This window comes from Mesorhizobium sp. WSM4817 (assembly GCF_055811135.1).
Genome location: NZ_JBVVQQ010000017.1, coordinates 112,711 through 155,625, shown reverse-complemented (window position 1 = coordinate 155,625; position 42,915 = coordinate 112,711). Strand labels below are relative to the sequence as shown.

The 42,915-nt window shown below is 62.9% G+C and carries 35 protein-coding genes and 1 pseudogene (1 of these 36 only partly in view); 13 read left to right on the top strand and 23 right to left on the bottom strand.

Translation table 11 applies throughout. From position 1 onward, the window contains the following. The 5 genes from AC0L2K_RS22630 to AC0L2K_RS22610 all read right to left on the bottom strand — a co-directional run. Positions 1-464 (bottom strand): NAD(P)/FAD-dependent oxidoreductase (locus AC0L2K_RS22630; RefSeq protein WP_473532363.1); only part of this gene is annotated, 464 nt, incomplete at its 3' end. Then, positions 461-1,642: a pyridoxal phosphate-dependent aminotransferase gene (locus tag AC0L2K_RS22625; protein ID WP_023798900.1), complete on the bottom strand. Its 1,182-nt coding sequence runs from the start codon at positions 1,640-1,642 to the stop codon at positions 461-463. The genes AC0L2K_RS22625 and AC0L2K_RS22630, both read right to left, overlap by 4 nt. Then, positions 1,642-2,541: a homocysteine S-methyltransferase family protein gene (locus AC0L2K_RS22620; RefSeq protein WP_473525058.1), complete on the bottom strand. Its 900-nt coding sequence runs from the start codon at positions 2,539-2,541 to the stop codon at positions 1,642-1,644. Before AC0L2K_RS22620 ends, AC0L2K_RS22625 begins: the two co-directional genes overlap by 1 nt. Further along, the gene (locus AC0L2K_RS22615; protein WP_128246498.1) at positions 2,538-4,991 is read right to left on the bottom strand and encodes a GcvT family protein; all 2,454 of its coding nucleotides are present in this window, start codon (positions 4,989-4,991) and stop codon (positions 2,538-2,540) included. Before AC0L2K_RS22615 ends, AC0L2K_RS22620 begins: the two co-directional genes overlap by 4 nt. Before the next feature lie 16 nt (positions 4,992-5,007). Next, on the bottom strand, positions 5,008-5,595 hold the full coding sequence (locus AC0L2K_RS22610; protein ID WP_473525057.1) for a helix-turn-helix domain-containing protein: 588 nt from the start codon (positions 5,593-5,595) through the stop codon (positions 5,008-5,010). A gap of 304 nt (positions 5,596-5,899) precedes the next feature. Between AC0L2K_RS22610 and AC0L2K_RS22605 the strand changes: the two genes are divergently transcribed. After that, positions 5,900-6,604 (top strand): nitroreductase, encoded by a 705-nt coding sequence (locus tag AC0L2K_RS22605; RefSeq protein ID WP_128166932.1) that lies wholly within the window; start codon positions 5,900-5,902, stop codon positions 6,602-6,604. A 37-nt stretch (positions 6,605-6,641) separates the two neighbouring features. Here the strand turns inward: AC0L2K_RS22605 and AC0L2K_RS22600 are convergent, their stop codons facing one another. The 4 genes from AC0L2K_RS22600 to AC0L2K_RS22585 form a co-directional block, all read right to left on the bottom strand. Beyond that, positions 6,642-7,229 carry a sarcosine oxidase subunit gamma gene (locus tag AC0L2K_RS22600; protein ID WP_128166930.1) on the bottom strand — a complete coding sequence of 196 codons (588 nt, stop codon included), beginning with the start codon at positions 7,227-7,229 and terminating at the stop codon, positions 6,642-6,644. Continuing rightward, complete coding sequence (locus AC0L2K_RS22595) at positions 7,222-10,245, bottom strand: sarcosine oxidase subunit alpha (RefSeq protein ID WP_473532362.1); 3,024 nt, start codon at positions 10,243-10,245, stop codon at positions 7,222-7,224. Before AC0L2K_RS22595 ends, AC0L2K_RS22600 begins: the two co-directional genes overlap by 8 nt. Next, positions 10,242-10,538: a sarcosine oxidase subunit delta gene (locus AC0L2K_RS22590; RefSeq protein WP_128166926.1), complete on the bottom strand. Its 297-nt coding sequence runs from the start codon at positions 10,536-10,538 to the stop codon at positions 10,242-10,244. The genes AC0L2K_RS22595 and AC0L2K_RS22590 overlap by 4 nt, the downstream gene beginning before the upstream one ends. 88 nt (positions 10,539-10,626) lie before the next feature. Next, on the bottom strand, positions 10,627-11,886 hold the full coding sequence (locus tag AC0L2K_RS22585; protein WP_128166924.1) for a sarcosine oxidase subunit beta: 1,260 nt from the start codon (positions 11,884-11,886) through the stop codon (positions 10,627-10,629). A 215-nt stretch (positions 11,887-12,101) separates the two neighbouring features. Here AC0L2K_RS22585 and AC0L2K_RS22580 point away from each other — a divergent pair, with 215 nt between their 5' ends. The 11 genes and pseudogenes from AC0L2K_RS22580 to AC0L2K_RS22530 all read left to right on the top strand — a co-directional run bounded on the left by AC0L2K_RS22580 (position 12,102) and on the right by AC0L2K_RS22530 (position 26,973). Further along, positions 12,102-14,591, top strand: a complete 2,490-nt coding sequence (locus tag AC0L2K_RS22580) for a mechanosensitive ion channel family protein (protein ID WP_128166922.1) — start codon at positions 12,102-12,104, stop codon at positions 14,589-14,591. A 184-nt stretch (positions 14,592-14,775) separates the two neighbouring features. Beyond that, positions 14,776-15,039 (top strand): hypothetical protein, encoded by a 264-nt coding sequence (locus AC0L2K_RS22575; protein WP_023798910.1) that lies wholly within the window; start codon positions 14,776-14,778, stop codon positions 15,037-15,039. A 261-nt stretch (positions 15,040-15,300) separates the two neighbouring features. Continuing rightward, a complete protein-coding gene (locus AC0L2K_RS22570) occupies positions 15,301-16,734 on the top strand; it encodes a UbiA family prenyltransferase (RefSeq protein WP_128166920.1) in 1,434 nt (477 codons plus the stop codon). Positions 16,735-16,736: 2 nt separating this feature from the next. Next, a complete protein-coding gene (locus AC0L2K_RS22565) occupies positions 16,737-18,089 on the top strand; it encodes an FAD-binding oxidoreductase (RefSeq protein ID WP_287230248.1) in 1,353 nt (450 codons plus the stop codon). A gap of 120 nt (positions 18,090-18,209) precedes the next feature. Then, entirely contained in the window at positions 18,210-18,656 is a 447-nt protein-coding gene (locus AC0L2K_RS22560) for an EamA family transporter (RefSeq protein ID WP_473532361.1), read from the top strand. Beyond that, on the top strand, positions 18,653-19,660 hold the full coding sequence (locus AC0L2K_RS22555; protein WP_128166914.1) for an NAD-dependent epimerase/dehydratase family protein: 1,008 nt from the start codon (positions 18,653-18,655) through the stop codon (positions 19,658-19,660). Before AC0L2K_RS22560 ends, AC0L2K_RS22555 begins: the two co-directional genes overlap by 4 nt. Before the next feature lie 23 nt (positions 19,661-19,683). Then, positions 19,684-21,156, top strand: a complete 1,473-nt coding sequence (locus tag AC0L2K_RS22550) for an aspartate aminotransferase family protein (protein WP_473532360.1) — start codon at positions 19,684-19,686, stop codon at positions 21,154-21,156. Positions 21,157-21,177: 21 nt separating this feature from the next. Then, complete coding sequence (locus AC0L2K_RS22545; protein WP_128166910.1) at positions 21,178-22,413, top strand: hypothetical protein; 1,236 nt, start codon at positions 21,178-21,180, stop codon at positions 22,411-22,413. Then, positions 22,410-23,167: pseudogene (locus AC0L2K_RS22540) on the top strand (FkbM family methyltransferase). The gene AC0L2K_RS22545 and the pseudogene AC0L2K_RS22540 overlap by 4 nt, the downstream one beginning before the upstream one ends. Before the next feature lie 156 nt (positions 23,168-23,323). Next, entirely contained in the window at positions 23,324-25,885 is a 2,562-nt protein-coding gene (locus tag AC0L2K_RS22535) for a GcvT family protein (protein WP_473532359.1), read from the top strand. A gap of 239 nt (positions 25,886-26,124) precedes the next feature. Further along, entirely contained in the window at positions 26,125-26,973 is an 849-nt protein-coding gene (locus AC0L2K_RS22530; RefSeq protein WP_473532358.1) for a DUF1194 domain-containing protein, read from the top strand. Positions 26,974-27,026: 53 nt separating this feature from the next. Here AC0L2K_RS22530 and AC0L2K_RS22525 read toward each other — a convergent pair whose 3' ends face one another. From AC0L2K_RS22525 to AC0L2K_RS22515, 3 genes are all read right to left on the bottom strand, one after another. After that, on the bottom strand, positions 27,027-27,965 hold the full coding sequence (locus tag AC0L2K_RS22525) for a GlxA family transcriptional regulator (protein ID WP_268931722.1): 939 nt from the start codon (positions 27,963-27,965) through the stop codon (positions 27,027-27,029). Between the two features lie 346 nt (positions 27,966-28,311). After that, a complete protein-coding gene (locus AC0L2K_RS22520; RefSeq protein WP_198032808.1) occupies positions 28,312-28,458 on the bottom strand; it encodes a hypothetical protein in 147 nt (48 codons plus the stop codon). Positions 28,459-28,782: 324 nt separating this feature from the next. Next, positions 28,783-28,971: a hypothetical protein gene (locus tag AC0L2K_RS22515; RefSeq protein WP_077383673.1), complete on the bottom strand. Its 189-nt coding sequence runs from the start codon at positions 28,969-28,971 to the stop codon at positions 28,783-28,785. 227 nt (positions 28,972-29,198) lie between these two features. Between AC0L2K_RS22515 and AC0L2K_RS22510 the strand changes: the two genes are divergently transcribed. Then, a complete protein-coding gene (locus tag AC0L2K_RS22510; protein WP_023798923.1) occupies positions 29,199-30,098 on the top strand; it encodes a LysR substrate-binding domain-containing protein in 900 nt (299 codons plus the stop codon). A gap of 1 nt (position 30,099) precedes the next feature. Here AC0L2K_RS22510 and AC0L2K_RS22505 read toward each other — a convergent pair whose 3' ends face one another. From AC0L2K_RS22505 to AC0L2K_RS22455, 11 genes are all read right to left on the bottom strand, one after another. Then, complete coding sequence (locus tag AC0L2K_RS22505; protein WP_473532357.1) at positions 30,100-31,083, bottom strand: alpha/beta hydrolase; 984 nt, start codon at positions 31,081-31,083, stop codon at positions 30,100-30,102. A gap of 248 nt (positions 31,084-31,331) precedes the next feature. Then, the gene (locus AC0L2K_RS22500) at positions 31,332-31,517 is read right to left on the bottom strand and encodes a hypothetical protein (protein ID WP_023798926.1); all 186 of its coding nucleotides are present in this window, start codon (positions 31,515-31,517) and stop codon (positions 31,332-31,334) included. A 189-nt stretch (positions 31,518-31,706) separates the two neighbouring features. After that, on the bottom strand, positions 31,707-33,836 hold the full coding sequence (locus AC0L2K_RS22495) for an ASKHA domain-containing protein (RefSeq protein ID WP_128246538.1): 2,130 nt from the start codon (positions 33,834-33,836) through the stop codon (positions 31,707-31,709). Further along, the gene (locus AC0L2K_RS22490; RefSeq protein WP_023798928.1) at positions 33,787-34,761 is read right to left on the bottom strand and encodes a methyltetrahydrofolate cobalamin methyltransferase; all 975 of its coding nucleotides are present in this window, start codon (positions 34,759-34,761) and stop codon (positions 33,787-33,789) included. Before AC0L2K_RS22490 ends, AC0L2K_RS22495 begins: the two co-directional genes overlap by 50 nt. Before the next feature lie 78 nt (positions 34,762-34,839). After that, positions 34,840-35,931 (bottom strand): methylenetetrahydrofolate reductase, encoded by a 1,092-nt coding sequence (locus tag AC0L2K_RS22485; RefSeq protein ID WP_027154501.1) that lies wholly within the window; start codon positions 35,929-35,931, stop codon positions 34,840-34,842. Next, positions 35,928-36,527: a methylenetetrahydrofolate reductase C-terminal domain-containing protein gene (locus tag AC0L2K_RS22480; protein WP_027154500.1), complete on the bottom strand. Its 600-nt coding sequence runs from the start codon at positions 36,525-36,527 to the stop codon at positions 35,928-35,930. The genes AC0L2K_RS22485 and AC0L2K_RS22480 overlap by 4 nt, the downstream gene beginning before the upstream one ends. Then, positions 36,520-36,822 carry a virulence factor gene (locus AC0L2K_RS22475; protein WP_128173850.1) on the bottom strand — a complete coding sequence of 101 codons (303 nt, stop codon included), beginning with the start codon at positions 36,820-36,822 and terminating at the stop codon, positions 36,520-36,522. The genes AC0L2K_RS22480 and AC0L2K_RS22475 overlap by 8 nt, the downstream gene beginning before the upstream one ends. Before the next feature lie 247 nt (positions 36,823-37,069). Beyond that, positions 37,070-37,981, bottom strand: coding sequence for a fatty acid desaturase (locus AC0L2K_RS22470; protein ID WP_473532368.1), 912 nt, complete (start codon positions 37,979-37,981; stop codon positions 37,070-37,072). Between the two features lie 438 nt (positions 37,982-38,419). Then, the gene (locus AC0L2K_RS22465; RefSeq protein WP_287058557.1) at positions 38,420-38,956 is read right to left on the bottom strand and encodes a nuclear transport factor 2 family protein; all 537 of its coding nucleotides are present in this window, start codon (positions 38,954-38,956) and stop codon (positions 38,420-38,422) included. A 50-nt stretch (positions 38,957-39,006) separates the two neighbouring features. Next, on the bottom strand, positions 39,007-42,414 hold the full coding sequence (locus tag AC0L2K_RS22460) for an AAA family ATPase (RefSeq protein WP_473532356.1): 3,408 nt from the start codon (positions 42,412-42,414) through the stop codon (positions 39,007-39,009). A 399-nt stretch (positions 42,415-42,813) separates the two neighbouring features. Beyond that, on the bottom strand, positions 42,814-42,915 hold the final stretch of the coding sequence (locus AC0L2K_RS22455) for a DUF4893 domain-containing protein (RefSeq protein WP_473532355.1). Its footprint extends 471 nt past the window's final position; only the last 102 of its 573 coding nucleotides appear in the window; its start codon lies beyond the right edge, outside the window; the stop codon is at positions 42,814-42,816.

The window sequence follows — 42,915 nt, the reverse complement described above, 5'->3', positions numbered from 1 at the left end:
ACCACATCGGAAACATTAAGATGCGGGTACATCTGCTTGACTTCGTTTGGCGAAATCTCGCGCACGTCGATATCGAACGCGCGGGCGAGCGACGCCTGCCTATAAATCTCGTGCTTGCGTTCTTCGGTCAGCGCCACGGTGATCGAACCGACCTGGCGCATGCCGGTGCCGACATCGGTCTCGGCCTCCAGCCTGACGTAGAGGTCGGCCGAATATTTCGCCAGCCGCGTCATGTTCTGCGAACCGCGCAACTGGCCGATCAGGCCGGCGGCGTGCCATGTCGTGCCCGATGTCAGCTGCTTGCGCTCGAGCAGCACGATGTCGGTCCAGCCGAGCTTGGCCAGATGATAGGCGACCGAGCAGCCGGAGACGCCGCCGCCGATGATGACGGCCCTCGCCTTGGGAGGAATGGTTTTGGGCGGATTGGTTTTGGCCAGAATGGTTTTCTGGGGCAGGGCGCTCATGCGGCCTCGCGGCGGTAGCTGGACGCGAAGCGGCGCAAGCGAAGGGTTGCTTCCAGAAGCACCGCCTCGGGCTGGCAGAGGCTGACGCGAATATGGCCGGCGGCGGCCTCGCCGAAGCTCGAGCCGGGCATGACGCCGACCTTTTCCTTGTCGAGCAGAGCCCAGGCGAATTTCTCGTCGTCCGGCTCGAGAGCCGAGATATCGAGCATGACATACATGCCGCCTTCGGAGCCGCGCACGGTGATGTTGTTCATGCCGCGCATGGCATCGAGGACGACGCTGCGCCGTGCGGCATAGCGTTCGGCGATCTCCTTGACGCCGTAGCCGTTTTCCAGCGCCTCGGCGCAAGCGAGGCTGATGAACGCCGGCAGGCCGTAGGTGGTCACCAGATTGAGGTTGGTCAGCAGCGAGATCATCTGTTCGGGCCCGCTCAGCCAGCCCATCCGCCAGCCGGTCATGCCGTGGCTCTTCGACATGGAATTGATGACCAGCGTGCGTTCCGCCATGCCTGGCAGTGAACGCGGCGAGACGTGCTCGCCGCCGCCCAGCGTCCAATAGACCTCGTCCGACAGCAGCCAGAGGTCATGCTCCCGGCAGATCTGCGCCAGCTCTTCCAGCCGCTGGCGCGAATAGACGGCACCCGTCGGGTTGTTCGGCGTGTTGATCAGGATGGCGCGGGTGTTCGGCCGAAGCCCTGCGCGAATGTCGGCGGCGCGCGGCTGGAAACCATCCTCGGCGGGTGTCTCGACCACGGTGAAATCGGCGCCCGCCGCACTGAAGGTGTTGGGGTAGGTCGCGTAATAGGGCGCCACCACAATGGCATGGTCGCCCTGGTCGAGAACGGCCTGCACCGCCGCGTAAAGTGCCGCCTGCCCGCCCGGTGTGGCGATGACCTGGTCGGGGTTGGTCGTAACGCCGGTGCAGGCGGTCGAGGCCGCCGCCATGGCCTGGCGCAGGCGCGGAATGCCGGCAAGCGGGGTATAGTGGTGATTGCTGGCGCGAACCGCGGTCACGCAGGCTTCGATCGTCTGCGTCGGCGTGTCGAAATCATGGTCGCCGACCGACAGCATGATGATGTCCTCGCCGGCCTGCTTGCGCGTCCAGGCGGCGAAATGGACCTCCCAGCCGTCCTTGCCGGAAGGCACGATGCCGGAAATGCGCGATGACGGTCTGGGCATTATGCTACTCCCGAAATTTCGTAGCCGGCCTGTTCGAGCCGGTCGCGCAGGGCCGCGATATGAGGCGGCCCGACTTCGCAGCAGCCGCCGACGATGTCGGCGCCGGCCTCGACCCAGCCGACCGCCTGGTCGGCATAGGCATCCGGATCGACGTCGTGGCGGGCGTGCAGCACTTCCACCGTTCCGCCATGCTTGAGCGCCTCGACCGAGGTGAAGCCGTTGGCATAGGCGCCAACCGGCCCGCCGAGAGCGATCAGTTCGGGCAGCGCTGCAGCAATGGCTTCGGGCCGGCAGCAATTGATCAGCCTGGCTGCGACCGGCAGGCCGTCGAGAGCTCTTGCTGCCGCCGCTATGGTTTCGCCGCTGCGCAGCCGCGGCGCGCCGTGATCGGCGAGCGTCCACGACACCCACACCGGCTTGCCGCTTTCCGACGCGGCGGTGACAGCCGCGCGCGCCTCCTCGGCCGACGCCATGGTCTCGCACAGGAACAGATCGACACCGTCGGCCTGCTCGGCAACGATGCGGCGGTAGATGTCGAGCGTATCCTCGAAGGATATCGTCAGGGCCGGTGCGTAGCTGCCGAACAGCGGCGACAGGCAGCCGGCGATTGCCGCGTCGCCGGCCTGGTCGCGCGCTTGCCTTGCCAGTTCTATGCCGCGCTGCTGCAGCGGCTTGAACAGCTCTTCCGCGCCCTCGCGCGCCAGCCGCTCGGGGGTTGCGGAATAGGTGTTGATGGTGATGACGCGGGCGCCGGCCCGAATGAACTCCGCATGCAGGTCGCGCACCAGGTCCGGTTCGTCGATCAGCACCCTGGCCGACCATAGCGGGGTGGGATCGGAGCTGCTGCGGCGGACCAGTTCCTGGCCCATGCCGCCGTCGGTGAGAATGACTGAATTCATGCGCGCAACCTCTCGTTGTTTGGATCCCACAGCGGTTCGTCCTTCTGCACGACCGCCTTGAAGCGCTCGCCGAAGATCTCGACCTCGACCGCAGTTCCCGGCTCAGTCAGGTCGGCGCGCAGTACGCCGAGCGCGATCGACTTGTCGATCCGATGACCCCAGCCGCCGGACGTCGTCTCGCCGACGATCCGGCCGTCATGCCACAGCGTCGACATGGTTGGCGCGTCGCAGCCGCCGGGGTTTTCGACGACCAGCGTGACAAAGCGCTTCTTCACGCCCTGCTGCTTCTCGTTTTGCAGCGCCGCCTTGCCACGGAAATCCGGCTTGTCCCATTTCACGAAACGCTCCAGCCCACCCTGCAGGATCGAATAGTCGGTCGACAGGTCGCCTTTCCAGGCGCGATAGGATTTTTCAAGCCGCAATGAATCCAGCGCGTACATGCCGAACGGCTTCAGCCCATGCTTCTGCCCTGCCGCCCAGACGGCGTCGAACACGGTGGCGGTGTCGTCGATCCTGGTGTGGATTTCCCAGCCGAGTTCGCCGGCGAAGGACACACGCAACAGCCTTGCCCAACGGCCGGCAATTGTCGTCTCCTGGTGGGTCAGCCAGGGCAGGGCAAGGTCGGCGGCGCAGACATCGGCGAGGATTTTTCGCGAATTGGGCCCGGCGAGGATCTGCGTGGCGTATTCCTCGGTCCGGTCGACCAGCCTGAACGAGGCGTCCTTCGGCATGCGCCATTTCAGCCATTCGAAATCGTGCCATTGCGCCACCGCGGCGGTGATCAGCGTCATCAAATTCTCGTCGTGGCGAACGGCAGACATTTCGGTGACGATGCGGCCCTTGTCGTCGGCAAAATAGACGAGGCCGATGCGGCCGGGTTTCGGCACCAGGCCGGTGATCTGTTGGCTCAACCAGTCGGCCGCGCCCGGACCGTCGAGATTGAAGCGGGAGAACCCGGGCAGGTCCAAAATGCCGGCGGCATCGCGCACGGCAAGGCATTCTTCGCGCACGCGATGCTGCCACGGCCCGTCGCGGCGGAAGGTCAGCGTCGCGGTTTCCGAGACGTCGTCGCCGGCCTGCGCGTACCAGGTGGCGCGCTCCCAGCCATTATAGGCGTCGAAGCAAGCGCCGAGCGCCTTGATGCGATCATGGATCGGCGACAGTTTGCGGTCGCGGCCTGCCGGCCAGGCATGGCGCGGGAACTGGATGGCGTATTCGTTGCCGTAGATTTCCATGCCCTTGGCGACGCAGTAATCCGGGGCCGAGGCAAAGCTGGTGAAGCGGCGCGGATCGCAGGACCACATGTCCCATTCGGTTTGGCCTTCAGTCACCCATTCGGCCAGCACCTTGCCGGCGCCGCCGCCCTGGGCGATGCCGAAGGTGAAGACGCAGGCCTCGAAGGCGTTCGGCACGCCGGGCATCGGGCCGATCAGCGGGTTGCCGTCCGGCGCGTAGGGGATAGGACCGTTGATGACCTTGGACAGGCCCGCGGTGCCGAGAATCGGCACCCGGGCGACGGCATCGGCCATATAGTCCTCGAGCCGGTCGAGATCGTCGGGGAACAGCTGGAACGAAAAATCGTCTGGCATCGGATCGTTGTGGCCGACCCAATGGGCACGGCAATTGCGCTCATAGGGGCCGAGATTCATGCCGTTCTTTTCCTGGCGCAGATAATAGGAGGTGTCGACGTCGCGCAGCAGCGGCAGTTTCTTGCCCTGCTCCTTCGACCACGCGGCCAGTTCGGGGATTTCCTCGAACAGGATATATTGATGGCTCATCACCATCATCGGCACGTCGCGGCCGAACATCCTGCCGACTTCGGCCGCACGGTAGCCGGCGGCGTTGACGACGATCTCGCAGCGGATCTCGCCCTGCGCGGTCTCGACCACCCACTCGTCCTTGTCGCGGCGCACGCCGGTGACCGGACAGAAGCGAATGATCTTCGCACCCAGGTCGCGGGCGCCCTTGGCCAGCGCCTGAGTCAGCTGCGCCGGGTCGATGTCGCCGTCGCTCGGATCGTAGAGCGCGCCCTTCAACTCATGCGTTTCGATGAACGGGTAGCGGCGCTTGATCTCGTCGAGCCCGACCACATCGATGTCCATGCCCTGGTAGCGGCCCATGCCCTTGGCGCGCTGGAACTCCTGCATGCGCTCCGCCGTATGGGCCAGCCTGAGCGAGCCGGTGACGTGGTAGTTCATGGGGTAGCCGACCGCGTCGGCCAGCCCGCGATAGAGCTCGGTCGAATAGCGCTGCATGTTCATCAGCGACCATGACGAGGAGAAGGTCGGCACGTTGCCGGCCGCATGCCAAGTCGAGCCGGAGGTGAGCTCGTTCTTTTCGAGGAGCACGCAGTCGGTCCAGCCCGCCTTGGCGAGATGGTAGAGCGCCGACGCGCCGACGACACCGCCTCCGATGATCACCACACGTGCCGTGGTCGGCAAACCGGCCATGTTCTTCTCCAAACCTTCAATAGACGGGCGGCGAAACCACCCAGATGACTACCGCTGGCTCCGCACCGGGATTGCGCCAGCGGAACGGCTTGCCGTCGAAGCGAAAGGAGTCGCCTTCGCCAAGCCGGTGCCAGACGCCTGATATCTCGATGTCGAAGCTGCCGGAAGCGACATATCCGGCTTCCTCCGTCGGCCGGCGGGCTTCGGTCTTCAGTTCAGCACCCGGCGCGAAGACCGAACGCAGCATCTCGAAGCTACCGCCGAGATCGGGCGAAAGAAGCTCCTCCACCAGTCCGGAATCGCTTGTGCCAAGCGTGCGGCGGCTGCCGGCGCGCACGACCACGCCGCGCTCGTTCTCGACGGGCACGTCGTGGCTGAAGAACAGGCTGACCGGCACGCCGAACAATTCCGCGAAGGCCCTGAGATCGCTAAGCGATGGTATCGACAGGCCGCGCTCGACCTGACTGACCCAGCCGACCGAGCGGCCGAGCTTCAGGCCGGTTTCGGCAAGCGTCAGCCCGCGCGCCCTGCGCAGCGCCCTGATATCGCCGGCCAGCAGCCGTTCGCGGCTTTCCTGCTCCGATCTGACGGCGGTTGAGGTCAAAGCTTTTTTCTCGGTAAAAATCTGTCTGGTGAAATTGGTGAAAAATTGAGGGCAAATTTCATCAGGGGTCAGGTTCGTGAAAAAATCAAGATAATTTTCATGAGGCCACAAGATTTGCTTGCGCCGTTTTGACGGTTCAGGCAAAGGCTTGGCCTCGAACGGCCAGTGAGGGCGTCCGGTCGAGGTTTGCGTTAGAGCGCCATGCGTCAAATTGGACCGCAATGGTGCTCTCTCATTTCTAGACGGCGCATGTATCCTTTCCGGAATCGATTCCGGTTTCCGTGGCACGCGCAAAGGGACGCCCATGCTGGAAAACAGGACTAAGATTACGGATGGCGCGGCGATCGTCGACGAGGCGATCACGTCGCGCCGTTCGGTGCGGGCGTTCCTGCCCGACATGGTCGACGACGAGACGATCCGCGCCATACTCGCCGTTGCCGCGCGTGCGCCTTCGGGCACCAACATGCAACCCTGGCGGGTCTACGTCACCAAGGGCGAGGTCAAGCAACGGATCAGCGACGCCATCCTCAACTCCGGCATCCGTGCCGAAAAGGCCGAGTGGGACGAGTATCGCTACTATCCCGACCAGTTCTTCGAGCCCTATCTGACCCGGCGGCGAGCCAACGGGTTCGGCCTCTACAGCGTGCTCGGCATCGGCCGGCGTGAGGTCGACAGGATGCGCGCGCAGCACGACCGCAACTTCGTCTTCTTCGACGCACCGGTCGGCATGATCTTCACCGTTGACCGGCGGCTGAACAAGGGCTCGTGGATCGATTACGGCATGTTCCTGCAGAACATCATGGTGGCGGCGCGGGGCAGGGGTCTGCACACCTGCCCGCAGGCGGCCTTTGCACCCTATCACAAGCAGATCAGGCCGGTGCTCAACATTCCCGACGCGGAGATCGTCGTCTGTGGCATGGCGCTTGGCCGTGAGGACACATCCAAGCCCGAAAACGCGTTCCGCACCGACCGCGCGCCGCTGGAAGAGTGGGTGACGTTCGCCAGTTGAGGTGACGCCAAGCGTGGTGACGACGCGCCGCGTCGGTCTACTGCACTTCGTAGCCGACTTCCTCGCTGGCGTGACAGAGCGCCTTCCAGAACGAGCGCGCAAACGAGCGGAACACATAGATGTCGAACTGGTCGGCGCCGGTGCGCTGGATTTGGGCGAAGACATCATGATGCATGGTCGAGCGGCCGGCACCGACCGGGAAGGCCGGCAGCGCGAAGTCGATGGCGAAGAACTTTGCCAGAACCCATTCGGCCTTCGGCCCGGCGATGCGGATCGCGGTGCGGCCGTGCGACAGGTCGGTCACCGTGCCGATATCAGGGGTGACGACATTGGCAAAGGCCGATGCCAGGCCCTCAGCTTCGTCGACCACGGTGAATTTTCCCGGTGCAAATCCGAACACCGACCTCACGCCGTCGGTACTGCCGGCGCCGGCGCCATCGGGCAGCGCAAGGTCGGTAACGGTGCGAATGCCTGCTATCAACTCTTTCTCCTGGCCCAGCCAGGCAGCGAGCTGCAGGATCGATCCCGGCCTGCTTTCGGAGAGGATGACCTCGATGCCGTGTTCGAAATCGCCATGCGAGCCGGTGCGCAGCTCCAGCTCAAGCGGGGATTGGCGCTCAACCATGCATGCGGCTCCCGTCCGGATCAAAGAAGTGGTTGGAGACGATCTCGACCGGGCCGAACCGGTTGCGCAGGGGATCGGAGATATGGGCGCGTGTGCCGCGCCGTGCCTTGCCGTCCTTGACCAAAGCGAGCGCGATGTACTTGCCGAGCGCCGGCGAATAACAGCAAGCGGTGATGTGGCCGATGGAATCGTGCGGATTGGCTTCGTCAAGCGCTTCGACGATGTGGGCGCCGCCGTTGAGCGGCTGGTTGTCCAGCGAGATCAGGCCGACGAGTTCCAGCCGGCCGGGCGCGATCAGGCCCTCGCGGTCCATCATCGCCGAGCCGATGAAGGGCTTCTTCCTGGACAGCATCCAGTCGAGATGCAGGTCTCGTGCGGTGGTGCGGCCGTCGATCTCGGCGCCGGTGACGTGGCCTTTCTCGATGCGCAACGTGCCAAGTGCCTCAAGCCCGTAAGTCACCAGTCCGAACGGCTTGCCGGCTTCGATCAAGGCTTCCCAGACATGGGTGCCGTAGCCGGCGCCGGAGTAGACTTCGAAGGCCATTTCGCCGGAGAAGGAAAGCCGGCAGATCATCACCGGCACGCCTGATATCTTGCCGCGCACGATGCCCATGAAAGGCAGGGTTGCGTTGTCGACGGCGGTGCCGGTGAGGCAAGCAGCAAGGATCTCTCTCGCCCTAGGCCCGCCGATCGCCGCACCCGCCCATTCGTCGGTCACCGAGGTGACATGGACCTTCAGCTCCGGCCAGATGACGTCGAGGAAATACTCCAGATGCTGCATCACCTTGCCGGCATTGGCGGTGGTGGTGGTCATCAGGAAGTCCAGTTCGCCGAGCCGCCACGTCGTGCCGTCGTCGAAGGCGAGGCCGTCCTCGCGCAGCATCAGCCCGTAGCGGGCCTTGCCGACGGCCAATGTCGAGAACATGTTGGTGTAAACCCGGTCGAGGAATTCCGCCGCGTCCGGGCCCTGCACGGCGATCTTGCCCAGCGTCGAGACATCGACGATGCCGGCGCTCTCCCGCGTCGCCCTGGCTTCGCGCACATAGGCCTGCTCGATTGTCTCGCCGGGATGGCCATAAATCATCGGGCGATACCAGAGGCCGGCTGAATACATGGTCGCGCCGTTGGCGACGTGCCAGTCATGCATCGGCGTCAGTCGTTCGGGCCTCAAGTCGCCGAAACGCTCCGCGGCCAGTGAGCCGATCGACACGGCCGAAAAAGGTGGGCGAAAGCGTGTCGTGCCGACTTCGGGAATCGGCTTGCCCAGCGCCTCGGCCATGATGGCGAGGCCGGGTATGTTGGAGCTCTTGCCCTGGTCGGTCGCCATGCCGAGCGTGGTGTAGCGCTTCAAATGCTCGACCGAGACAAAGCCTTCCCGATGCGCCAGCCGTACATCCTCCGCCGTCACGTCGTGCTGGAAATCGACGAAGCTTTTTCCATCGGCCCTGATCTCGAACACCGGGGCCGGGTCGGGACCGCCGGGTGCGGCTTCGACGACCGGCAGGACCGTTGGCGCACCTGTTCCACCTGCCGCCGAAAGCCCGGCGGCGCGGCCTTCGGCGATTGCCTCGGCGGTGGAAAAGCTGCCGGTGAAAGCGCCGGCGCCAATCCATTGCTGTGTTGGCCATCGCTGTGTTGGCCATTGCTGGGTTGGCTTCGGTGGCAGGAAGGCTTGTCTGGCGGCATTCCATTCCGCCCTGGCGCCGGCCTGGCTGGCCAGATGGATGGTCGGCGACCAGCCTCCCGATATCAGCAGGCAGTCGGCTTGAATGCTGCGCGCCTCGCCGGCAAGCGCGCCGTTGACCATGTCGAAGCCCTGCACCTTGACGCCGGACAGCGCCTTGCCGCCTTCGGTGGCGACCACGGCGTGACCGAAAAGGATCTTGGCTTCCGCTTCATCGGCGAGCTCGCGCATCTCGCTCGAAAGCTCCGGCCGCACGTCGACGATCGCGACAATCGCCGCGCCGGCCTTCTTCAGCGCCAGGGCGGAGCGATAGGCGCTGTCATTGTTGGTGAACAGTGCGATCCTGTTGCCCGCCAGCACGCCGTACTCGTTGGCGTAGCGCTCGGCGGCATGCGCCAGCATCACTCCCGGCCGATCGTTGCCCGGAAACACCAGCGGCCGCTCGAAGGAGCCGGTGGCCAGCACCACCGACTTGGCGCGAATGATCCAGTAGCGATGGCGTGGTTCGCCCTTGCCGGGTCTCTCCTTGTGGTCGGCAACCCGTTCAAGCGCGGCGAGCGTGTTGCCGTCGTAATAGCCCCAGACCGTGGTGCGTGGCAGCAGGCGGACATTGTCATAGCCTTCGAGCTGGCCGGCGGCTCGCGCTGCCCAGTCGGCCCCGGGCATCCCGTCGATCGTCTCGCCCGACCAGTTGGCCGAGCCGCCGAAATGCGGTTCGAGTTCGCTGAGGATGACACGCGCGCCCTGATCGGCGGCTGCCCTGGCGGCCATCAGTCCGGCCGGACCGGAACCGACCACCAGCACATCGCAGAAGGCGTTCATGCGCTCGTAACGCGCCGTGTCGGCAGCGGTCCCGGCGCGGCCGAGACCGGCGGCGCGGCGGATGAAATGCTCGCAGAACATCCAGAAACGCGTGCTCTTCAGCGGGCCGATCGCGGGGCCCATGAAGGTCTTGTAATAGAAGCCGGCGGACAGAAGCTTGCCGCCGAGCTGGTTGGCGGCGCTGACATCCCAGGCCAGCGATGGAAAGCGGTTCTGGCTGACGGCGGTCAGCCCATCATGGATCTCGACCATGGTCGCGGCGATGTTGGGCTCGCGAACCTCGCCCCGCAACACCGTCACCAGGGCGTTCGGTTCCTCGACGCCTGCCGTCAGCACCCCGCGAGGACGGTGATATTTGAACGAGCGTCCGAACAGGGTGACGCCATTGGCCAGCAGCGCTGAGGCAAGCGTGTCGCCGGCATGGCCGGTGTAAGGCGCGCCGTCGAAGGTGAACCGGATGGTTCGCAGCCGGTCGATCCGGCCACCGGCATCGGTGCGGCGCGGGCTCATGACTTGCCCTCCGCCTTGTGCCGGGCAGCCACTTTGTGGTCGCCGCGCGTGAACGCGACGCTGGAGATCTCGTGTGTCAGCGTGTTGCGCACGACCCTGAGATGGGCGCGGCAGCCGCCGGAATGCTGCCAGATCTCGTTGTGGTCACCCGCCGGGTTCAATCGGTCATAGACATAGGCGTTCCAGGCATCGAGGTCCTGCGAGGCAGGCTGAGGGCGCTCGCGGTTGCCGTCACCCTGATAGGTGAACTCGATGACGTCGCGCGGGCCGCAATAGGGGCAGGTAATCAGCATGCGATTGTATCTTCTCGTTTGACCATGATCTTGGCCGAAAACCGGTTTCCACTCTTTGTTACGCCGACCTGCGGTTCGGGATCATGGTCTAATGCAGCCGCGGCGTCGCGCCCTGGCCCTTGTCGTCGATCACCAGGCCGCGATGGAAGCGATCCAGCGTGAAGGGCGCGTTGATGTCGTGCGGTTCATCCTTGGCTATGGTCCACGCAAAGCACCAGCCGGAGGCCGGCGTCGCCTTGAAGCCGCCGTAGCACCAGCCGCAGTTGAGATACATGCCCGGCAGCGGGCCGGTGGTGATGATGGGAGAACCGTCCATCGACATGTCGCAGACGCCACCCCAGGAGCGCAGCATGCGAACCCGGGCGAGACCCGGAAACAGCGCCAGCATCTCGCTCATCACCTCATCGACAACAGGCAAACTGCCGCGCTGGGCGTAGCTGTTGTAGCCGTCGAGATCGCCGCCATAGACAAGGCCGCCCTTGTCCGACTGCGACATGTAGAAATGGCCCATGCCGAAAGTCAGGACTGTGTTGATGAACGGCTTCAGCGATTCCGTCACAAAAGCCTGCAGCACGTGGCTCTCGATCGGCATCGTATCGATGCCGGCGAGCCGCATGACTTGCCCGGTGCTGCCGGCCACCGCGACCGCCACCTTCCTGGCGCGGATATCTCCGCGCGACGTCGAGACGCCTGATATGCGGTCGCCGTCGCGCAGGAAGCCGGTGACCTCGCAATTCTCGATGATATCGACACCGCGGCGGTCGGCGCCGCGCGCATAGCCCCAGGCGACGGCATCGTGGCGGGCGGTGCCGGCGCGCCGCTGCATCAGGCCGCCGACGATTGGGAAGCGCGCCGTGGCGGAGACGTCCAGCGCCGGCACCAGGCGCGCGATCTCGGCCGTGGTCATCAGTTCGGCGTCGACGCCGAGATGGCGCATGGCGTTGCCCCGGCGGGCAAAATCGTCGAACTGGGCCGGCGTGTGCGCGAGGTTGAGGCAGCCGCGCTGCGAGAACATGACGTTGTAGTTGAGGTCGTGCGACAGGTTCTCCCACAGCTTCATCGAATGTTCGTAGAAGCGCGTGTTGGCAGGCAGCAGGTAGTTGGAGCGGACCGCTGTCGTGTTGCGGCCGACATTGCCGGAGCCGAGCCAGCGCTTTTCCAGCACTGCCACGTTGGTGATGCCGTGCTCCTTGGCGAGATAATAGGCGGTCGACAGGCCATGGCCGCCACCGCCGATGACGATCACGTCGTAGGACGCCTTCGGGTCCGGCTTGCGCCAGGCCGGTTTCCAGTCCTTGTTGCCGGTCAGCGCATTTTTGAGAAGCGAGAAGGCCGAATATTCCGCCATTCTTTTTGTTGTCCGTTCTGGCTTTTCGTCAGCCGTTTTGGGCGATGCGGCACATTATAGAGCAGGCCGCTGCCGCAAAGCCAATATTGCGCCATCGCTTTTCGACTGGCCGACTCCGAAGGGCGGCAGGGCGGGACGGCTTGCTCCCCGGTATCAGCGTCTTTATCAAGGGCGAGCTTTAGAACGCCTTACCGCCTGTGAGTCGCCAAACGATCATGCTTTTCCGACTGCTCCGCTTCGTTCTGGTCCTGGCGATCGTCGCCTCGGCGCCGCTGTCGCTTGATGCGGCGGCGCAGGGGCTTGAGCAGGCTGCCTCTGGAGTGGTCGCCGACCAGCAGAAAATCCTGCAGGACCTGACGACGAGGACCGACAATCTCGAAAAGAAAATCCAGGAGGACGGTGACGACGACGCCAGCCTTGTCGACATCCGCCTGCAGCTCGAGGAAATGTCGCGAGGTGCGCTGGACAGCGCGCTTGTCTTCCGCCCGCGCCTTTCGGAGATCAACGCAAGGCTCGATCAGCTCGCGGCGCCGCCGGCCGCGGGCCAGCCACCCGAACCCGACATCGTGACCAGCGAACGCCAGGCGCTGGCGTCCGAAAAGGCCGAGATCAATGCTGTCATCGCCGCGGCGCAAAACCTGTCGATCCGAATCAGCGGCCTCATCGCCAAGATCGCCAATATGCGCAGCGAGCTGTTTCGCAATCTGCTCACCAAGCGCTACGTGCTGTCCGACGCGTTGAGCCCTGAAGTCATTTCCGATGCCAATGGTGAATTTACCGGCTTCAACAAGGCAGTGTCGTCGTGGCTGGCCTTTGTCTTCAAGTTCAAGTTCCAGGCCGTGCTGGCCGCGACCTTGACGGCGCTTTCCCTGGCGGCGGTGCTTTTTGTCGGTGGGCGGCGTTTGTTCGGGCGTATCTTCGAAGCGGACCCGTCGGTCGAAGATCCGTCCTATCTCAGCCGGTTGTCGGTGGCGTTCTGGTCGACATTGCTGCCGACGCTGGCGGTCGGCGTCTTCCTGGTCTCGACCGTGTTCTTTTTCAACTATTACAATGTGTTGCGCGGCGACATTGGCGTGTTCCTGAAGGCGCTGGTCGGGGTCATCGCGGTGGTGTTCTGCGTCAACCGACTGGCCAATGCGACGCTGGAGCCGCGGCTGCCGAACTGGCGGCTCATCCCCGTTGAATCAGGCCCGGCACGCTGGCTGGTGCGGCTGACGACCGCCATGGCGGTAGTGATCGGCGTCAACTATTTCCTGTCGGTGGTCAACGACACGATGGGCTCGCCGCTGTCGCTGACCATCGCCAGAAGTTTTGTCGCCACCGTCATCGTCGGCATCATCCTGATCCTGATGGCGCTGCTGAAGCCGTTCAAGGCCACCGACGGAAGCTGGCGCCCCTGGCCGGCGTGGCTGCGCTACACCGCTGTCGCGCTAGGCCTTTTCACCATTGCCACGGCGCTGCTCGGCTATATCGGCCTTGCCATCTTCGTCTCGCTGCAGGTCGTGGTCACCGGTACCATTCTGGTGACCGCCTATATCGGCTTCCTGTCAGCGCGGGCGATCAGCGAGGAAGGTGGCTTTGCCAACACGTCGATCGGGCGCTGGCTATCGACCAATTCCAGTTATGAGGAGTCCGCGCTCGACCAGCTCGGCCTGGTCGTCAGCGTCGCCATCAACCTGATGATCGTGCTGGTGTTCCTGCCGATGATCCTGTTGATGTGGGGCTTCCAGCCCGGCGACATCGAGGCCTGGGCGTACAAGCTGGCGACGGGCCTCACCGTCGGCTCCGTGACGATCTCGGTGACCGGCATCCTCACCGGCATCGTCGTCTTCATCATCGGCTATTTCCTGACGCGCTGGTTCCAGGGCTGGCTCGACGGCTCGGTGATGGCGCGCGGCAAGGTCGATACCGGCGTGCGCAACTCGATCCGGCTGGCGGTCGGCTATGCCGGCGTCGCGCTCGCAGCCCTCGTCGGCGTCTCGGCGGCGGGCATCGATCTCTCCAACCTGGCGCTTGTCGCCGGCGCCCTGTCGCTCGGTATCGGCTTTGGCCTGCAGAATGTCGTCTCCAACTTCGTCTCCGGCCTGATCCTCTTGGCCGAGCGGCCGTTCAAGGTCGGCGACTGGATCGTCGCCGGTGAGATCAGCGGCACGGTCAAGAAGATCAGCGTGCGCGCTACCGAGATCGAGACGTTCCAGCGGCAGTCGGTGATCCTGCCCAATTCAAACCTGATCAACAATGCGGTCGGCAACTGGACGCACCGCAACAAGCTCGGTCGCATCGACATCAAGGTCGGCGTCGCCTACGGCAGCGACGTCAAGCAGGCCCATGCTGTGCTGTTGGAGATTGCGCGCGGCCATCCGCTGGTGCTGAAAAATCCGGAACCCTTCGTGCTGTTCACCAATTTCGGGGCGGCCGCTCTCGAATTCGAAATCCGTGTGTTCCTGGCCGACGTGATGAACGGCAACATCGTGCAGAACGACATTCGGTTTGCCGTCCTCGACGAGTTCGCCGATCAGCATATCGAAATTCCGTCGGCGCCGCGCGCCGTCGTCGAGACCAAGAAGCATGAGGCGTGGCCGATCGATGACGACAAGATCGAAGTCGATTTTGCCGAACAGGAGCAAGCAAAGGCGGAAGCCGTGGCCGAGACGAAACGTCTGGCCAGATCCGGGCGCAAGACCCGCAAGCCGGATCCCGATTAGGGTTTATTGATATTCAGCCGGCCTGCGAACGGCTGATACCTGCGCTTCCGACGCAGCCAAAGCAATTGCGGCATGAATGCGGCATTCAGTTGCCGTTCAGCTGGCATCTCATATAAGCTCACATGCAAAGGGCGGGAATGCCTTGCGAAATGCAACAGAGGCGGTGGCAACACCGATACTGCAAATGTGGAAGTCGCTCGTCGCCGCCATCGCTTTTCTTGCCGTGGGCGGTTCAGCCTTTGCCGCCAGCGCCACCAACAAGGACGCCGAGACCCGCACACTCGTCGTGACCGAAGGCGGTGGCAAGACGGAGCTGGCGCTGGCCGCCGGCGAAACCGCTGAATTCTGCCCGACCGGCTGTTTCGTTACCATGCCGAATGGCGACCTCGAAGCGCTGACCGGTTCGGAAACAATCGAAATCTCTGGCGGCGTCGCCCGCATCAAGTAACCGCGTCAAAAAACGTTGACTAGTTTTTAGAAGGCCGGGCAAATGCCCGGCCTTTGATCGTTTCGGGTTATCGAAACTTAACGATGAAAGGGAAAATACCGTCACGCAAGCCAGGCCGGGCCGGACGCTTTAACGATCGCTGCGCTGTGGCCCGCTATATCGGGCCGAAGACGCCGAAGCATGGGGTTTTGGATCGGCGCCTGATCCTTTCCGAAAGGTCGACTTTCGGGGATCATGCGCTTTTAGGCAGGGCAACGAAGAATGGATGTGCGGTCGGACAGGAACGCAATCCCGCTTGCTGTCGATCTCGACGGCACGCTGATCGCGACGGACCTGTTGTGGGAAGGTCTGTTCATCCTTCTCAAGAAGAACCCGCTCTATGTTTTCCTGGTGCCGTTCTGGCTCGCCGGCGGGCCGGCGCGGTTGAAGCAGGCCATCGCTCAACGCATCGACATCGATCCTGCGTCGCTGCCCTACCGCGAGGCGCTGCTTCAGCGCCTTCGCACCGAACATGGCGAAGGCCGCAAGATCGTGCTGGCGACCGGGACGCCGCGTAAATTCGCCGAGGCGATCGCCGCACATCTCAGGATATTCGATCGCGTCCTGGCGACTGACGGCCCCCACAACATGACGTCAGGCAGAAAGCGCGCCTCGCTTGTCGCCGCCTATGGCGATGGCGGCTTCGACTATGCCGGCAACAGTCGGCACGACCTTAAGGTATTCGACGCCGCGCGCACGGCAATCGTCGTCGCGCCCGACCGTCATGCCGCGCGCTGGCAGGCCGCGCACAGTGCTGAAATCATGCCGGCGCCGAAGCCGACATTCAGAACCATCGTCAAGATGCTGCGCGTTCATCAGTGGCTGAAAAACTCGCTGATCGCAGTGCCGATGGTGCTGTCGCACGAATACTTCAACGCCGACATGATCTGGGAATGCCTGCTGGCATTCGTCTCGTTCAGCGCGGTCGCTTCCGCCATCTACATCCTCAATGATTTCTTCGATCTCGCGCTCGACCGCAAACACCTGACCAAGCGCAACCGGCCATTCGCCAGCGGCGCGCTGTCGATCCCGTTCGGCCTCGGTTCAATGATGGTGCTGCTCGCAATAGGCGTTGGCGCAGGGCTTCTGCTGCCGATCGAATTCCTCGGCGTGCTCTGCGGCTACATGGTCATCACCACCGGCTATTCGCTGTCGTTCAAGCGCATGCTTCTGATCGACGTGCTGACATTGGCCAGTCTCTACACCATCCGCGTTCTGGCTGGCGCCGCGGCGACCGGGGTCGACGTCTCGTTCTGGCTGCTGGCCTTCTCGATCTTCTTTTTCCTGTCGCTGGCGCTGGTGAAGCGGTTTGTCGAGCTGCGCACGACCGCCATTCCGGCCGGCGAGCGCATTGCCGGCCGCGGCTACCGCACCGAAGACCAGGAGATCGTCGCCCAGGCGGGCATGGCGTCGGCCTTTTCCTCGGCGCTGGTGCTGGCGCTCTATATGGACAGCGCTGCGGTGCGCGAACTTTATCCGCATCCTTGGCTGGTCTGGCCGCTGGCGCCGATCGTGCTTTACCTGACCATGCGCGTCTGGATTCTCGCCCGCCGCGACCAGATGCATGACGATCCGGTCGTCTTCATCATCCGCGACTGGCGCAGCCAGATCGTCGTGCTCATCGGCGCTGTGTTTCTAGTCGTCGGAGGTTGGTAGACGTGGGGCAGGAGCGGTTCCAGAGCTTCGGTCTTGCCACGCCACCGGCACTCGATGTGATCCCGGCGGACGACGCTGTTGCGCTGCTGAAGAGCGGCAAGGCGACAAGAAACGCTTTGCTCGCCTACGGCAACGGCCGCTCCTATGGCGATTCCTGCCAGAATGGAGCCGGCACGATCGTCGATATGCGGCCGCTGAACAGGATCCGCGCCTTCAATGCCGAGACCGGCGTGATCGAGGCCGAGGCCGGCGTGCTTCTGTCCGACATCATCGCCCATGCAGCGCCATACGGCTTCTTTCCCGCCGTCGTTCCGGGTACGCAGTTCGTCACGCTCGGCGGCGCCATCGCCAACGACGTTCACGGCAAGAATCATCACCGGCGCGGCACCTTCGGCTGCCACGTCGAATCCTTGACGCTGCTCAGATCAGACGCACAGGCCCATTATTGCTCGGCCACCGAGAATGAACGCCAGTTCGCGGCGACGATCGGCGGCATGGGGCTGACTGGCCTGATACTGTCCGCATCGATCCGGCTGATGAGGGTGCCATCGCTCGACATCATCGAGAAGGTGACGCCGTTCCGTGATCTCGGCGAGTTCTTCGAACTTGCGGAAGCGGCCGATCAGGCCAACGAATACGTCGTCGCCTGGATCGACCAGCTTGCCGGCGGCCAAAGTCGCGGGCGCGGGCTGCTGTTCACCGGCAATCACGCCGAGCATGGCTCCCATGTGGCCTTGCGGGCCGGTGAAAATCTTTCGGTGCCGTTCCAGCCGCCGTTCAACGTGCTCAACCGGCCGTTCCTGACTGCGTTCAATGCCGCCTACCGGTGGAAGAAAGGCCGGTCGACGGCGCCGCGCCAGGTCGGGTACCAAGGTTTCTTCTTTCCGCTCGACGGCGTCGGCAACTGGAACCGGCTCTATGGGCCGAACGGGCTTTTCCAGCACCAGAGCGTGATGCCGCAAGACGTCGCGCGCCGAGTGGTGCCGACGTTGCTTGCGGCGGCAAAACGGGCCAGGCAGGGCTCGTTCCTCACAGTCCTGAAGCGCTTCGGCGGGGTCCGCTCGCCGGCACTGCTGTCGTTCCCGCGGCCGGGTTTCACGCTGACGCTGGATTTCCCCAACCGTGGCCGGGCGACGCTGGCGCTGCTGAAGGAACTCGACCAAATCACAGTCGAGGCCGGTGGCGCAATCAATCCCTACAAGGACGCCCGCATGGGCGACGACGTTTTCGCAGCCTCCTTTCCGGAATGGCAACGCCTCGAAGCGATCCGCGATCCCGCCTTCATGTCGAGTTTCTGGGCGCGAACGGCGAAAAAGCTCGAGGCGCGACACGGAACCGCCGAAGCCGCGGAATAGATAACATTCGAATAGGTCGTGGTTAATGCGTCGATAACTCAAGCTTTCCTCAAGACTTTTTGTGCTTCACGAAATGTTTGGAAGTTTTCAATAGGACGGGGGAGGGTTGATGGAAAAAACATGAAATACATCGTCTTCATTCTGTTCACGGTCATGACCAATGCCGCCGCGCAACTCATGCTGAAGCAGGGCATGATGTCACTTGGTTCGAATTCCTTCGAGGGCAGCAATCCGTTGCTGAAGCTGTTGCAGATTGTCTTCAGCCCGTGGGTTTTCCTCGGCCTGTGCACCTTCGTCATCTCGATGGCGTCACACCTCTATGTGCTGTCCAAGGTTGAGCTCAGCTTCGCCTATCCGTTCCTCAGTCTCGCCTATGTCGCCGTTGCGATCTTCGCCTATTTCATCTTCCGCGAAGACCTCAATGGCTGGCGCATCGCCGGCATCGCTTTCATCTGCGTCGGCACGGTGCTGATCGCCCAAAGTGGCCGGGATTTGGCTGGTCTCGGGCATAACGAGGAAACGGCATCCCTTTCGTCCGACAAGATTCACAGTGGGATCGTTCGATGAGACATGTGATCTTCGGCGGTGACGGTTTCGTCGGCCGCCACCTTGCCCCGAAACTCCTGGCCGATGGCGAGGAGGTGGTCGTCGCCGATATCGCTAAAAGCGACCTGCCGCATTACCGCTCGGTCCGATATGTCGGGTGCGACGTCACCGATCCGGCATCGGTGGCTTCGGTCGGTCTGAAGGCCGACGACATGGTCTACAATCTGTCGGCGAAAATGCTGTCGCCGATCCAGGTGCGCGCCAAGCGCCACGAATTCTTCTTTCCGGTGAATTTCCACGGCACCGAGCACATCATGCAGGCGATGGACAGAGCCGGCGCGCCCAAGCTCGTCCATTACACGACCGACATGATCTACGGCCACACGGTCACGCAACCGATGACCGAGGAACACCCGGTTGCGCCGCTCGGCGAGTATGGCTGGTCGAAGCAGAAGACCGAGGAACTGGCCGTCGAATGGCGCAAGCGCGGCATGTCGATCTCGCTGTTTCGGCCGCGCCTGATCATCGGCCCCGGCCGCCTCGGCATCCTCGAAAAACTGTTCAAGCTGATCGACTGGAACCTTCCGGTGCCGATGATCGGCTCGGGCAAGAACCCGTATCAGTTCATCTCGGTGTTCGACTGCGCCGAGGCGGCGCGCGCCGCGTGGAAGGCCGGCGTGCCTGATGAGGCCTATAATCTCGGCTCGCTCAACCCGCCGCCGGTCCGGAAATTGCTCGGCGCCCTGATCAGGCATGCCGGCTCGAAATCGATCCTGATCCCGACCCCGGGCTGGGCAGTCAAGCGAACGCTCGACCTGCTCGACCTCTTGAACATGCCGATCATGGATCCGGAGCAGTATCTGATCGCCGACGAGGACTGCGTGCTCGACGTGTCCAAGGCCAAACGCCAGCTCGGCTGGGTGCCGCAATATCGCGACGAGGACATGCTGATCGCCGCCTACAGCGAATATCGCGCCAAGAAAGACGGCCATGCCGTCGCCGCCAAACATGTGCCCGCCGAGTGAAGGGCCAGCAGGAGACTCTTGAGATGACCGTCATGACCAAGCCAGACCACACGACTGCGCGCGCCACGGTCAGCGTGCCGGCGCTTTCGCCCGCCACCACCGCCAAGCCCGATCTGATCAGCGTCGAGCAGGCCAAGGCGATGGACGTCGCGCGCATGACCGACCTGTTCAAGGCGCATCTCAACCCCGGCCAGCTGCATTTCATGAAGCTGCTCGGCTTCCACAAGATCAAGGTCGAGCGCGCCGAAGGCATGTTCTACATCGACCAGAGCGGCCGCAAGATCCTCGATTTCTTCGGCGGCTTCGGCTCGCTGGCCTTCGGCCACAATCATCCGCGCCTTCTCGAGGCGCGCAAAAAGTTCCAGGAGGAGAAGCGGCAGGAGATCGCCATCGCCTTCATGTCGCAATACGCGGCGGCGCTGGCGCACAATCTCGCCAAATGCTCGCCCGGCGACCTCGACATGGTGTTTCTGGGCTCTTCCGGCTCCGAAGCCATGGAGGCGGCGGTGAAGCTCGCCGAGCGCGCCGCCGGCCCGAAGCGGCCGAAAATCGTCTATGCCGAGAATTCCTTCCACGGCAAGACCAAGGGCGTGCTGGCGATCACCGACGGCTCGCTCTATCGCGCCGACTTCAAGATGGCCGACAATGTCATGCGCATTCCGTTCGCCGACATCGAAGCGGTCGAGCGCTCCTTCCGCTCCGATCCCGAGGTCGGCGTCATCGTGCTCGAAACCATCCAGGGCGGCGGCGGCATCATCCAGGCGCCTGCCGAATACTGGCAGAAGCTGCGTGCGCTATGCGACCAATACGGTGTTCTGTGGGTCGCCGACGAGGTGCAGTGCGGCTATGGCCGCTCCGGCCGCTTCTATGCCTTCGAGCACTACGGCGTCGTTCCGGACGTCACGGCGCTGGCAAAGTCGCTCGGTGGCGGCAAGGCGGCGGTCGGCGCGATGATCGCCAGGCGCGAGGTCTACATGAAGGCCTATGGCACGCCGAAGACGGCGATGATCCACGCCATGGCCACTTTCGGCGGCATGGGCGAGGCCTGCGTCACCTCGATCGAGGCGCTCAACGTGCTTTACGACGAGGGGCTGATCGACAACGCCGCGGTCACCGGCGACTATCTGCTGCAACGCCTGCAGACGTTGCGGGAAAAATACCCGAAGATCATCAAGGAGGTCCGCGGCAAAGGCTTGATGGTCGGGCTGGAATTCCACGATTTTTCGCAGACCTTGCCGATGGTGCTGCGGCCTGTGGTCAGCGTGCTTGACGACAAGCTGAAGGGATCCTTGTCCGGTTTTGTTGGTGCTTTGCTGCTGCGTGACTACGACGTGCTCGTCGCCTTCACCGAATACAACCGCAACGTCATACGTCTCGAACCGCCGCTGATCTGCCAGCGCGAACATGTCGACCGCTTCGTCGAGGCGCTCGACAGCCTGTTGTCGCGCGGCATCGTGTTGATCGTGAAGGATTTCGTCAAAAGCCAGGTCCGTTAGCCAGGTGCGCCGAGCGAGACCATGCTGAGCAAGTCTCCGGCTCCGACAAACCTGCTCGACCGGCTGACCAAGGCCGGTCTGGCATGGGGCGAGGGCACCTATGCGCGTCTTGCCGCACCGATCGGCGCGGCTGCCTTCGCGCTCTACATTCTGCTGACCGCGGCGACGGCATGGTTCATGCCTGACGCCAATTGGGACATGCTGCCCTACCTCGCGATCGCCGAGGAGGGCACCTATCGCGATGTGCAGGCGCTGCACGATTATGCCTATGGCACGGTCAGGGACGGCCTGTCGGCGAGCGACTACCAGGCGCTGACCGATGATGGCGGCGGCTTCCGCAGTCATATGGCCGGGAATGCCGCCGATTTCCATTCGCTGCTCGGCATGTACCGGATCAAGTTCCTTTACGCCGAGATCCTGTCGACGATGAGCTCGGCGATGTCGCCGGTCGCGGCGATGCGGCTGCTGCAGGTGTTCTCGGTATTGCTGTTCGGCGCGATCGCGCTGCTCTGGCTGCGCTCTGAGGGCGCGCTGGCGCTGACGCCGGTTCTCGGCGCGGTGCTGATCATGGCCGATTTCGGTGACGCGGCGCGGGCGTTGACGCCTGATCTGCTGTGCTCGGCGCTGTTCCTCGGCGGGCTCTTTGCCTATAGGCGCGGTCGTGAAGTGGCCACCGCGATCCTGCTTTTCCTCGCTTTCATGGCTCGGCCCGACAATATTGTTTTCCTTGCTATTTTTGCCGTGTTGCTGGTCGCCTTCCGGCAGAGGGCGTGGGGCGCGCTGGCCGGCTTTGCCGCCTCGCTCGTCGCCTATTTCGCCATCTCGCACTGGGCGCAGCATCCCGGCTGGTGGCCGCATCTGTGGTTCTCCTCGATCGAGCAGCACTACAATATGGCCGGCTTCGATCCGCCGTTCTCGGCTGTCGCCTACCTCCGGGCTTTTGCCGTCTCCGTGGTCCGTGCCGTCGGCCTGAACAACTGGGTCGGCGTCTCGGTGCTGGCCCTGGCGGGGTGGTATGCCTCAAGCCGTGCCGGCTTCAAGTTCGACCGCCGCGCCGGCATTCTGTTTGCGGCGTTGGTGCTCGGCGTATCGGCCAAATTCACGGTCTTCCCGATCCACGACACCCGCATCTATTTTCCCAATCTGATCCCGCCGTTCCTGCTGCTCGCCGGGCCATTCATGGCGTTGTGGGCATCAGCGAGCACCAAAGGGCGCGGCGCCGCGCCATTGCACGTCATTCCTGGAGACAAGTCATGAGTTCCGTTTCCAGCCTGGCGCGCATCGCGCTGTCGCTCGGCCTCCCCGCTGGCATCCTCGATCGCGGGCCGTCGCTGCGCGGTACGAAGTTCCTGGCGAAGGCCGCGCTGAAGGCGCGCCTCAGTGGGGCAAAAAGGCGGTTCCAGATGGTCAATGTCGGCGCCTGCGATGGCGTGTTGTTCGACGATGTGACGCCGTGGCTGCACCGCATCCCGCACGCTCGCGCCGTACTGGTCGAGCCGATCCCGCACAACCAGAAGCGCTTGCACGCCAACTATACCGATACGGGCCGCTTCGTCATCGAGCCGGTCGCAGTGACGAAGACCAAGGGAACGATCACGGTCCACACCTTCGATGCCGCCGCACTCGAGGCTGGCACGCTGCCGATCGAGTTCATCGGCTGCTCGTCGGTGACCGACACCAATTTGATGTCGGGCAAGAATGCCTGGGGCCAGGCCGATGCCAACTTCAACAAATTCGCGCCGCACCTCAGGGATATCGAAGTGCCGTCGGAGACATTGCAGACGCTGCTCGACCGCAACGGCATCACCCATATCGACCCTTCCTTGTCGATTGCGAAGGCGCCGACTGGATCGTCTTCGAGCAGCTCGACCTAGAGCGCTACCGTCCCGGCATGATCAAGGTCGAGGTTGGTGCGTTGCCGGCGGCCGAGATCGGCCAGGTCGTGGTCAAGTTGAAGACCGCTGGCTACCAGGTCGGCTTCCAGGCCGAGGACATCTGGGCCTTCGCCTGAGGGATAGCCCCGGGCCCGAAAGCAGCTGATCCTTTCGGGTCGCGTCGCATCTGCAGCGTGTCGCAAACAGGCGGTAGCATGGCGGCTGCCGCCTGCATATTGTGCGCCGATCAAACGGGCGCCGGTGCCCGCTTTACCACTTTGGAGTCGCGGGCAATGGCAGGGTTTCCGGAAAAGGCGAAGGTCGTCATCGTCGGGCTGGGCGGTATTGTCGGCGCATCGATCGCCCATCACCTGATCGAGCGCGGATGGGACGACATCGTCGGCATCGACAAGTCAGGGATCCCGACCGATATCGGCTCGACAGCGCATGCTTCCGACTTCTGCTACACCACCAGCCATGATTTCCTGTCCTGCTGGACGACGCTCTACTCCATCGATTTTTACGAAAAGATGGGTCACTACGCCCGTATCGGCGGCCTCGAGGTTGCCCGCGTCGGCGACGACGATCGCATGGCAGAGATCAAGCGCAAGATCGTCTCGGCAAAGGCTTTCGGAACGCGTGCCCGCCTGATCGAGCCGGCCGAGATCAAGCAGAAATTCCCGCTGATCGAAGAAGAGATGGTGCAGGGCGGCCTGTGGGATCCCGATGCCGGTCTCGTCATCCCACGCTCGCAAACGGTCGCCGGCAAGCTGGTCGACCAGGCGGAAGCCTCCGGCAAACTCAAATCCTTCGCCAACACGCCGGCCAGGTCGCTCGTCGTCGAGAACGGTCGCATCAAGGGCGTGGTGACCGATCGCGGCACCATCGAAGCCGACTACGTGATCGTTTGCGCCGGTATATGGGGCCGGTTGATCGCGGAAATGGTCGGCGAGGACCTGCCGGTCATGCCGATCGACCATCCGCTCACCTTCTTCGGGCCTTATACCGAGTTCGCCGGCACCGGCAAGGAGATCGGGTGGCCGCTGCTGCGCGACCAGGGCAACTCGGCTTACATGCGCGACACCGGCGATCCCAAGACCGCCGAAGGCGGGCAGATCGAGTGGGGCTATTACGAAGAGACCAATCCGCGCCTTTGCCATCCGCGCGACCTGCTGGAGAAGGACCAGGCCCGCCTTTCGCCCTCGCAGCGCGACCTCGACATGGAACAGATCCTCGCGCCGCTCGAGCGCGCCATGGAACTGACGCCGATCCTGGGCGAACTGGGCTACAATGAGAGCCATTCCTTCAACGGTCTTCTGCAGGTGACGGCAGACGGCGGCCCCTCCATGGGCGAGAGCCAGAAGGTGCGGGGCCTCTGGTATGCCGTCGCGATCTGGGTCAAGGACGGCCCTGGCATGGGCAAGCTCATCGCCGACTGGATGACGGACGGCCGGACGTCGATCGACCACCACGCCATCGACTATTCGCGCTTCTATCCGCACCAGACGCAGGAGCAGTTCATCTGGGATCGCTGTACCGAAACGGCGATGAAGGTCTACAATCCGGCCGTCCATCCGCGCGAGCCCTTCTCCAAGGCTCGCGACGTGCGCCGCTCGCCGTTCTGGGAGCGCGAGAAGGAACTCGGCGGCTATTTCATGGAACTCGGCGGCTGGGAGCGCGCCCATGGCTATGCCGCCAACGAGCACCTGCTCGAGAAATACGGCAACCGGGTGCCGGTGCGCGAAAACGAGTGGGACAACCGCCATTTCTGGCGCGTCTCCAATGCCGAGCATCTCGCCATGAGCGAGGATTGCGGCATCGTCAACCTGTCGCATTTCGCGATGTACGACGTGGAAGGCCCGGATCATGTCGCGCTGATGGAATGGCTATGCGCGGCCAGGATCGGCGGCGATGCTAACATCGGCAAAGGCATCTATACCCACTTCCTCGACGACGAGGGCATGGTGCGCGCCGACCTGACCGTCATCCGCATGGCCGACCGCTGCCGCGTCATCGACGGCGCCGATGCCGGCCCGCGCGACTTCCACTACATGCGGCGGACGGCAGAAGACAAAGGGTTCGATGTCGCCATCACCGACGTGACCGAAAAATACGTGACCGTCGGCATCTGGGGTCCGAACGCGCGCTCGACCTTGCAGAAGGTCGTCGAGGACCCGGATGGCCTGACGCCGGAGAACTTTGCCTTTGCGGCGATCAAGCCTGTCAGGATCGCCGGCAAGGACGTGACCGCTTTCCGGATCTCCTATGTCGGCGAGCAGGGCTGGGAACTGCACATGCGATACGAAGACGGCCTGGCCGTATGGGATGCTTTGCGTTCGACCGGCGTGATGGCTTTTGGCGTCGAGACCTATGCCAACAGCCGCCGCATGGAGAAGAGCCTGCGCCTGCAGAATGCGGATCTTTTGACCGAGTACAATCTGCTGGAGGCCGATCTTGCCCGCCCAAAGGTCAAGGAGGCCGATTTCAGCGGCAAGGCAAAGCATCTGGACTATCGCGCCCGCGCGCATCAGCCGGCCATGCTCTGCACACTTGTCATGACGGATAATGTCGATTCCAACGGCGTTGCCCGTTATCCCGTCGGCACGCTGCCGGTGATGGACCCGCAAACGGGTGAAACGCTGGTCGACGAACTCGGCCGCCGATCCTTCACGACCTCGGTCGCCTACGGCCCGACCATCGGCAAGAACATTGCGCTCGCCTATCTGCCGTGGACGTATTGCCAGGAGGGCCGCAAGCTGGATGTCGAATATTTCGGCGAGACATACCCGGTCGAAGTGGCCGCCGTCGGCTACAGGCCGCTCTACGACCCGGACAACCTCAAGCCACGCAGCTGAGCCTCCCACAAAAGAGGTGAGGGGCGGACTCGCAAAAATGTGAATGCAAGGACTTAAAGCGCGTCACGTTTTGTGGGGCCATGCGGCAGCGCCTTAAGTTCTCGTTTTTATGCAAGTCGTTGCCCAAACCCGCTGCGCATCCTTGGTTCAAGCCCGAGGGCATGCTTTTGGACGACATGCATTAGCCCGGGGCTAGGCTTTTCGCTTTGTGGCGCGACGATTTTCGCTTACCTTGCGGCATGTCTGCTTTTCCCCGCGCAGGACATCTCCTCTCAGGCGCCGCCGCGCTGGCGCTGACGTTCGTCCAGGCGCCGGACTCCCGCGCTGCCGATCCCGTTGACGTCGAACTGGTGCTGGCGGTCGACGTTTCGCTGTCGATGTCGCCGGCCGAACTCGAAATCCAGCGTCGCGGCTATGTCGCGGCACTGACGCATGACACGGTACTGCAGGCCATCGCCGACGCCGCCTACGGCAAGATTGCCGTCACCTATGTCGAATGGGCCGGCACGACCTGGCAGCACATCATCGTGCCGTGGACGGTGATCGCCAATCGTGCCGACGCCGAGCGGGTCGTCGAGCAACTCTCCGCCCATGCGCCCAACAGCGCGCGGCGCACCTCGATTTCCGGTGCCTTGCAATTCAGCAGCGATCTCTTCGCCGAGAGCGGCTTTCAGGGCGTCAAGCGCGTCATCGACATTTCAGGCGATGGCCCCAACAATCAAGGTGCCCCCGTCGACATCATCCGTGACGAACTGGTCAGGCAAGGCATTACCATCAACGGCCTGCCGCTGATGACCCGGGGCGGCTTCACCAGCGTCTACGACGTCAACTATCTCGACCGCTATTACACAGACTGCGTCATCGGCGGGCCCGGCGCGTTCATGATCCCGGTCAACGAGTGGACGCAGTTTCCCGAAGCGATCCGCCGCAAGCTGGTGCTTGAGCTTGCCGGGCCTGCCTCACCGCAATGGGCGGCGGAAGAAGCGGCGCATCCGCCGGTGGTGCTGGCGCAGGACAAGCCGGTCACCGACTGCCTGGTCGGCGAGAAAATGTGGCGCGACCGAAGCTGGATGTTCGACACCCGCTAGACTTCAATCGCCATCCGCCAGAGGTACGCGTGCAAAATATTGCCTTGTCTTGTCTACGCGGCCAGCAACTGCTTGCGATCGACGCGCTCCTGCTGCGGCGAGCGCGCATAGAGCTCGCGGTAGCATTTGGAGAAATGCGAGGCGGAGACGAAGCCGCAAGCGACCGCCACTTCGACCACCGGCAGCGATGATTGGATCAGCAAGTGCCGAGCCCGGTCGAGGCGGATCTCCAGATAGTAGCGGGCAGGGGATCGTCCCATCTCGGTGCGGAACAGGCGCTCGATCTGCCGGCGTGACAGGTCGACATGGTCGGCGATCTCGATCAACGACAGCGGCTCGGACAGGTTTGCTTCCATCAATTCGATGATGGTCAGCACCTTGGAGTTCTGCACGCCAAGGCGTGCGCGCAGCGGCAGGCGCTGGCGATCGGTCGGGCTGCGCACGCGGTCAGTCAAGACCTGCTCGCAGACCCGGTTAACGAGATTGTCGTCGAAATCGTCGCCGATCAGCTTCAGCATCATATCGAGCGCCGCGGTGCCGCCGGCGCAGGTGTAGATGTTCTGGTCGATCTCGAACAGGTCGGCAAAGACATTGGCCTTCGGGAACGCTTCGGAAAAGCCCGGCAGGTTCTCCCAATGAATGGCGCAGCGCTTGTTGGACAACAGGCCGGCGGCGGCCAGTATATGAGCGCCAGTGCACAGGCCGCCGATGGCGACGCCGCGATTGTATTCCTCGCGCAGCCAGGCGAAGGCCGATTTGTTCTGGTAGCGCTCGACATTGATGCCGCTGCAAACGACCGCCATGTTCGGCCGTTCGGAGCCGGACATCTTCTTGCGTTCGTCCTCCAGCGAGGTGTCGACGGCGCATTCGACGCCGTTCGAGGCGCGCACCGGCTTGCCGTCGATGCTGGCGAGCCGCCAGCGGTAGGCTTCGTAGCCGAGCATCCGGTTGGCCGAGCGCAACGGATCGAGCGCCGTTGCAAAGGCGATCATGGTGAAATCGGGGACCAGGAAGAATACAAACGATCGCCTGATCGGATGATTTACGACGTTCACAGGGTAACCCTCACGCTGCAATGGCGCGAACAGGATGTCGCGATCAGCATAGCGACATCAGGAAAAATCTTTCCTGTCAATCGGCTAGGCGGCAACGAAAAGACTTTATTTGCGACATGGGTCGCAAATGGGCAATCGCTATGCGATGACGACCCAACCTGCTGCCGGATTGAGCATTAGGCCGCATGTGGTCGGGGCATGCCCAGGCACGCCGCCTCGGCAAACCGAAGCGGCGTTGTGATCAAACTTTGAAGCAGCGAGCGCCGCTTGCGAGCTTGGCAGATCAGGCGACGAAGCCGAGGCGCGCGGCGGCCACGGCGCCGGTCTGGCCAGGCATTGTGTTGGCAAGGCGCTGGCGCTCGAGCGCGGTCGTCAGGCTCATTTCACGGCGAGCAAAAAGGCGGGCAAAAAGCTTCATCATCATCTCCATTCGGTTGCTCAGACGGGTCGCCTTCGCGTGATGGAGTGGGGCAGCTCGTTGGCTGGCGCTGATATAGGCTTACGTGAAGGGAAACTAAATCACAAAAGCGAAGCACTTGACATGAAAAGCGACATGGCATGCGATAAGTTTGGGCAGTCTGCCCAAGATTTGTGAATATGTACAAGGCGTTAGGCAGGAATCCCGCTGCTATGCGGCGTATTCATATGCGTCATGCAACGGCGACATGGCTCTAAAAGAACATTTGATCAACAAATAAAAAGGCCTGCCGGATATGGTCTGTGCGGCAGGCCTTCAGCTTTTGATACACACGATCTATTTTGCTCCGCCAGCCCAGGATCCAACGCCGTGGCGAGTGCCGGTCTTGGTGTCGGCGGCTTCAGGCCAGCCGATATCCTTCTGCAGTTCGATCGGCAGAGAGCGGATGGCGCGTTCGGTCTGGTAGCGGGCGCGGGCCGCGCTGAATTCGGTCGCGATGCGGCCGATGGATGACAGGATGGACATTTTAATTCTCCTTAGGGTTGGGCCGGGTGCCGGTGCTCGGCGGACCAAGCGCTACATCCGGTTTGTTTCAGCTTCATTTCGTGTCGATTGCAGATCAGTGTCGCAGTCGTTTCAACCCCGCCTTCGATGCGTCTGCCTTCGATGGAGTTGACTATCCTCCCAAAGTGATGTTCAATCAAACGAAATGGAATGATAGTTTGCATCAGAAAAATTGAAGGTCGATCCCGATGAACGCCCCACTCAATCATCCGTTGCCGCTGCTCGATCTCGACGTTTTGCGCACCTTCGTGGCGATCGCCGAAACCGGCAGTTTCACCACCGCCGCCAGTGCCGTCTTCCGCACACCGTCGGCTGTCTCCATGCAGATCAAGAAGCTGGAGGACATTCTCGGCCGCTCGGTGTTTGCGCGCGACGCGCGCTCGGTGACGCTGACCACGGATGGCGAGATGCTGCTCGGCTACGCCCGCCGGCTGTTGTCGATCAACCGCGAGGTGGTGTCGAAGTTCATCATCCCCGACATTGTCGGGGTGGTGCGGCTCGGCTCGCCCGACGACTATGGCGAGCGCGTGCTGCCGCACGTGCTGAAGCGTTTTGCACAGTCGCATCCTTCGATCGCCGTCGACGTGACCATCGACCAGAGCGTCAATCTGCGTCGGCGCATGGACGACCGGGCGCTCGACATCACGCTTCTCACCAATTCATACAAGACCAGCGCGCTCGGCGCCGAAGTGCTGCTCACCGAACCGATCGTCTGGGCCGGCGCCAAGGGCGGCTGCGCGCATCTGCGCGAACCGCTGCCGGTGTCATTGTGGGAAGAGGGCTGCGCCTGGCGGGCCGGGGCGCTCGAAGCGCTTGGGCGTGAGGGCCGCAACTACCGCGTCGCCTATATGAGTGCGCACACCGCCGGCCAGCGCGCCGCAATCATGTCCGACCTCGCGGTGGCGCCGCTGCCGAAATCGTTCCTCGGCAGCGACATGGTCGAGCTTTGCCCGAAGGACGGCATGCCCGATATCGGCACCTACAATCTGGCCATGGTCGTGGCGCCGGACGCCAGCGCGCCAGTGAAAGCCGTTGCCGATCACATCCGTGCGACCTTCGAAGTGTTCAAAGAAACCGGAAAGTTTTGATTCAGGACTTCGACGGCGTAGACAGGTTGTGAGTGGGGACTTCACGACCTGTCCTTTGCAGTGCCAATTCGCCGGCCTTGGCATGATAGCTTTCGGTGTCGCTGGCTAAAAACGTCACGATGCTGTCCCGCGCGCGCCGCGCTTCTGGCATGTCGATCAGCGGCCAAGCATGGAACATGCCTTGCTCGTGCACAACCTCTATCGCGACACCGGCGGCACGGGCCTTTTGCGCGAAGATCAGATTGTCGGGGGTCAGCATGTCGCGCGAACCGGTCAAAAGCAGCGTTTTCGGCAACACCGAGAGGTCACCGTAAAGCGGACTGATGCGCCAGTCGCTGGGATCTATGCCGGCACTGTAGAGCCGGACTGCCTCCAGCCCGCCAGGAATTCCCAGCCACGGATCGTAGCGTTCCGCCTCGAACAGTTCGGGGTTGGCGAGCGACAGATCGAGCCCGGGCGAAATCAGCACATGGCGCGACGGCAATGGCAGGTCGGCTTCCGCGGCCATCATGGTCAGCACCACGGCCATGTTGCCGCCGGCGGAATCGCCAATGAAGACGATGTCCTGCGCTTCCGTTTCGTCGAGCATCTGACGGTAGACCTCGCCGACCATGCCGAACATGGCGTGGAAATCGTGTTCGGGAGCAATGGGGTAGATCGGCACGGTGATGCCGAAGCCCAGCCGGTCGGCCATATCGGCGATCAGTCCCCAGTGATAAGACGTGATTTGAAAGACATAGGCGCCGCCATGCAGGTAGAGGATCCGCTTTCGCTCGCCGGTCTTCGGCGCGATCTCGTACACGGGAAAGCCGTCCACGCTGCGCGTCGCGATCTCGAAACGCTGATGCAGCGATGCGGGCGGCTGATGGTTCTCCGTCTTGCGGGCGTAGGCGATCCAGCGCTGCAGGTTTTCCGGGCTGGAAAAGGCTTTCTTGCGGCTATACCTGAGCACGAAGGAAACGACGTGGCTTTTGATACTGGGCATGCGGACACACGGACTTCGGCTGAGCCGACTAAGAGAACCCCTCGCAATCGAAGATCGTGCCTTCGCCCAGAATGTCAAGATTTGCGCGGTCTCAACACGGCCCTGTGATCTGGCTGGCAATCAAGGCCAGCGCAGCATCGCTCAGCGCCTGGGCAGCAGTACGGCGCGCAGCCGACGGTCGCTTGCTGCCGGAGCCGGATGACGGTTCCGGCGCTTGGCCAGCAGCTTGCATTTGTCGGCGAAGGTCATCAGCGCGCCGAACCCAGAAGCAGGGCCGAGAAGGTGACCTGCGGGTCGTTGCGCGGCGACACGGGCCAGCCGATATCCTTCTGAATTTCGGGCGGCAGGCTGTTCATGGCCCGGACCGACCTGTTCCTGTTGTGCGCATGCTTGATGGCCGTACCAAAGCGGCCGAGGCTTTCGAACATCGACATCTTCATCTCCCTTGGAGTGCTGCGGCGGCTGAAAGTTATTTCCTGCCTGCCGTTCGATGCCGGTTAAATGCGCCGCGTGTGTATCGGGTGGACTTCGCGAAAACAGCGCCTTGTTTCTGTTTGGGCTGATCCGGAAACATATGCATGCAAATGAGAATGAGGGTGAGTGCAGCTTTTAGCAGCGGGATGCTACCCCCGGCCGCGCCGGGCGGCGTGGCCTTCGCGCGAACGACGCCGTGGGGCGGCATCGCCGGCAATGCCGTCCTCGCTCACGGTCTTGCGCGGCGGCAGCTTCACCGCCGCCGATAGTTTTGGGAACGGGTCGATCTTGTTCGGCAGCGCCATGGCATAGACGAAATGCTCCTGGAATCTCGGCTCCAGCGCCGTCTCGATCTTCTCGATCCGGCTCACCGTTTCCTCGATCTCGCGGCGATAGCCGCGATTGAGCAGCGCCATGCGCGCACCGGCACCGGCGGCGTTGCCGACGGCCGAGACCTTGTCGAGATCGCAGTCGGGGATCAGTCCCAGCACCATGGCGTATTTCGGATCGATGAAGGAGCCGAAGGCGCCGGCGAAGTGGATGCGGTCGACATGATCGGTGTGCTGCTTTTCCATCAACAGCTTGGTGCCGGCATAGAGTGCTGCCTTGGCGAGCTGGATGGCGCGCACGTCGGTCTGGGTGATGGTGATCCTCGGCTCACCCTCCTTCAGCACGTAGGAGAAGGTGCGGCCACTGGCGGTGACGCGCGGCGAGCGGGCGCAGAGCCCACCGTCGACGACGCCGTCCTCGGAGATGATGCCGGCCAGGTACATCTCGGCGACCACCTCGATGATGCCGGAGCCGCAGATGCCGGTGACGCCGGTTGCCTGGACGCTGTCGAGGAAGCCGGGCTCGTCGGACCACAGTTCCGAGCCGATGACGCGGTATTTCGGCTCCAGCGTGTCGGGATCGATGCGGACGCGCTCGATGGCGCCGGGCGCAGCGCGCTGGCCGCCGGAGATTTCCGCGCCCTCGAAGGCCGGACCGGTGGGCGACGAGGCCGCCACGACGCGCTGGCGATTGCCGAGCACGATCTCGGCATTGGTGCCGACATCGACGATCAGCATCATCTCGTCCTGGCGGTGCGGGCCTTCCGACAGCGTCACCGCAGCCGCGTCGGCGCCGACATGGCCGGCGATGCAAGGCAGCATGTAGAGCCTAGCGCCCTGGTTGAGCTTCAGGCCGATATCCGACGCCTTGATGTGCACGGCGCCCGAGACAGCCAGCGCGAAGGGCGCGCCGCCGAGTTCGGTCGGGTCGATGCCGAGGAACAGATGGTGCATGATCGGATTGCCGACGAAGACGCAATCCAGGATGTCGTTGCGCTGGACGTTGCCTTCCGCGCAAACCTTGTCGACGAGACCCGAGATCGCCTCGCGCACCGCGACCGTCATGCCTTCGCGGCCGTCCGGGTTCATCATCACATAGGAAACGCGGCTCATCAGATCCTCGCCGAAGCGGATCTGCGGGTTCGACGTGCCTGACGAGGCGGCGACGCGGCCCGACAGCAGCGACACCAGATGCATGGCGATAGTGGTCGAGCCGATATCGCAGGCAAGCCCGTAGGCCTCGTTCTTGAGGCCGGGCCACAACGAGATGACCCGCGCGGTCTCGCTGTCGGCATCCTTGTGGATGGCGGCGGTCGCGGTCCAGTTGCCTTTGCGCAGGATGACTTGCACCTGCGGCAGCAGATGGAAATCGAAATCGAGGCTGTTGAGCCCCCAGTCCTTCATCAGCGCGATCTTCAGGCGATCGAGATCGCCTGATGGATTGTGCATGTCGGGCTCTTCGATCTCGACATAGCACATGTGGATTGCCGAATCGCGGGCAATGACCCTGGTGTCGGCATCCTTGCGAATGGTCTGGGCGTTGATGACCGTGTCCTGCGGCACATCCACGACGAGATCGCCCAGGATCTGCGCCGAGCAGGACAGGCGGCGCCGTTCGGGAAGGCCGCGCACGCGTTCGTAGCGTTCCTCCTTGGCGCCCTTGGGCGAGATGTGGTCGTTGGAAGAGACGATCTTGTGCTTGGCGAAATTGCCTTCCTGCACCTCGACCTGGCAGCGCCCGCAGGTGGCGCGTCCACCGCACACGCTCTCGACATAGACTCCGAGCTGGCGTGCGGCATCGAGCACCGGCGTGCCGACCGGAAACCGCCCGCGCTTGCCGGACGGCATGAACAGCACGAGTGGATCGGTGATGTTGGCAGGAGAGTTCACGATTGCGCGCTTATCCTCGGGCCATACGGGCTTCACGACCCCCGCGCCGGCGACCGCCATTGCCATTACCTTCGCCCGGCGCATTGACTTGCGTGGGCGCCGCGATCGCCTGGCCGCCTTCGGCCGGCTTGTAGTCCTTGTAGGTCCTGATCCAGTTGGTGCAGTTCTCGTCGGTGCCGTTCAGCACATTGGCGCCGCGCACCGCTTCCATCTCTTGCGGACGCACCGGGTTCATGATCGCCGAGGTCATGCCGGCGCCGATCACCATCGGGATGAAGGCAGCATTGATGCCGTGGCGGTGCGGCAGGCCGAACGAGATGTTTGACAGGCCGCAAGTGGTGTTTACCTTGAGCTCTTCACGCAGCCGGCGCAGCAGGGCAAAGACCTGGCGGCCGGCGTCGCCGAGCGCGCCGATCGGCATGACCAGCGGGTCGACGACCACGTCATGCGCCGGAATGCCGAAATCGGCGCAGCGCTCGACGATCTTCTTGGCGACGGCGAAGCGCACATCCGGATCCATCGAAATGCCTGTCTCGTCGTTGGAGATGGCAACCACCGGGACATTGTATTTCTTGACCAGCGGCAGGATGGCTTCGAGCTTTTCTTCCTCGCCGGTGACGGAGTTGACCAGCGGCCGGCCCTTGGCGACCCTGAGCGCCGCCTCGATCGCCGCGGTCACCGAACTGTCGATCGATAGCGGCAGGTCGACCAGCCCCTGCACGATCTCCAGCGTCTGCACCAGCAGGCCGGGTTCGGTCTCGTTCGGGTTGACCGAGGTGACGCCGGCATTGACGTCGAGCATGGTCGCACCGCAGGCGGCCTGTTCCAGCGCGTCCCTGATGACGGTATCGAAATTGCCTGCGATCATCTCGGCCGCGAGCTTCTTGCGCCCGGTTGGATTGATGCGCTCACCGATCACGCAGAAGGGCTGGTCGAAGCCGATGATGATTTCTCGTGTCGCCGAGGCGACGATCGTCCGGGTCATGCAATCTCTCCCTCGTGATATAAAGACTTCTTTATATCGTTTCTGTTTTCGATCAAGCGAATGGTGGCGTCCGCGCCATCAATGCGCGGTCTTGACCATGTCGACCTGCGTTTCGGTGATCTCGTCGTGCAAAATGTGGTCGAGCCGGTCGGCGACGAGCTGATCGTCGCGGCGGATTTCGCGTTTCCAGGGCTGGCGCCCCTTCAGCACGCCCGATTCATCGACGATCTCGGCGACATATTCCTCCTGGCGATAGGCCATCACATGGACGCCGCAGACGCCGGGAATTTCTTTCACCTCGTTGATGATATCGATGCAGAGCTGCTTGCCTTCCTTCTTCTGGTCCTGGGCGCCTTCCAGCCGCTTGACGATCGAATCGGGGATATGAATGCCCGGCACGTTTGAGCGGATCCATTTGGCGGTCTTGGCCGAGGCCAGCGGTCCGACGCCGCACAGGATGAAGCATTTTTCCGTAAAACCGAGATCGCGGACCTGCTGCATGTAGGTGCGGAACATCGGCACGTCGAAGCAGTACTGGCTCTGCACGAATTGCGCGCCGGCGGCGATTTTCTTGCCCAGCCGGTAGGGGCGGAAATCGATCGGCGGCGCGAAAGGGTTGATCGCCGCGCCGAGGAAAAGCTGCGGCGGCGTCGTCAGCTTGCGGCCGGACAGGAACTTGCCGTTGTCGCGCATGATGCGGCAGGTTTCCAGCAGTGACATGCAGTCGAGATCGAATACCGGCTTGGCGCCTGGCTGGTCTCCGGCCTGCACGCCGTCGCCGGTCAGGCACAGCATGTTGGCGACGCCCATCGCCGCCCCGCCCAGCACGTCGCCCTGGATGGCGATGCGGTTCCTGTCGCGGCAGGCGATCTGCATGATCGGGGCATAACCCATGCGGGTCAGCAGCGCACAGATGCCGACCGACGACATGTGGCAGTTGGCGCCCGAGGCGTCGACGGCGTTGATGGCGTCGACCCAGCCGTCGAAGATTTTGGCGCGGTTGTAGACGTCTTCCGGATCGGCGCTGTCCGGCGGGTTGAGCTCGGTGGTCACCGCGAATTCGCCGCGCCTCAGGACGCGCTCCAGCCGGCCGCGCGAGGTGTGGCCGGGCAGGGGGTCGAGCGGCAGATGGATGCCGGCCGGGTTCTCGTCGGGCTGGCGGCCGATCATGCCGGTGCCCCAGGTTTTGGAACATTGCGCGCGGCTTCGCGGGCGGCGGCGGCCTGTGCGGTCACCCGCAGCCATGCCGAGGTCTCGCGCAGCGACTGGTCGACCGGCTTCTGCACGTCGAGGATCTTGTCGCCATGCACCATGTTGCGTGAACCTTCCCAGGCCTTGACCCAGACGCACGGCATATCAGGCTCGACCTCGCAATTGCCGTTGGCGCGCACACCGCCGCAAGGGCCGTTGCGCAATTGCTTGGGGCAATTCATCGGGCACGACATGCCGGTAGAAGAAAGGACGCACTGGCCGCACATTCGGCAGTCGAACATAAAACCCTTGACGCGTTTTTCGACGAATTTGATCGGACCTTCGACGCGGCCGTAACCGATGCGCTTCCACAGCGGATGGAGGAGCAAAAACATGTCGGAGAACCTGGCGTAGAACCATTCGAGCAGTCGCGAGTGGCGGACGGACCACAGCCTGACCGCGAAGGAGCGCTGCACGCGCCGCTGCGGCGACACGTCGGCCGGCTTGTAGTCGGATTTCGGCGCTGCCTTCTTGACCAGAGTGGCCTGGGTAATCGCCGGGGTCGTTTCAGACATCTTCTTTTCCGCCCGCCTTGACCAGAGCGACCAGCCGCTCGCGGTCGTATTTCGCGTCGATGTCCTGAAAGGCTTTTTCCGCCTCGCCTTCAAGATCGTCGCTGACCGGCATGGGGTCGGCCTTGCGCCATTCGGCAAGGTAGTCGTCGGTGCCGCCGGCGCCGGTGCGCATCGCGCACATGTCGATCGCCTCGGTAAAGCGCAGCGGCAGTTCGCGCTTGGCGTTCTGCCGGCCCTTCTTGACGATGACCTGGGCGGGGATGTCGCGCCAGTAGACGACGATCAGATCGGCCATGAATTTCCTACTCCTCGCGCATGACCCCGAAAATCGGCATCGATTTTGGAAAGGATCATGCGCCGACTTAAAGTGCTACAGCGTCCATTGCGCGTCCAATAGGACGCGCGGCGCTGTAGTGAGTGCGAGCATTGCCGGAAGCGCTGTCGGGCTGCTTGTTATGGGACGACGCGCGCGCATTCAAAAGCGACGCAATTGGCAGCCGCAACGGAAACGCGAAAATATTCGATGCTTGGCCTGGTTTTGATCAGCCGGCGCGACGATCGAAGCTGCCGACAAGCTTCCTGTGGAAGCGGACATAGCCTCGCTCGGTCGTGCGCAGATGTTCGGCGACAATTTGGTGGAAACGCGGCAGGCGGTGAAAGGGAACGGCCGGATAAGAATGGTGCTCGGAGTGGTAAGGCATGTTCCACGCCATGAAGCGTACCAGGCTTGTGGTAAAGGTGGTGCGTGTGTTTTCGAGCATGTTGGCGACATGCGGGCAGAGCGCGTGCTCGGCCAGCAGATAGGCCCGCAAAAACGGCTGACCGACGAGCACCGGCACAATCCAGACCCACAACAGCAGCGCTGACTGCACGGCCAGGGAGGCTGCCAGCAGCATCGCATAGGCGATCAGAAACCAACGCGCTTGCGAAATCACCTTGTCGCGGCCCTTGTCCGGCACGAAGCCGTCGCGGTTGCGGCCGGCGGCGTTGACGACGATCACGCGCGCCATGCCGCTCCAATAGGGGATCCCGGAGAGATAGCGCACATACTGGCCGATGGTCTCCGGTTTCGGAGCCATCAGTTCGGGGTCGTTGTCCGGATCGTGCGTGTGGCGATGGTGCGCGAGATGGAAATAACGGAACCATGCCGGCGGCAGCAGGATCAGGAAGCCGGTCACGGCGGCGATGGCGCGATTGAGCCACGGCGTCCTGAAGGCGGTTTCGTGGATCGTCTCGTGCAACAGCGTGAAGAAAAAGACGACCAGGATTCCCTGCGGCAGCGCGAGAACCGGCCAGAACGGAATTCGGGCGGCGATCAGCGCACCCAGCACCACAACCAGCCCGCCGTGAACGGCCAGCCGGACAATCCCGGGCCCGTCCAGTTTGGCGGTGAGGTCGCGACGATCCTCGACCGAAAGGCTGGCGATGATGGTGCGGTGGTCGATTTCGCTCATAAGTGCCAAGCTTATCGCCAGAGCGCTGTCCGGTAAATCGGCGCTCGTTGCCAGACGCCGGTTTTTGCGCCGGTCCAGAGATGGAACCAGATCGTCGGATGGTACCATTGTTTCCAAGGCAGGCCGCGGCGCGGCGCCCGCAAAGACATAGTGCTAGTCGTGAAAATCTGACGGTTGATACCAAATCGAATTGCAGCGATGGGCGGTTAACTGCCGTCCGTGTCGCCGATTGGAACGCACAGGCAGCGCCATATCAGACCTTCGTGGTCTCACTTGCGAAATCGTTATCCGCACTCAATCCAGACATCTAGTGATTGGACTTGACGCGCTACTTCGGGACGAGCGACCCGGCGCGGCTTCCTGGGGTTGGATGAATCGCGCCGTTTCGGCCGGGGTCGTTATGTGGCTCATTCGAGCGCAATAGAGCGCGACTCGCGATCACTCTAGGCTGGTCTTGCCGAGCTGAGTGTACCAAGTAGCGTTGTCCCAAAAGCTCGTGATCTTGATGATCCGGCCTTCCTCGTTAGTTTCCAGAATGAACAGATGGCGCAACCAATACTCCTTGCCTTTGTTCGTGATTCCAAACGCGTCCTTAGTCTGCTTTCCGCCGATGTGAACATCCACGAAGGCAACGTCACCGCTCTTGTCCTCCCAGATTGTGCTAACCTCGTTGCGCAGGTCAGGGAAAGCATCGATCAGCGTCCGCCAGACCGGCACGCCATCTTTGAGGACATTGCCGGAACCAGCGTCACCGAAAGGCACGTAGACGAACGTGGCATTCTCGGTAAAAAGAGTGGTCATGGCGTCTACCTTCCGATCGCGGTAAGCGTCGAAGAATTTCTTTGCCGCTTCCGCTGCATTTGCCGCTTCCGCCGCAGCGACCGCGAAGGCAGACAAGGTGATTGCGATCAGCACCGCCGCCGAAATCCGAGCTGGGTGTAATTTTTCCCGTGTCCTGAGTGAATGGAACGTCATCATCTCCTCCCTGAGATTGTTGACTGCAGCAGATTGTCCAAAACGGCAGATCAGGATTCTACTAGATCGAGGAACGTCCTCGCTTCCTTGATGTCCGGCGTCGCGAAGCCCTCTGTGAACCAGCCGCAAACCGGTGCGAGAAGGTCGTGGGCCCTTTGCCGCTCGTTTCCCTGGACCCAGAGTCGGGCAAGAGATGTGGCGGCTCGCAGCTCCCAAAGCTTGGCGCGTTGATGTTGGGCCACGGTAAGCGCGTGCAGGAAGGAAGCCTCGGCCTTCTCGTCCGCCTTCAAGTCCAGGAGCAGTTCGCCCTTGCGGAGGTGCAACTCAGTCTCGTTCCACCGCTCGTTGGTCTCGGTGATCAATGCGAGCCCTTCCTCGATCCTGTCGAGTGCCGCGCGTGGGTTGCCAAGCCTGCTGAGGGCGCTGGCGAGCATGAGCAGCCAGCGTGGCACAAAAAGCTTAGCGTCGTGCCCACGCCATTCGACTATGCCGTCACGCATTTGAGCAAGACCGCTATCCGACTCACCCGCCTGGATCAGAACCCAACCCTTGAGAATGACCCCTGCTGTGCGCCAAAGTGAGAAACCGTGCTCCGTACTGATTGAGATCAGTTCATCGACAATGGCCTCATCCGCACCAAAGTTGCTGTCGCGCTTATACGCGCCGAGATCTGTCGAATAAGTGCAAAACAGGGCCGATTGGAACAGGCCGAACGCCGCGGATGGGCTGTGCCGGTGGTGTCTTATAGCCTGTAACAAATCGGTGTATTTCTCGAATGCTTGATCGGGATAACCGAGGTGCAGCAGCGCGTGGGCGATATAGCAAAGGTTTGCGATACGGGGATCATAGGCGAATCGATAGGCAAGCGCAGCGTGCTCGTTCGGATCGTACAGCGCCAACGACGCCTCCATATGCTTGCGTCCGGCATCAAAATCTCCCCGGTGCACCGACGTGATGCCGACGCACCGGTGTGCGATCATGATTGTGGCCCGATCGCAGTCGCATTCGGCCCTGCGCAGCATCGATGTCGTCGTTGCCAGCGCAGCATCGAGTTGACCACGCAGGAGGTAGACGAGATACCGGCCGTAATCGGCCACGCTGCGCAGAGTGATGTCGTCCACTCGCTCGCACAACTCCTCGGCTCGCGCGAACGCCGCTGCGGTGGCCGGCGACGACCAACCTTTGGCCGCCATAAAGGCGGTGCCCAACGCCACCTGCATATCCAGCTCCAGGCGGACGCGCTCCTGAGTGTCAGGTAGCGTGCGGACAAGTCTTAGCCCATTTTCCAGGTGCGCGATCGACTCCAAAATTGCAGAGCGCTGGATCGCCGATTGCGCGGCTTGCCACCAGTAGCTGACTGCCCGCTCGATAAGGCCTGCCTCGGTGCAGTGATGGGCAATGATCTCCGGCAAAGCCTCGGAACCCGCTGCCACACGCTCTTCGAGAGCCGCGGCGATGCGCGCGTGCATCTGCTGCCGCCGAGTTTTAAGAAGGCTGGAATACGCCGCATCCTGCACAAGCGCATGCTTGAAGCTGTAGGTCGCTTCCGGCGGCGCACCGCGGCAATAGATCAGCTCGGACCTGCAGAGCTGGGCCAAAGCGTCCTGCAGTTTGCCTTCGTCGTGCGGCGCCACGGCGGCCAGCAGATCGTGCGAGAATTCGCGGCCGATTACAGCCCCGATCTGCGCCACCTCCTTGACCGGCGCCAGGTGATCGAGGCGAGCCATTAGCGAGTCGTGCAGCGTAGCCGGGATCGCCAGCGGCGGGAGAGTTCCGGTCAACTCGAAATGATTGCCGACGTCCCGCAAAAGGCCTGACTCCAGGACTGTCTTGGTCAGTTCCTCAACGAATAGCGGAACCCCGTCAGTTCGCGCCATGATCTGGTCCAGAACCTCGCGCGGTAGCGCCTTGCCGCCGGTGACGCGGAGAGCCACGGCTGCGCCGTGCCGTCGCGTGAGACGAGAAAGCGAGAGCTGGGTCACATGGGCATGGCTGGTCCAGGGTGGGCTGAATTCCGGCCGGAAGGTGATCAGAACCAGTGCCGGCAGACGCTGGACCCGCTCAATTACCAGGCCCAGCAGCTCTAGTGTCGAAGGGTCGATCCAATGCACATCCTCGTATACGGCCAACACAGGCTTCTGCTTGGCTAGGCCGGCGAGCTGCTCGACCAAGATTTCCAGCGTGCGTTGCTTGATGCGCTGTGGCGGCAGATCGATTGGCGGGTAGCGTGTTTCGGTTGGGATCGCAAGCAGAGCGGCCAGTACTTGCGCCGCCTCCCGGTCCTGCTCGCCGCCCCGAGCGAGCAGAGTTTCAAGTTTATCGAGCTTCATCTCGGCGGTGTCATCACGGTCGAAATGCGCCGCCCGCTCCAAAAGTCCGACCACCGGATAAAGCGCACTGTTGGTGTGGTACGGCGAGCAGTAATTGCTGAGCGGGATGTACGATTCGTTGGCCAAGTGCTCGCGCAAGGCGCGCACAATGCGCGACTTGCCAATCCCCGGCTCCCCGGAGAGGAGGATCACCTGTCCTTCACCTTCCTCCGCCCGCGACCAGCGTTCCAGAAGCAGAGCCAGCTCCTGCTCGCGGCCAACGAGCTTCGTCAGCGCGCCGGTGTGGAATGCCTCGAAGCGGCTTTCGGCCCGGCCCTCGCCTCTGACGGAATAGGCTTTCAAGGCCGTCTCGAAGCCCTTCAGAACCTGTGGTCCCAGATCCTCCAACTCGAACAGATCGCCCAGCAGATGTCTTGTGCTCTCGGCGACAATTACGCTGCTCGGCCGGGCCAAGTCCTGCAGTCGCGAGGCCAAGGTCGGCGTCTCGCCGACCACCGCCCGCTCGCGCGCTTCCTTGTCGCCGACAAGCTCACCGACCACCACGAGACCCGTCGCGATCCCCACCCGGCCCGCAAGCGGCTTGCCATCCGGCGCCCGCAGTTGCGCCACTGAACTGGCAACCGCCAAGCCTGCGCGCACCGCCCGCTCGGCATCATCTTCATGCGCTCGTGGCCAGCCGAAATATGCCAGCACACCATCGCCCATGAATTTCGCAATGTGTCCCTCGAAGCGGGTAATCTCGCCTGCGCAACAATTCTGGTAGCCTCGGATGATCTCACTCATCTCCTCGGGATCGACCCGAGCCGAAATCGCGGTGGAGCCGACCAGATCAGCGAACATCACGGTCAGTTGCCGCCGCTCGGCACCGGTTGGGGACGCCGGTGCCGACGCAAGTTCGGCGACTTGAGTCAAGGCTTCGACACCTTCAGCTGAGATTGCAGAGGAACTTTCCCGCAGCTCGGCAATAGCCTCCAGAAGCTTCCGGCGGTGCCCTACCGAACTGACGCCGATGTCCTTGAGATCCTCGGCCGTCAGCCGCAGGAGCACTTCGGCCTCGACGTTGTTCTCACGAAAGGCCGTGCCGTATTGCTGCAGCCCTAAGCTGCGCAGCCACTCCTCAATGTCCATGTCCCACTTCCGCGGTGGAGACGCCGGAGGGCTCCTTCGGCAACAGTCCGGCAGTCTTACACAACTGGGGTCCTATGCAACGTCATGGAAGTTGTGGCCGAGGCTTCTAGCGGCCGGCGTGTTAGCGAGGTAGGCGGATCAACCGTCCGGTCTTTGAATCCTGCCGAATTTCAGATCGCTGGAACGAACGGCAGATCCCCACAGCTGTCCTTAAACCACGCCCGCGCCAAGGTCGCGAAAGGGTCACGACGTTCCCTTGACCTCTCATCAGGGATGGTCCGCAAGGGGTCGTCTCGCGTCCTTCTTCGTGGGTACAAAGCGTCAGGTCTTCACCACCAGCGCGTGGGTTCGCTTTGGACCGCCGGGTTAACCCTGATGATCGGCCTCAGGACAGCGGGCTCAGCGCTTGAATTCAAGGATGTCGAGCTTCGATTCGTAATAGGGGGCCGGGAACTCGATGCGCCATTCGTTGGCGCTGTTGCGAAAGGCATAGCCGACCTG

Coding starts and splice junctions, on each gene's coding strand:
- AC0L2K_RS22625 (WP_023798900.1), bottom strand. CDS start 1,642: ATGCCCAGACCGTCATCGCGCATTTCCGGCATCGTGCCTTCCGGCAAG.
- AC0L2K_RS22620 (WP_473525058.1), bottom strand. CDS start 2,541: ATGAATTCAGTCATTCTCACCGACGGCGGCATGGGCCAGGAACTGGTC.
- AC0L2K_RS22615 (WP_128246498.1), bottom strand. CDS start 4,991: ATGGCCGGTTTGCCGACCACGGCACGTGTGGTGATCATCGGAGGCGGT.
- AC0L2K_RS22605 (WP_128166932.1), top strand. CDS start 5,900: ATGCTGGAAAACAGGACTAAGATTACGGATGGCGCGGCGATCGTCGAC.
- AC0L2K_RS22600 (WP_128166930.1), bottom strand. CDS start 7,229: ATGGTTGAGCGCCAATCCCCGCTTGAGCTGGAGCTGCGCACCGGCTCG.
- AC0L2K_RS22595 (WP_473532362.1), bottom strand. CDS start 10,245: ATGAGCCCGCGCCGCACCGATGCCGGTGGCCGGATCGACCGGCTGCGA.
- AC0L2K_RS22590 (WP_128166926.1), bottom strand. CDS start 10,538: ATGCTGATTACCTGCCCCTATTGCGGCCCGCGCGACGTCATCGAGTTC.
- AC0L2K_RS22585 (WP_128166924.1), bottom strand. CDS start 11,886: ATGGCGGAATATTCGGCCTTCTCGCTTCTCAAAAATGCGCTGACCGGC.
- AC0L2K_RS22580 (WP_128166922.1), top strand. CDS start 12,102: ATGCTTTTCCGACTGCTCCGCTTCGTTCTGGTCCTGGCGATCGTCGCC.
- AC0L2K_RS22575 (WP_023798910.1), top strand. CDS start 14,776: ATGTGGAAGTCGCTCGTCGCCGCCATCGCTTTTCTTGCCGTGGGCGGT.
- AC0L2K_RS22570 (WP_128166920.1), top strand. CDS start 15,301: ATGGATGTGCGGTCGGACAGGAACGCAATCCCGCTTGCTGTCGATCTC.
- AC0L2K_RS22560 (WP_473532361.1), top strand. CDS start 18,210: ATGAAATACATCGTCTTCATTCTGTTCACGGTCATGACCAATGCCGCC.
- AC0L2K_RS22555 (WP_128166914.1), top strand. CDS start 18,653: ATGAGACATGTGATCTTCGGCGGTGACGGTTTCGTCGGCCGCCACCTT.
- AC0L2K_RS22550 (WP_473532360.1), top strand. CDS start 19,684: ATGACCGTCATGACCAAGCCAGACCACACGACTGCGCGCGCCACGGTC.
- AC0L2K_RS22545 (WP_128166910.1), top strand. CDS start 21,178: ATGCTGAGCAAGTCTCCGGCTCCGACAAACCTGCTCGACCGGCTGACC.
- AC0L2K_RS22535 (WP_473532359.1), top strand. CDS start 23,324: ATGGCAGGGTTTCCGGAAAAGGCGAAGGTCGTCATCGTCGGGCTGGGC.
- AC0L2K_RS22530 (WP_473532358.1), top strand. CDS start 26,125: ATGTCTGCTTTTCCCCGCGCAGGACATCTCCTCTCAGGCGCCGCCGCG.
- AC0L2K_RS22525 (WP_268931722.1), bottom strand. CDS start 27,965: ATGATCGCCTTTGCAACGGCGCTCGATCCGTTGCGCTCGGCCAACCGG.
- AC0L2K_RS22520 (WP_198032808.1), bottom strand. CDS start 28,458: ATGGAGATGATGATGAAGCTTTTTGCCCGCCTTTTTGCTCGCCGTGAA.
- AC0L2K_RS22515 (WP_077383673.1), bottom strand. CDS start 28,971: ATGTCCATCCTGTCATCCATCGGCCGCATCGCGACCGAATTCAGCGCG.
- AC0L2K_RS22510 (WP_023798923.1), top strand. CDS start 29,199: ATGAACGCCCCACTCAATCATCCGTTGCCGCTGCTCGATCTCGACGTT.
- AC0L2K_RS22505 (WP_473532357.1), bottom strand. CDS start 31,083: ATGCCCAGTATCAAAAGCCACGTCGTTTCCTTCGTGCTCAGGTATAGC.
- AC0L2K_RS22500 (WP_023798926.1), bottom strand. CDS start 31,517: ATGTCGATGTTCGAAAGCCTCGGCCGCTTTGGTACGGCCATCAAGCAT.
- AC0L2K_RS22495 (WP_128246538.1), bottom strand. CDS start 33,836: ATGGCGGTCGCCGGCGCGGGGGTCGTGAAGCCCGTATGGCCCGAGGAT.
- AC0L2K_RS22490 (WP_023798928.1), bottom strand. CDS start 34,761: ATGACCCGGACGATCGTCGCCTCGGCGACACGAGAAATCATCATCGGC.
- AC0L2K_RS22485 (WP_027154501.1), bottom strand. CDS start 35,931: ATGATCGGCCGCCAGCCCGACGAGAACCCGGCCGGCATCCATCTGCCG.
- AC0L2K_RS22480 (WP_027154500.1), bottom strand. CDS start 36,527: ATGTCTGAAACGACCCCGGCGATTACCCAGGCCACTCTGGTCAAGAAG.
- AC0L2K_RS22475 (WP_128173850.1), bottom strand. CDS start 36,822: ATGGCCGATCTGATCGTCGTCTACTGGCGCGACATCCCCGCCCAGGTC.
- AC0L2K_RS22470 (WP_473532368.1), bottom strand. CDS start 37,981: ATGAGCGAAATCGACCACCGCACCATCATCGCCAGCCTTTCGGTCGAG.
- AC0L2K_RS22465 (WP_287058557.1), bottom strand. CDS start 38,956: ATGACGTTCCATTCACTCAGGACACGGGAAAAATTACACCCAGCTCGG.
- AC0L2K_RS22460 (WP_473532356.1), bottom strand. CDS start 42,414: ATGGACATTGAGGAGTGGCTGCGCAGCTTAGGGCTGCAGCAATACGGC.